This is a genomic window from Enterococcus sp. AZ101 (assembly GCF_050499005.1).
Taxonomy (GTDB): Bacteria; Bacillota; Bacilli; order Lactobacillales; family Enterococcaceae; genus Enterococcus_L; species Enterococcus_L ureilyticus.
This window is the reverse complement of record NZ_JBMHEZ010000001.1, coordinates 1,845,289-1,902,959: the sequence shown is the minus strand read 5'-3', so window position 1 is coordinate 1,902,959 and position 57,671 is coordinate 1,845,289. Positions and strand designations below refer to the sequence as shown.

Annotated in this window: 49 protein-coding genes, 1 other RNA gene and 4 pseudogenes (2 of these 54 only partly in view); 40 read left to right on the top strand and 14 right to left on the bottom strand. The window is 35.9% G+C overall.

The window, feature by feature from the left end:
• Positions 1 to 291, top strand: the 3' portion of a protein-coding gene (locus IGJ50_RS09050) for an EamA family transporter (protein WP_069639684.1). The gene continues 57 nt to the left of window position 1, outside the view; only the last 291 of its 348 coding nucleotides appear in the window; the start codon falls outside the window, past its left edge; its stop codon occupies positions 289 to 291.
• Positions 292 to 668: 377 nt separating this feature from the next.
• On the opposite strand, the gene IGJ50_RS09045 is transcribed toward IGJ50_RS09050, so the two are convergent.
• Both IGJ50_RS09045 and IGJ50_RS09040 read right to left on the bottom strand, forming a co-directional pair.
• Complete coding sequence (locus IGJ50_RS09045) at positions 669 to 1,010, bottom strand: metal-sulfur cluster assembly factor (RefSeq protein ID WP_069639685.1); 342 nt, start codon at positions 1,008 to 1,010, stop codon at positions 669 to 671.
• 185 nt (positions 1,011 to 1,195) lie between these two features.
• Positions 1,196 to 1,765 carry a helix-turn-helix domain-containing protein gene (locus tag IGJ50_RS09040; protein WP_429949959.1) on the bottom strand — a complete coding sequence of 190 codons (570 nt, stop codon included), beginning with the start codon at positions 1,763 to 1,765 and terminating at the stop codon, positions 1,196 to 1,198.
• A gap of 289 nt (positions 1,766 to 2,054) precedes the next feature.
• Between IGJ50_RS09040 and IGJ50_RS09035 the strand changes: the two genes are divergently transcribed.
• The 4 genes from IGJ50_RS09035 (at position 2,055) to IGJ50_RS09020 (ending at position 8,052) form a co-directional block, all read left to right on the top strand.
• Positions 2,055 to 3,119 carry a dipeptide epimerase gene (locus IGJ50_RS09035; RefSeq protein WP_069639709.1) on the top strand — a complete coding sequence of 355 codons (1,065 nt, stop codon included), beginning with the start codon at positions 2,055 to 2,057 and terminating at the stop codon, positions 3,117 to 3,119.
• 16 nt (positions 3,120 to 3,135) lie between these two features.
• Positions 3,136 to 4,506, top strand: a complete 1,371-nt coding sequence (locus IGJ50_RS09030) for a transglutaminase domain-containing protein (protein ID WP_069639687.1) — start codon at positions 3,136 to 3,138, stop codon at positions 4,504 to 4,506.
• Between the two features lie 30 nt (positions 4,507 to 4,536).
• Positions 4,537 to 6,207: a peptide ABC transporter substrate-binding protein gene (locus tag IGJ50_RS09025; protein ID WP_069639688.1), complete on the top strand. Its 1,671-nt coding sequence runs from the start codon at positions 4,537 to 4,539 to the stop codon at positions 6,205 to 6,207.
• 243 nt (positions 6,208 to 6,450) lie between these two features.
• Positions 6,451 to 8,052, top strand: coding sequence for a CTP synthase (locus IGJ50_RS09020; protein WP_069639689.1), 1,602 nt, complete (start codon positions 6,451 to 6,453; stop codon positions 8,050 to 8,052).
• A 53-nt stretch (positions 8,053 to 8,105) separates the two neighbouring features.
• Here IGJ50_RS09020 and IGJ50_RS09015 read toward each other — a convergent pair whose 3' ends face one another.
• Entirely contained in the window at positions 8,106 to 10,433 is a 2,328-nt protein-coding gene (locus IGJ50_RS09015) for a PBP1A family penicillin-binding protein (RefSeq protein ID WP_429949956.1), read from the bottom strand.
• Complete coding sequence (recU, locus tag IGJ50_RS09010; protein WP_429949954.1) at positions 10,423 to 11,064, bottom strand: Holliday junction resolvase RecU; 642 nt, start codon at positions 11,062 to 11,064, stop codon at positions 10,423 to 10,425. The genes IGJ50_RS09015 and recU overlap by 11 nt, the downstream gene beginning before the upstream one ends.
• A gap of 61 nt (positions 11,065 to 11,125) precedes the next feature.
• Between recU and IGJ50_RS09005 the strand changes: the two genes are divergently transcribed.
• The 7 genes from IGJ50_RS09005 to nth all read left to right on the top strand — a co-directional run bounded on the left by IGJ50_RS09005 (position 11,126) and on the right by nth (position 16,794).
• Complete coding sequence (locus IGJ50_RS09005; protein WP_429949953.1) at positions 11,126 to 11,668, top strand: DUF1273 domain-containing protein; 543 nt, start codon at positions 11,126 to 11,128, stop codon at positions 11,666 to 11,668.
• A 93-nt stretch (positions 11,669 to 11,761) separates the two neighbouring features.
• Entirely contained in the window at positions 11,762 to 12,193 is a 432-nt protein-coding gene (gpsB, locus tag IGJ50_RS09000; protein WP_069639693.1) for a cell division regulator GpsB, read from the top strand.
• Between the two features lie 22 nt (positions 12,194 to 12,215).
• Positions 12,216 to 12,591, top strand: an RNA gene (gene rnpB, locus IGJ50_RS08995) — RNase P RNA component class B.
• A 118-nt stretch (positions 12,592 to 12,709) separates the two neighbouring features.
• Positions 12,710 to 13,873, top strand: coding sequence for a THUMP domain-containing class I SAM-dependent RNA methyltransferase (locus tag IGJ50_RS08990; protein ID WP_207121470.1), 1,164 nt, complete (start codon positions 12,710 to 12,712; stop codon positions 13,871 to 13,873).
• 10 nt (positions 13,874 to 13,883) lie between these two features.
• Complete coding sequence (locus IGJ50_RS08985; RefSeq protein WP_429949951.1) at positions 13,884 to 15,383, top strand: carboxypeptidase M32; 1,500 nt, start codon at positions 13,884 to 13,886, stop codon at positions 15,381 to 15,383.
• A 35-nt stretch (positions 15,384 to 15,418) separates the two neighbouring features.
• Positions 15,419 to 16,135 carry a DnaD domain protein gene (locus tag IGJ50_RS08980; RefSeq protein WP_069639696.1) on the top strand — a complete coding sequence of 239 codons (717 nt, stop codon included), beginning with the start codon at positions 15,419 to 15,421 and terminating at the stop codon, positions 16,133 to 16,135.
• 11 nt (positions 16,136 to 16,146) lie between these two features.
• Complete coding sequence (gene nth, locus IGJ50_RS08975) at positions 16,147 to 16,794, top strand: endonuclease III (protein ID WP_069639697.1); 648 nt, start codon at positions 16,147 to 16,149, stop codon at positions 16,792 to 16,794.
• Positions 16,795 to 16,877: 83 nt separating this feature from the next.
• Here the strand turns inward: nth and IGJ50_RS08970 are convergent.
• The 3 genes and pseudogenes from IGJ50_RS08970 to IGJ50_RS08960 all read right to left on the bottom strand — a co-directional run.
• A protein-coding gene (locus IGJ50_RS08970; RefSeq protein ID WP_429949949.1) for an IS3 family transposase occupies positions 16,878 to 18,271 on the bottom strand; the annotation gives its coding sequence in 2 pieces (ribosomal slippage) (positions 16,878 to 17,731 and positions 17,731 to 18,271; 1,395 coding nt in all).
• A gap of 72 nt (positions 18,272 to 18,343) precedes the next feature.
• Entirely contained in the window at positions 18,344 to 20,146 is a 1,803-nt protein-coding gene (locus IGJ50_RS08965; RefSeq protein ID WP_069639698.1) for a glycerophosphoryl diester phosphodiesterase membrane domain-containing protein, read from the bottom strand.
• A 91-nt stretch (positions 20,147 to 20,237) separates the two neighbouring features.
• A pseudogene (locus tag IGJ50_RS08960) lies at positions 20,238 to 20,627 on the bottom strand (TVP38/TMEM64 family protein); the annotation flags it as partial.
• A gap of 501 nt (positions 20,628 to 21,128) precedes the next feature.
• Here IGJ50_RS08960 and IGJ50_RS08955 point away from each other — a divergent pair.
• From IGJ50_RS08955 to IGJ50_RS08900, 12 genes and pseudogenes are all read left to right on the top strand, one after another.
• Complete coding sequence (locus tag IGJ50_RS08955; RefSeq protein ID WP_429950063.1) at positions 21,129 to 22,496, top strand: Nramp family divalent metal transporter; 1,368 nt, start codon at positions 21,129 to 21,131, stop codon at positions 22,494 to 22,496.
• A 118-nt stretch (positions 22,497 to 22,614) separates the two neighbouring features.
• Complete coding sequence (gene rimM / locus IGJ50_RS08950) at positions 22,615 to 23,139, top strand: ribosome maturation factor RimM (protein WP_069639700.1); 525 nt, start codon at positions 22,615 to 22,617, stop codon at positions 23,137 to 23,139.
• Complete coding sequence (trmD, locus tag IGJ50_RS08945) at positions 23,129 to 23,866, top strand: tRNA (guanosine(37)-N1)-methyltransferase TrmD (RefSeq protein ID WP_069639701.1); 738 nt, start codon at positions 23,129 to 23,131, stop codon at positions 23,864 to 23,866. The genes rimM and trmD overlap by 11 nt, the downstream gene beginning before the upstream one ends.
• Positions 23,867 to 23,905: 39 nt before the next feature.
• Positions 23,906 to 24,559 (top strand): annotated as a pseudogene (locus IGJ50_RS08940) (CatA-like O-acetyltransferase).
• A gap of 134 nt (positions 24,560 to 24,693) precedes the next feature.
• Positions 24,694 to 25,041: a 50S ribosomal protein L19 gene (gene rplS, locus IGJ50_RS08935; protein ID WP_010761540.1), complete on the top strand. Its 348-nt coding sequence runs from the start codon at positions 24,694 to 24,696 to the stop codon at positions 25,039 to 25,041.
• A 437-nt stretch (positions 25,042 to 25,478) separates the two neighbouring features.
• Positions 25,479 to 25,706: pseudogene (locus IGJ50_RS08930) on the top strand (hypothetical protein); the annotation flags it as partial.
• A gap of 244 nt (positions 25,707 to 25,950) precedes the next feature.
• Positions 25,951 to 26,319, top strand: coding sequence for a winged helix-turn-helix transcriptional regulator (locus IGJ50_RS08925; RefSeq protein WP_429949946.1), 369 nt, complete (start codon positions 25,951 to 25,953; stop codon positions 26,317 to 26,319).
• A 45-nt stretch (positions 26,320 to 26,364) separates the two neighbouring features.
• Positions 26,365 to 27,009 carry an endonuclease III domain-containing protein gene (locus IGJ50_RS08920; RefSeq protein WP_429949945.1) on the top strand — a complete coding sequence of 215 codons (645 nt, stop codon included), beginning with the start codon at positions 26,365 to 26,367 and terminating at the stop codon, positions 27,007 to 27,009.
• Between the two features lie 102 nt (positions 27,010 to 27,111).
• Positions 27,112 to 27,642 carry a YbhB/YbcL family Raf kinase inhibitor-like protein gene (locus IGJ50_RS08915; protein ID WP_429949943.1) on the top strand — a complete coding sequence of 177 codons (531 nt, stop codon included), beginning with the start codon at positions 27,112 to 27,114 and terminating at the stop codon, positions 27,640 to 27,642.
• Positions 27,643 to 27,671: 29 nt separating this feature from the next.
• On the top strand, positions 27,672 to 28,760 hold the full coding sequence (locus IGJ50_RS08910; protein ID WP_429949942.1) for an L-dopachrome tautomerase-related protein: 1,089 nt from the start codon (positions 27,672 to 27,674) through the stop codon (positions 28,758 to 28,760).
• Between the two features lie 171 nt (positions 28,761 to 28,931).
• Entirely contained in the window at positions 28,932 to 29,975 is a 1,044-nt protein-coding gene (locus tag IGJ50_RS08905; RefSeq protein ID WP_429949940.1) for a zinc-binding alcohol dehydrogenase family protein, read from the top strand.
• 277 nt (positions 29,976 to 30,252) lie between these two features.
• Positions 30,253 to 30,384: a hypothetical protein gene (locus IGJ50_RS08900; RefSeq protein WP_275579429.1), complete on the top strand. Its 132-nt coding sequence runs from the start codon at positions 30,253 to 30,255 to the stop codon at positions 30,382 to 30,384.
• Here the strand turns inward: IGJ50_RS08900 and IGJ50_RS08895 are convergent.
• On the bottom strand, positions 30,381 to 30,692 hold the full coding sequence (locus IGJ50_RS08895) for a hypothetical protein (RefSeq protein ID WP_207121540.1): 312 nt from the start codon (positions 30,690 to 30,692) through the stop codon (positions 30,381 to 30,383). The two genes, IGJ50_RS08900 and IGJ50_RS08895, sit on opposite strands and share 4 nt — an antisense overlap.
• Before the next feature lie 481 nt (positions 30,693 to 31,173).
• Here IGJ50_RS08895 and IGJ50_RS08890 point away from each other — a divergent pair, with 481 nt between their 5' ends.
• The 8 genes from IGJ50_RS08890 (at position 31,174) to IGJ50_RS08855 (ending at position 39,532) form a co-directional block, all read left to right on the top strand.
• Positions 31,174 to 32,016, top strand: a complete 843-nt coding sequence (locus tag IGJ50_RS08890; RefSeq protein ID WP_429949938.1) for an efflux RND transporter periplasmic adaptor subunit — start codon at positions 31,174 to 31,176, stop codon at positions 32,014 to 32,016.
• Complete coding sequence (locus tag IGJ50_RS08885; protein WP_069641254.1) at positions 32,013 to 32,699, top strand: ABC transporter ATP-binding protein; 687 nt, start codon at positions 32,013 to 32,015, stop codon at positions 32,697 to 32,699. The genes IGJ50_RS08890 and IGJ50_RS08885 overlap by 4 nt, the downstream gene beginning before the upstream one ends.
• Positions 32,689 to 33,900: an ABC transporter permease gene (locus tag IGJ50_RS08880; protein ID WP_069641255.1), complete on the top strand. Its 1,212-nt coding sequence runs from the start codon at positions 32,689 to 32,691 to the stop codon at positions 33,898 to 33,900. Before IGJ50_RS08885 ends, IGJ50_RS08880 begins: the two co-directional genes overlap by 11 nt.
• Before the next feature lie 349 nt (positions 33,901 to 34,249).
• Positions 34,250 to 35,185: an ABC transporter ATP-binding protein gene (locus tag IGJ50_RS08875; RefSeq protein ID WP_429949936.1), complete on the top strand. Its 936-nt coding sequence runs from the start codon at positions 34,250 to 34,252 to the stop codon at positions 35,183 to 35,185.
• Between the two features lie 13 nt (positions 35,186 to 35,198).
• Positions 35,199 to 35,942 (top strand): ABC transporter permease, encoded by a 744-nt coding sequence (locus IGJ50_RS08870; RefSeq protein WP_429949934.1) that lies wholly within the window; start codon positions 35,199 to 35,201, stop codon positions 35,940 to 35,942.
• Positions 35,939 to 36,907 carry an ABC transporter permease gene (locus IGJ50_RS08865; protein WP_429949932.1) on the top strand — a complete coding sequence of 323 codons (969 nt, stop codon included), beginning with the start codon at positions 35,939 to 35,941 and terminating at the stop codon, positions 36,905 to 36,907. Before IGJ50_RS08870 ends, IGJ50_RS08865 begins: the two co-directional genes overlap by 4 nt.
• Positions 36,908 to 36,958: 51 nt before the next feature.
• Positions 36,959 to 38,077, top strand: coding sequence for a hypothetical protein (locus IGJ50_RS08860; protein ID WP_429949930.1), 1,119 nt, complete (start codon positions 36,959 to 36,961; stop codon positions 38,075 to 38,077).
• Positions 38,078 to 38,098: 21 nt separating this feature from the next.
• Positions 38,099 to 39,532 (top strand): LuxR C-terminal-related transcriptional regulator, encoded by a 1,434-nt coding sequence (locus IGJ50_RS08855; RefSeq protein ID WP_429949929.1) that lies wholly within the window; start codon positions 38,099 to 38,101, stop codon positions 39,530 to 39,532.
• Between the two features lie 154 nt (positions 39,533 to 39,686).
• Here IGJ50_RS08855 and IGJ50_RS08850 read toward each other — a convergent pair whose 3' ends face one another.
• On the bottom strand, positions 39,687 to 42,104 hold the full coding sequence (locus IGJ50_RS08850) for a hydroxymethylglutaryl-CoA reductase, degradative (RefSeq protein WP_429949927.1): 2,418 nt from the start codon (positions 42,102 to 42,104) through the stop codon (positions 39,687 to 39,689).
• A 184-nt stretch (positions 42,105 to 42,288) separates the two neighbouring features.
• Here IGJ50_RS08850 and IGJ50_RS08845 point away from each other — a divergent pair, with 184 nt between their 5' ends.
• From IGJ50_RS08845 to IGJ50_RS08835, 3 genes are all read left to right on the top strand, one after another.
• Complete coding sequence (locus IGJ50_RS08845) at positions 42,289 to 43,440, top strand: hydroxymethylglutaryl-CoA synthase (RefSeq protein ID WP_069641257.1); 1,152 nt, start codon at positions 42,289 to 42,291, stop codon at positions 43,438 to 43,440.
• Between the two features lie 619 nt (positions 43,441 to 44,059).
• The gene (locus tag IGJ50_RS08840) at positions 44,060 to 44,488 is read left to right on the top strand and encodes a MarR family winged helix-turn-helix transcriptional regulator (protein ID WP_429949925.1); all 429 of its coding nucleotides are present in this window, start codon (positions 44,060 to 44,062) and stop codon (positions 44,486 to 44,488) included.
• A gap of 33 nt (positions 44,489 to 44,521) precedes the next feature.
• Positions 44,522 to 45,427: a magnesium transporter CorA family protein gene (locus IGJ50_RS08835; RefSeq protein WP_069641259.1), complete on the top strand. Its 906-nt coding sequence runs from the start codon at positions 44,522 to 44,524 to the stop codon at positions 45,425 to 45,427.
• 240 nt (positions 45,428 to 45,667) lie between these two features.
• Here IGJ50_RS08835 and IGJ50_RS08830 read toward each other — a convergent pair whose 3' ends face one another.
• Positions 45,668 to 46,324, bottom strand: a complete 657-nt coding sequence (locus IGJ50_RS08830) for a DUF998 domain-containing protein (RefSeq protein WP_429949923.1) — start codon at positions 46,322 to 46,324, stop codon at positions 45,668 to 45,670.
• Between the two features lie 244 nt (positions 46,325 to 46,568).
• Between IGJ50_RS08830 and IGJ50_RS08825 the strand changes: the two genes are divergently transcribed.
• Complete coding sequence (locus IGJ50_RS08825) at positions 46,569 to 48,017, top strand: DEAD/DEAH box helicase (protein WP_429949921.1); 1,449 nt, start codon at positions 46,569 to 46,571, stop codon at positions 48,015 to 48,017.
• A 209-nt stretch (positions 48,018 to 48,226) separates the two neighbouring features.
• Here IGJ50_RS08825 and IGJ50_RS08820 read toward each other — a convergent pair.
• Positions 48,227 to 49,063, bottom strand: a pseudogene (locus tag IGJ50_RS08820) (oxidoreductase).
• A gap of 129 nt (positions 49,064 to 49,192) precedes the next feature.
• Between IGJ50_RS08820 and IGJ50_RS08815 the strand changes: the two are divergent.
• Together IGJ50_RS08815 and IGJ50_RS08810 are read left to right on the top strand one after the other, a co-directional pair.
• Positions 49,193 to 49,567: a MerR family transcriptional regulator gene (locus IGJ50_RS08815; RefSeq protein WP_207121659.1), complete on the top strand. Its 375-nt coding sequence runs from the start codon at positions 49,193 to 49,195 to the stop codon at positions 49,565 to 49,567.
• 149 nt (positions 49,568 to 49,716) lie between these two features.
• Positions 49,717 to 51,528, top strand: a complete 1,812-nt coding sequence (locus IGJ50_RS08810) for a penicillin-binding transpeptidase domain-containing protein (RefSeq protein ID WP_207121658.1) — start codon at positions 49,717 to 49,719, stop codon at positions 51,526 to 51,528.
• 85 nt (positions 51,529 to 51,613) lie between these two features.
• On the opposite strand, the gene efbA is transcribed toward IGJ50_RS08810, so the two are convergent.
• Positions 51,614 to 53,335 (bottom strand): fibronectin-binding protein EfbA, encoded by a 1,722-nt coding sequence (gene efbA / locus IGJ50_RS08805; RefSeq protein ID WP_429949920.1) that lies wholly within the window; start codon positions 53,333 to 53,335, stop codon positions 51,614 to 51,616.
• A gap of 386 nt (positions 53,336 to 53,721) precedes the next feature.
• Between efbA and IGJ50_RS08800 the strand changes: the two genes are divergently transcribed.
• Positions 53,722 to 54,666: a haloacid dehalogenase-like hydrolase gene (locus tag IGJ50_RS08800; RefSeq protein ID WP_429949918.1), complete on the top strand. Its 945-nt coding sequence runs from the start codon at positions 53,722 to 53,724 to the stop codon at positions 54,664 to 54,666.
• A gap of 48 nt (positions 54,667 to 54,714) precedes the next feature.
• Here IGJ50_RS08800 and IGJ50_RS08795 read toward each other — a convergent pair whose 3' ends face one another.
• Positions 54,715 to 55,836 (bottom strand): 5-methyltetrahydropteroyltriglutamate--homocysteine S-methyltransferase, encoded by a 1,122-nt coding sequence (locus IGJ50_RS08795; protein WP_429949917.1) that lies wholly within the window; start codon positions 55,834 to 55,836, stop codon positions 54,715 to 54,717.
• A gap of 19 nt (positions 55,837 to 55,855) precedes the next feature.
• A complete protein-coding gene (locus tag IGJ50_RS08790) occupies positions 55,856 to 56,974 on the bottom strand; it encodes a 5-methyltetrahydropteroyltriglutamate--homocysteine S-methyltransferase (RefSeq protein ID WP_429949916.1) in 1,119 nt (372 codons plus the stop codon).
• 529 nt (positions 56,975 to 57,503) lie between these two features.
• Between IGJ50_RS08790 and IGJ50_RS08785 the strand changes: the two genes are divergently transcribed.
• On the top strand, positions 57,504 to 57,671 hold the beginning of the coding sequence (locus tag IGJ50_RS08785; RefSeq protein WP_429949914.1) for a hypothetical protein. Its footprint extends 492 nt past the window's final position; 168 of the gene's 660 nt are visible here — the first part of the coding sequence; the start codon lies at positions 57,504 to 57,506; the stop codon falls past the right edge of the window.

Genomic DNA, 57,671 nt, shown 5'->3' with positions numbered 1-57,671 from the left:
GCTGGGGCTTTAGCACTTAAAAAAGGGATGAATGATTTGCCTCAAATGAGTCTTAAGTTAGTATTGACTAATGCCTGGATTTATTTAGGGTCTTTCTTATATATTTTGAGTGCTGTGACGAATATTGTGTTATTGAAATTTTTAGATTATTCAATTGCGTTTCCGATGACGTCATTGACGTATGTTTGGACAGTTATTATTAGTTATTTTATTTTTAAAGAAAAGCTAAGTATTCGTAAAGTATTAGCGGTTGTGTTCATTATTATTGGGGTGTTTATTATCAGTCAATGAAGCGATTTATTGGTAATGATTTTGTTCTAGTTGTACTATAGAGATAGAAACAACAGGAGGGGTTACTATGACCGTCAAATCAAAAGGTATTGATAAAATCAAATTGGTTCAGGCAGTTACAACGATTGTCACAGGAATCATTATGTTGAATGCCGTATTAAAAGCAAATAAAAAATAAGTGGATACATTAACCAGATTACTGTGGAAACTCATCTGTAGAGTATCTACAGTTTCGATCCGATTGCTCATGACAGCTAATGGTTTCTAAAACAGCTTGAAAGAGAGTAATGAGAGTATCAAAAAGCTTTCTAGCAACTATTATTGAGGTAGTTACTAGAAAGCTTTTTGTTGTGTCCTAATGGTAATGTTAGCTAGTATCAACGGATTCCTAATGCAATTCGTGCGTAGCGGCTCATCTTATCAGTCGTCCAAGCTGGATACCAAACAAGTTTTACTTCTGGATTTTTTACTTCTGGAATTTCTTTTAATGCTTCATGGATTTGTTCAGTAAGAACGTCAGCTAATGGGCAACCCATCGTTGTAAGGGTCATTTTGATGACAGTATCACCAGTTTGTGCAAATTCTACTTCGTAAATCAATCCTAAATTAACGATATCGATCCCAAGTTCAGGGTCGATCACTGTTTCTAGAGCTGTTAAAATCTGCTCTTTGATATCTTCAATCTCTTCAGCAGACCATTCTTGATTTGTTTCAGTCATTGTATCTACTCCTTTTTCTTAGTCGTCCGTTTGATCAATGCGCGCATATTTGCGGGAATAACGGCACTCCTTTACAGTTTGTTCTTCCAATATAATACCTTTTTTTAAATACTTTGTAAATGAGAATCTTTTTCAATAAAATAGGAGCACCAAGCAGTTTCAGTTAGTGTAAATAACTAAAAAAATCAAAATTGCAGCGTAAACAGCATTAATTCATTTTCCGTTGCATTAACAACATTATGTTGAGTGTATGCTTCTAAAAAGATTGCATCGCCTTCGTGTAAAGTAAGTACTTCATCTTTTAGTTCGATGGTGGCTTCACCTTTTAGAATGTAGTTGATTTCACAAAGATTATGAGCGATTTTTCTACCGCTAGATGATGATTGAGCATCAATTGAAATTTTTGAGATAACCATGTTATCCGTATGTACGGGTAAATTAAATAAAGTATCATAATAAGTAGAATTTGTATGCCATGGATTATAGATAGTACCTGAAGAGTTTCGAATTACTTTATAACCATTTTCAGTCGTTTCATCTTCGTGTTGGATAACTTGAGGGGCTTCATTTGCCAAAAGATAAGCGACAGTGACATTTAGTGCATCAGCGATTTTTCTTAATGCTTCCAGTGATGGGCGATTGATACCACGTTCGATTTGTGATAAAAAGCTAGCAGAGTAACCTGTTTTTTCTCCTAATTCAGTTAATGTAATCCTTTTTTCTTTTCGTAAATTCTTGATTTTTCTAAATTCCATCTATAGCCGTCCTTTGTTTAGAGTCCTTTTTTCATTCATATTATCTCGAATTCGTTACAAAATTACAAGCACTTAGATTTTAATGAAAAAAACCACAGTTAATTCTCATTAATATGTTGACAATTCCATAGAGGAAACTTAAAATTGGAACTAATAATTCAAAATCTTCAATAAAATTTAACTAGAAATTAAAAAAAGAACGTTTAATATTTCTTTGAGAATGATTTAAATATTAAAGAGTAATTAGAGATGCGAATGAAATATAATGATGACTACTGGGGGAAATATTTTGAAAATCACGAAAATTAATGTAGCGGCAAAAGCGGTAAAGTTAAAAGAACCAATTACGATTTCATTAGGAACGATCGAGCATTCAATGAGCGCAATCGTTGAAATCGAAACAGATGAAGGGATTGTTGGCTATGGTGAAGGCTCACCTGGAATCTTGATTACAGGTGAAACCTTAAAGGGGACAACTGAGTGTATTCAATTATTTGAAAAACAGTTACTAGGTACTGATCCTTTAGATATAGAAAAAGTTCACAACGTCATGAATTCTGTTGCAGCAATGGCGCCTTCTGCAAAGACTGCAATTGATATTGCTTGTTATGACTTACTTGGAAAAAAAGCTAACCTACCAGTGTATAAACTTTTAGGGGGATTTGATTCTGCGGTCAAAACAGATATGACGATCGGACTTGATACACCTGAGATCATGACTGAAAAGGCGAAATTGGCTGTTTCTCAAGGATTTGATACGTTGAAAATCAAAGTAGGAACGGGTTTTGCAGCGGATCTTGCACGAATTAAGGCGATTAGAGAAGCGATCGGTAGTCAAATAAATCTGCGATTAGATGCCAATCAAGGTTGGAAACCAAAAGAAGCTGTAAATACAATCAATCGTTTAGCAGAATATGGTATTGAGTTAGTTGAACAGCCGGTAGCCTATCATGATATTGAAGGGTTGACCTTTGTTACAAATCACGTATCAACGCCGATTATGTCTGATGAAAGTTGTTTTAATTCTAAAGATGCACTGCGTTTGATCAAAGCACATGCTGTTGATTTTGTGAATATTAAACTAATGAAATGTGGTGGAATTCATGAAGCACTTAAAATCAATAGTATTTGTGAAGCAGCTGGAGTTGAGTGTATGATCGGTTGTATGGTTGAAGAAACCAACATTGGTGTAACTGCCGCAGCGCATTTGGCCGCCGCAACTAAAAATATTACAAGAGCTGATTTAGATGCAACTTTTGGATTGAATGAAGTCGCGATTCCAGGTGGTGTTGGCTTAGAACCGACCAGCTTGATTACGTTATCCGCAAAGGCAGGCTTAGGTTTGAGTAAATAAGAAAGGGGAATACAAGATGTATTATGAGTTAAACTATATGAGCGTACCGTTACCAGAAGACGTAATCAAATTAAAAAATTATGGGGATTTTGATGGTGCTGGGAAATTGATTGACTATCTACTTGAAAGTGAATTACCACAAGCTTTAAAAAAACGCTTAGAGATCGAACAAGATATTATTCGAATCGTTGGCATTAATGAATATCCATTTGACTTCGTCGAAGCAAATAAAATGATGAAGGAAACCTTTAAAGAGTATCAGGAGCAGGAACTAACTATTTTGAAGGAAACAGGAAAAGTTGATTGGCTCTATATAGATGGCAAGGTCCATTTCCAACGACGTTTCTTAATGAACCTGATCAAAACTCAAGCCGATTATGAAGCAAGATTGATCGTCAAAGAAGATAATGAGACAGATCGTCTACGCAAACAAGAGTTAACTCAAAATATTCAGCTAATGAAAGAACGTGGCTATCGGAAAGTAAAACTACATTTGAAAACAAGTATTCAAGTAAAAAAAGAATACGAACGACCAGGAGAAACAGTCAAGGTTTATTTACCATTGCCAAAAGACTGTAAACAAATTTCGGATATACAAATCATAAAGACAACACCTGAGGCAAGTTTTATTGCTCCTGAAAATGAAGCACAGCGTACTGTTTGTTTTGAAACAGTTTTACAAGAAGATCAAACTTTTTCAGTAGAATATAGCTATGTCAATCAAGTCGATTATGTTGATTTAGATCCGAACAAAGCCTCAGAGCTACAACCAGAATTCGAATTAAGCGAGCAACTTCCGCATATTCGCTTTACGCCGTACTTGGAACAAGTGTTAGCAGAGATTTTAGCAGGGGAGACTAATCCAATTATCAAAGCACGTAAAATCTATGACTTTATTACAACAAAAGTCAATTATTCGTTTATGCGGGAATATTTTACAATTGAGAACATATCGGAGTATGCTGCTGTCAATTTAAAGGGCGATTGCGGTGTTCAAGCAATCTTGTTTATCACCTTATGCCGAATGGCTAAAATTCCGGCAAAATGGCAATCAGGCCTATATGTGTCCCAATATTATACCGGCTGTCATGATTGGGCGCAATTTTATATTGCACCGTATGGTTGGCTTTTCGCAGATTTATCATTTGGCGGCGGTGCTCGTAGAAATGGTGATTTAGATCGTTGGAATTATTATTTTGGTAATTTAGATATTTTTAGAATGCCAGCAAATAGCGAAATTCAAACCGATTTTAATCCACCAAAACAATCTCTCAGAGCTGATCCCATCGACAATCAGCGGGGAGAATTCGAATATGAGAACCAAGGACTTCCATATGCCTATTTGGATGTAAAACAAGAGTTAGTTGCTATGGAAGAACTTGTCTAATAAATAAAAATGAAGGAAAAGGTGGAACGTATGAAAAAAGGGTTAAAACAAAGTTTAACAGTGTTAACAACAGTGCTGCTGCTTTCGGCTTGCGGGGGAAATTCAAGCGATAAATCAGCAAACAGTACAGACAAGAAGAATGAAACTGGGCAAAAATCAGCAAAAGTCTTAAACTTGATGGAAGCTTCAGAAGTAGGATCGATGGACACGATTTTCACGCAAGATGAACCAAGTGTCAATGCCCAATCCAATGTTTTTGAAGGACTCTATCAATTAGATGAAAAAGATACAATCATTCCTGCTGTAGCAAAAGAATTACCAGAAATTTCGGCAGATGGTAAAACATACACTATTAAACTTAGAGATGATGCGAAATGGTCAAATGGAGATAACGTAACAGCCAACGATTTTGTTTTTGCTTGGAAAAAGATGGCTGACCCTAAAAATCAGGCAAACTACTTCTTCTTGATGGATGGCACGATTCTCAACGGGACAGAAATCGTAAATGAAGAAAAATCAGCAGATGAACTAGGCGTAACAGCTATTGATGATTACACACTTGAAATCAAAATGGAAAAGCCTGTTACTTATTTCACTTCATTATTAGCATTTTCACCTTTCTTTCCGCAAAATGAAAAATTTGTAACGGAAAAAGGTAAAGAATACGGAACATCTAGTGAAAATATTGTATCTAATGGCCCATTCTTGATGGAAAACTGGGATCAATCATCAATGTCTTGGGATTTGGTTGAAAATCCAAATTATTATGATGCAGATAAAGTCAAATCAGAAAAAATCCATTTTGAAGTGTTAAAAGAAACCAATACGGTTTTCAATCTATATGAATCAGGCGAATTAGATGTAGCGATTCTGACAGGAGATTTCGCTAAGCAAAATAAAGATAATCCTGATTATGAAGCAGTTCAACGCTCAAAAGTTTATTCTTTACGAATGAATCAAAAAAGAAACGACAAGCCATCGATCTTTGCAAACGAAAATGTACGTAAAGCTGTTGCCTACGCGCTTGATAAGAAGAGCCTAGTAGAAAATATCTTAGCAGATGGTTCCAAAGATATTTATGGTTATATTCCAAAAGACTTTGTTGCAAATCCTGAAACAGGAGAAGATTTTAGAAAAGAAGCTGGGGATCTAGTGAAAACAGATGAAAAATTAGCCAAGGAATATTTAGAAAAAGCGAAAAAAGAATTAAATGGAGACGTGACCATCGAATTATTATCTAAAGATGGTGATGGCGATAAAAAAGTGGCAGAATTCATTCAAGGTCAATTAGAAAAAACACTACCAGGTTTAAAAATCAATGTGAAGACAGTTCCATTGAACAACTCCATCGAACTGATGAAAAAAGGGGACTATGAACTTTCTGTCAGCATGTGGGGTCCAGATTATCAAGACCCTATGACCTTTTTAGAAAGCTCAGTTAGTACCAAGAATAAAACTAGCTATCGTAGTGAAAAATATGATCAATTAATCGATGATGCGTCGAACAAATATGCAAACGAACCGGAAAAACGTTGGGAAACATTGATTGCAGCTGAAAAAGTCTTGGTAGAAGAAGATGTTGCATTGATTCCATTATACCAACAAGCAAGAGGACAATTAGTTCGACCGGGTGTCGAAGGAATCGAGTACCATAACTTTGGTGCAACTAGCACGTATAAAAACGCTTTTATCAAAGAGTAAACGAATATCGATTTAAGATTTTACTAAAAAACTAAACATCTTCGATCAGAAACACTTGACCTCAAATTGATTTGCTTGTATTATACTACTTGGGCACCTTTGAGAAGGTCAGAAGTTTACAACGAATTTCAGCTCCCTATTCATTTTGGATAGGGAGCTTTTGCTTTTTGTTTTCAGAAAAAGAAACAGTTCATTGTTTGCTTCTCTCTACAAATCTATTTTAAGAAAGGGTTTTTTTATATTATGACAAAATATATCTTTGTTACAGGCGGCGTAGTTTCTTCGATTGGTAAGGGAATTGTCGCAGCATCTCTAGGACGTTTATTAAAAAATCGTGGCTTGAAAGTAACGATTCAAAAATTTGATCCATATATCAATGTGGATCCAGGAACAATGAGTCCTTATCAACATGGAGAAGTTTTTGTCACAGATGATGGTGCCGAAACAGATTTGGATTTAGGTCATTATGAACGATTTATTGATATCAACTTAAATAAATATTCAAACGTGACAACAGGGAAGATCTATTCAGAAGTATTAAGAAAAGAACGTAAAGGTGAATACTTAGGCGCAACAGTACAAGTGATTCCTCATATTACAAATGAAATCAAAGATAAAATCATGCGTGCAGCTAGTATGACGGATGCGGATATCATTATTACAGAAGTTGGTGGAACGGTTGGTGATATTGAATCATTACCTTTCTTAGAAGCTTTACGCCAAATGAAAGCAGAAGTAGGCAGTGATAACGTGATGTATATCCATACGACCTTGATCCCTTACTTAAAAGCAGCTGGCGAAATGAAAACAAAACCAACCCAACATAGCGTAAAAGAATTACGCAGCTTAGGAATCCAACCAAACATTCTAGTTGTTCGTACAGAATTACCTGTTTCTCAAGGGACAAAAAATAAATTAGCGCAATTTTGTGATGTAGAACCAGAAGCAGTTATTGAATCACGTGATGTAGAAACACTTTATTCTATTCCATTAGCCCTACAGGCGCAAAACATGGATCAAATTGTTTGTGATCATTTAAAACTAGATGTACCTGTTGCTGATATGACAGAATGGCGTACATTGGAAGAAAAAGTTTTAGGCTTGAAGAAAACGACAAGAATTGCTCTAGTCGGAAAGTATGTCGAATTACCTGATGCCTATCTGTCAGTAGTCGAAGCATTGAAACACGCTGGTTTTGCTTTTGATTCAGACATTGTGATCGATTGGATCGATTCACAAGAATTGACTGCAGAAAATACTGCAGAAATTTTAAAAGATGCCGATGGAATCTTGGTGCCAGGTGGATTTGGTGATCGTGGTGTGGAAGGGAAGATCGAAGCGATTCGTTTTGCCCGTGAAAATGATGTGCCGTTTTTGGGAATTTGTTTAGGCATGCAAATGGCCTGTGTTGAATTTGCGCGCAATGTCGTTAAATTAGAAGATGCTGGTTCTGCTGAAAACAATCCAGAGATTTTAAATAACATTATTGATTTGATGGCAGATCAAGAAAACGTTGAAAATCTTGGCGGAACATTACGCTTAGGCTTATATCCATGCAAACTTAAAAAAGGCAGTGTCACTGCAACTGCATATGAAGGACAAGAAGTCGTGCAAGAGCGTCATCGTCATCGTTATGAGTTCAATAATAAATACCGTCAATTATTTGAGGAAAAGGGCTTAGTCTTTTCGGGTGTATCGCCAGATAATCGTCTAGTTGAAATTGTTGAGCTGCCAGAGAAAAAATTCTTCGTCGCTTGTCAATTCCATCCGGAATTGATTTCTAGACCAAACAGACCACAACTTTTGATCAAAGGGTTTGTTGAAGCAGCTTTAAATAATCAATAAGCTAAAAAGGTACGCTATCATGAATAGATAGCGTACCTTTTTTTGTTTCTATATCAGTCAGAAGTCGAACGCCTTCTGACTGAATTATTTTGTATAACAGGAGGAACAGATGATTGTTCTGGCGGATCACTACTTGGCAATACCTCGCTTGGGGATGTTGACACCGGTGGCTCAGGTTGCTGCGTAGAAGTAGCAGGAATTTCATTAGGCTCTGTTGCAGAAGGTTCAGTTTGTGAAGGCATTGTCGAGCTGCTAGACGTCGAATCAGAACTTGTTGAACCTTCAGAAGATGAAGAAGTTACAGAGCCTGTATTTGAAGGCAATAGTTGTTCTTCATAAGCACCTTTAACATACAACTCGCTACCAGAACGTATCACCGTATCCGGCATGACCCAATCATCATTAGAAACGCCTTCTGAAAGATAAGTCATCATTTCTCGATAAACGTCTGAAGCTGTTCCCCAGTATTCGTAAGGAATAGGGGTTAAGCGCTGCTTATAGCCTGTCCAAACCGAAACTGCATAATGAGGAGTATACCCAACAAAAGTGCTGTCAGGGGCAATGCTGGACGATTCAGAAGCGCCCATTTTTGCAAGATCCTCCTCTGTATAATTGGCTGTACCTGTTTTCCCAGCTTGTATCAAACCAGGAATGCCTGCATTGAATGCTGTACCGCCAGATATAACGTCTTTTAGCATGTCAGTCATCATATAAGCTGTGGAATCTTTCATTGCTCGTTTACTTTCAGTTTCTGTGACATCTTCAGAACCGTCTTGATAAACAACTTTATTCACGTAATAAGGTTTATTATAGACACCCATATTAGCAAATGCAGCATAGGCAGCTGCTAATTTTAAAGAAGAAACACCATATTTATTGCCATCTAGTTCACTGGTGTTACTAGAGATCGCATTTGCGGCAACAATTTCTTTAAATTCAATACCTAAATCTTTTAGGAAGGCAGCAGATTTATCACTACCAACAGCGTCAAATGTTTGAATAGCTGTTGTATTACGAGAATACATAATGGCTTTACGCATCGTTAATGCACCATAATATTGCATGTCCGCATTGGTAACTGGAATAGTTGTTCCTTCATAAGTAGTAGGTTTATCCATCATGATACGACCAGTTGAATAGTTCAGGTTTTCGATAGCTGGACCATAATCTGCAATAGGTTTCATCGTTGAACCAACATCTCGATCGGTTTCGATAGCAGAATTTGTACCTAATTGTACATCATCAGGGATATTCCGTCCGCCAATTTGAGCTTTGACTTGCCCGGTTTTGACATCGATGACGGTTGAAGCAACTTGGAAATCGGGATCAGGATATTGGACATAAGTGTCACTGTTAATAATATCATAGAGTCGTTTTTGGGCATTCATATCAAGATTTGTATGGATATCTAAACCATCGGTGTAGACATTTTTCCCCATAGCTTCGACTTCAGCGATCACTTCTCGGATATAATTATCAACGATTTTACGATTTTCATTCGATTGTTTTAGTGGTTGTAGGCCATCATCGATTGGAGTCGCTTTAGCTTCATCATATTCTTTTTGTGAGATTTTTTCATTTTCTTTCATGGTGTATAACACAACGTCACGTCGTTCTTTTGCGACATCCGGGTTGACATATGGGTCGTAATCATTGGGCGCTTGCGGCATACCAGCTAGTAAGGCAGTTTGTGGAAGGGTTAGTTCAGCTAACGGTTTTCCATAATAAGATTGAGCTGCCGTTTCCATGCCATATAAACCATTGGCCATATATACTTTGTTAATATAATAGGTTAGAATCTCTTCTTTTGATTTTTCTTTTTCTAGTTTCATTGCTAGCCAAGCTTCTTGTGCTTTTCGTTTAAGATTTTGATCTTTTTCTTTGGTAGAAAAATAGGAAAGTTTGATAAGCTGCTGGGTTAGTGTACTACCACCTTGCAGACCGCCTGTTTTAAAGTTTGAAAAGGCCGAACCAATGATTCGGATCGGATCAACACCGCTATGCTTATAAAAACGTTTATCTTCAACAGACACAACAGCATCTTTCAGTAAGTCTGGAACGTCCGTAGGTTTGATGATTTCGCGTTTTTCAGCACCTAATTCTTCAAAAACTTCATTATTTGCGTCATACAATTTGGAAGATACAGTTGCACTTAGTTTATCATCTTCTAATTTTGGTGCGTCCTTTGCATAGGACCAGAAGAGTCCAAGGCCTGCAAGGAAGCCTAGAATACCAAGCAGAACTAATCCAAGAAAGAGTTTCAGAAAGATTCTTTTTTTCTTAGGTTTTTTGCCACCATTAGAGGGCGGAATGTCAGCGCCTGTGGATGTAGGTATATGCCCGTGTCTGGCAGCGCGTGATCCTATTTCATCAGTTGTCATTAATCGCAACTCCTTTGTTTGATTGAATATGTTGCCGAACTGCGTCTAAATAAGGGATTCTTGGCGCAATTCCAATTTGGATTTCTATCCCATTTTTTTCAATAATAGATAAAGGCAACGATTTTTTTCCAGTGCTTTCTTGTTCTGACCAATAGGTTACTAATTCTTCTCCGCTAAAAAAGAAACATTTATTCAATGAAGAAAACCACAATAAAACAAAGCAAATTCCTTTTTGCGCTAAGCACTGCTCCATATGATCAATCTGGTGTTGGTGAAAGTTTTTTAAAGGAAAAGAAGTTTTATTCTTAGTTTCCTTTGCTTCAAAATCCAGATAGTAACCATTATAAACACCATTATAATCAGTTGTAGAGGCTTGTCTAAAATAAGCTTCCTTGATCACAGCGGCACTGCGGCTTGGATAATCAACTTTGACAATTTGAAGAGGAGTAGGTTTTTTGTGGACAACCGCAGTATTGCGCATTAAATAGTACGCATTACTTTTATTGATTTCTTCCTCAAAATCCATGCCACGTTTACCAAATTGAATTGATTTTTGTTTTTTTACTTGTTTTTTTGATTGGGGTGCTTCATGATTATTGTAGGGAGTACCATTAGGATAATGAAAAGCCATTTCTATCACACTCCTAGCCAACATTATAACAAAAAATCTTTATGAAAGAAAAGGAATGTCTATGGAAATTGTAAAAACACTTTATGTGACTGGCTATAAAAGCTTTGAAATCGGGGCTTTTCAAGACAATGACCCTAAAATTACAGTTATTAAAAATCTATTAAAAAAGGAAATCATAGGCTATTTAGACATTGGATTAGAGTGGGTTTTGGTTTCTGGTAACCTTGGAACAGAGATTTGGGCAGCAGAAGTCGTTGCGGAGTTAAAGAATGATTATCCAGAACTAAAATTAGGGCTTGTTTATCCTTTTAAAGACTTTGGTAGTAACTGGAACGAAAAGAATCGAGCAAATTTAGAAAAAATCGAACTATTAGCCGACTTTGTAGATTCAGTAAGCCACCAGCCTTATAAATCACCGGCACAATTAAAAATGCATACCAAATTTTTACTAGAACATTCTGGTGCTGCTTTATTGATATACGATAAAGAATATCCAGGTAAAACGGAGTATTTTCTTAAGGATGCGGAACGTTTTTCTGAAAAATTTCCTTACGAAATCCGCCTGATAACGATGGATGATTTACAAAACTCGATGGATTTGTGATAATCTGTTTGATTTTCTGACGATTTTCCGATACAATAATGCTGTTGAACTATGAACTTTTATCCTAATCAAAGAAAATAATGAGGTGTAAGTATGGCAAATTTAGTATACAGTCCAAAAGATATTTTACAAAAAGAATTTAAAACAAAAATGCGCGGTTATGATCCAGTGGAAGTTGATGAATTTTTAGATAATGTAATCAAAGATTATGAAGCTTATAATAAAGAGCTTCTAACTTTACAAGAAGAAAACAACCGTTTATTAGCTAAACTTGATCAAGCGTCTAAGGTACAACAAGCAATGCCAACACGCGGCGCCCAAGAGATGCCGAAAAGTGCTGCTGTTACTAACTTTGACATTCTAAAGCGTTTATCTAATTTAGAGCGTGAAGTATTCGGGAAAAAATTGGATGATACTCCTGCTTCAAATCCAATTTCAGGTATGAGTCATTCTAACCCATATGAAAGTAATCTACACAATTCTTATGAACGTGAAATCGACCACTCAGAAACACGTCAGTTTTAATTGATAAACATCAAATTTTGTAATTTTCGGGTGATCGCGGTTTGAATTTTATTCAAGCTGAGGAAAGTCCATGCTCGCACAGACTGAGATGTCTGTAGTGTTCGTGCTTAGCGAAATCATAAGCTAAGGTATTCTAGTAATAGAATAACGGCAGGAAAAATGACTAAGGTTTCGGCTACGTCAAAGTACCCTTGAAAGTGCCACAGTGACGAAGCAATTTTGGAAACGGAATTGGTGGAACGCGGTAAACCCCTCGAGCGAGCAACCCAAACAATGGTAGGGGCACTCTTCTAAAGGAAATGAACGAGTAGAAGAGGCAGATTAATTTCTGCAGATAGATGATGACCGTCGAATGTTTTCTCCTGAGAGGCATTCGATACAGAACATGGCTTACAGAAAATTACAAGTATTCAGGATGACCTTCCAACTTTGTTGTGAAGGCTTTTTTTAAAGTAAGAGATAAATAGAGTTACGAAGTTCTTAACGATAACAAGAACAAGAACAAGAGGAGATATAATGACAAAAGAAAAAACATTTAAACTTGTTGCAACGGCAGCAAGTGGTCTAGAAGCGTTAGTAGGAAAAGAATTACGTGATTTAGGTATTCCTTGTGAAGTAGAAAATGGCAAAGCCTTGTTTGAAGGAACCATGGAAACAATTGCGACAGCAAACTTATGGCTCCGTACAGCAGACCGTATTAAAATTATTGTCGGTGAGTTTGATGCCTTTAGCTTTGATGAGCTATTTGAAAAAGTCAAAGCGTTGCCTTGGGAAGATTATCTACCGATGGATGCTGAATTTCCTGTGGCTGGAAAATCAATTAAGTCCAAATTATATAGCACACCTGATTGTCAATCCATTACGAAAAAGGCCATCGTTAATCGCTTGAGAGAAGTGTATCATCGTCCAGCAACAGTGCCATTGGCTGAAACAGGTGCTTTTTTTCAATTAGAAGTGGCTCTTTTAAAAGATCATGTTACTGTAACGATCGACACGACTGGTCCGAGCTTATTTAAACGTGGTTATCGTATTGAAAAAGGTGGAGCACCACTAAAAGAGAATATGGCTGCAGCCTTAGTGATGTTAACGAATTGGCGCAAAGACCGACCATTCTTTGATCCTGTGTGTGGGTCTGGGACGATTTGTATTGAAGCCGCACTTATCGGACATAATATTGCGCCAGGCTTTAACCGTGAATTTGTCTGTGAAACATGGGATTGGTTTGATGCTGCTGTTTTCGAAAAAGTTCGTAAAGAAGCAGATGAAAAAGCCGATTATGATATCGAATTAGACATCATGGGTTCAGATATCAATGGAAAAATGATCGAAATCGCCAAAGCAAATGCAGAAGAAATCGGATTGGGTGACTCAATTACCTTCAAGCAATTAGCTGTGCATGATTTTACAACAGAAAAAGAATACGGTGTAATGGTTGCAAATCCACCTTATGGAGAACGACTTGGGGAAGAAGAATCTGTTCGTAAACTTTATAAAGAGATGGGAGAGGTTTTCCGTCCCCTTAAAACTTGGAGTAAATATATCTTAACGAGTGATTTAACATTTGAACAATATTATGGGGCTAGAGCAACCAAGAAAAGAAAACTTTATAATGGTGCCCTGCGTACCGATTTATTCCAATATTGGGGCGAAAGACCGCCAAGAAGACCAAGAGAAGAGTAGGTAAAATAATATGAAAGAACAAGAATTTTTACAAGAGATAAAAGAAATCGAATTGCTGAAGGAAGCATTGGGATTACTGGAGTGGGATAGCCAAACAGGAATGCCAGAAGCTAGTAGTGCCTTTCGCGGAGAAACTGTAGGCTATCTATCTGGGATGGCATTTGAGCGCAGCGTTGGGCCAAAAATTCAAGAAGGATTGACTTATTTTGACACACATTCGGATGAGCTATCAGAACTAGGATTAGCGGTTTACAAAAAGGTCAAAGAAGAGTATGAGCTAAATCACAGTATTCCAACGAATCGGATGCAAGCTTACAATACGGCACTTACTAACGCGCATAATGCTTGGCTACAGGCTAGGAAATCTAAAGATTTTGCTCAGATGAAAAATGAAATTCAAACAATCGTTGATTTTTTGAAAGAGTTCATTCCATATTGGAAGAAAGACGAAGCCACAAATTATGATGTGCTATTAAATCAATACGAACCAGACCTAAGTGTTGAAAAACTAGATCAGATTTTTGGGCAAGTGAAATCTGGTATTATGGAGATCAGAGCGAAAATTGCTGAAAAAGGAACGATACCACGTACAGATTTTTTATCGAGACGTGTCACAAAGGAGCAGCAAAGAACCTTTGTTATAGGAGTTGCAGCGCAGTTAGGCTATGATTTTTCTCGAGGACGTTTAGATGATACCGTTCATCCATTTATGTTGGATTTAAATCGGAATGATGCGCGAATCACGACACGTTGGGATGAGTTAAATTTTGCGATGGCAACATTTGGCGTTATTCATGAAGCCGGTCATGGTATTTATGAACAAAGTATTGACCCAAAATATGATCATACACCCCTTTCGGCAGGTGCTTCGATGGGAATCCATGAATCTCAGTCGCTATTTAATGAAATTATTCTTGGAAGTAATAAACATTTTTGGAAAAAACAGTTCCCTTTTTTCCAAAAATGTACAGAAGGTACTTTTGATGATATTGAATTTGAGACTTTCTACGATTCCTTAAAGGAAACGAAAGCAAGTTTAGTCCGAATTGAGGCAGATAGTTTAACCTATCCACTGCATATCATCATTCGTTATGAAATAGAGAAGATGATTTTTAATGAAGGGGTTTCTGTAGCGGACTTACCACAAATCTGGAATGACAAATATGAAGAGTATTTAGGCATTCGTCCGATTAATGACTTAGAAGGAATTGTTCAAGATGTTCATTGGTCAGGCGGTAGTTTTGGCTATTTTCCTTCGTATGCTTTAGGTTATATGTACGCTGCGCAATTACGTCATGCGATGGGCAAAGAAATCAATGTAGATGCCGTTTTAGCTAGTGCAGATTACTCATCGATCAAAGACTGGTTAACAGAGCATATCCACCAATATGGTGCTTCGAGAAAGCCAAATCAATTGATCTTAGATGCAACAGGTGAAACGCTGAATCCACAATATTTGATCGATTATATGAAATCAATTTATTATGATGTCTATAAAATTAAAGAGTAATGCTGTTATTGAGCAACAGAAACGAGGGAGCGGTTATGTTATCAATCAAAGAATACCTAAATGCTGGTGAAACAACTGTCTCCAATTTAGTAATCGAGAACTATCAGAAAATTGGTCTAACCGATGAAGAGTTTCTATTTTGGCTACAATTATTTCGTTCTCAAGCTAAAGGAGATTTATTTCCAGATTTGGCTGAGATCAGTTTGATCATGGGAAAACCTATAGATGTTATCTATAAATTATTGAATCAACTTGTTTCACGTGGATTTTTAATCATTGAAACAAAACAGAATGATCAAGGCCAAATGATGGATACGTATGATTTACTACCCATTTTTGAAAAGATCGGTCTTTTACAACAAAAGCAGATAGAAAAACAAAAAGAAATCACATCAGAAGAAACAATCAAACAGCTTTATCAAGGATTTGAAAAAGAGTTTGGTCGCCAACTATCGCCAATCGAGCTTGAGATGATCGGTCAGTGGTTAGAAACAGATCACTACCAACCGGAACTTATTCGATTAGCATTAAGAGAAGCAGTGTTAAATCAAGCTTATAGCTTAAAATATATCGATCGGATCTTATTAGCTTGGGAGCGTAAAAATATTACGACAAAAGAACAAGTTGCAGAAGATCAAAAACGACGAAAACAAGTGCTTATCCAAAAAGAAATCGAACAACAAGGTGCTCAAAATGAGCCAATTCCAAAAGTTACCTTACACAATTGGCTTAATCCAGAAGATAGTGAGTAGGAGGTAGATAAATGCTTTCTAAAGAGAAAACAATGGAAGCGATAGAAATCATGTATGATATGTTCCCAGAAGCAGCATGCGAACTTACACATAAAAGTCCATTTCAACTATTAATTGCTGTTATTTTAAGTGCCCAAGCTACGGATGTTTCTGTTAATAAGGCCACACCTGCCTTATTTGCTGCATATCCAACACCTGAGGCCCTTGCGGTAGCACCAATAGACGATATCATTCAAAAAATCAAAACGATTGGCTTGTATCGAAATAAAGCAAAGAATATTAAAGCTTGTGCTGTACAATTATTAGATCAGTTTGATGGAAAAGTGCCTGAAACTCGTGAAGAGCTGGTATCTTTACCAGGCGTCGGCCGTAAAACGGCAAATGTTGTGATGGGTGATGCATTTGGAGAACCTGCGATTGCAGTTGATACACATGTAGAGCGCGTATCAAAGCGTTTACGCATTTGTAAATTAGAGGCAAATGTTATGGAAGTAGAAAAAACATTGATGAGAAAAATTCCTAAAGAATTATGGGTCAAAACACACCATACGATGATTTTTTTCGGTCGTTACCACTGTTTAGCTCGAAATCCTAAATGTAATATTTGTCCGCTTCTATACCTGTGCCAAGAGGGGAAAACTCGAATGGCTTCTAAATAAAAAAGAGTGAACTATAAAAAAATTATATGAAGTGAGACCCAATAGTTAGACCATAACCCGACCGAAGAAATTTGGTCGGGTTATTATGCGGTCATCCGTTTGCGATATTGAACGGGACTGCAGCCGAGCCTTGTTTTGATTCGGTGATGATTATAGTAATTAATCCACTCTTTAATTGCCCTCTTCAACCTTTTAAAGCTTGTATAAATCACACCATAATAAATTTCTTGCTTTAATAGACCAAAGAAGCTTTCCATCGGTGAATTGTCAAGACAATTCCCTTTTCGGGACATGCTCTGGAATATTTTTTTCTCCGCTAAAGGCTTTCTATAACCATTCATCTGGTAAGCCCAGCCTTGGTCAGAATGGAAAGTCCGACGATAGGGGCAGTCCGCGGTTTGTTCTATGGCTTCTTTTTGAGCATCAAGAACGGCCTTTGCATTTGGTTTTTCTGATATTCGATAGGACAGAATTTCCCCGTTAAACAGATCTAGGAATGGGTCTAAATACAGCTTCTTGATGACAGGTTTTCCGTTCGTATCTTGTTCATAATACTTAAATTCAGAAGTATCAGTTGTAATCTTTTGATGAGGAACCGAGGTAACAAATCGTCTGTGAATCCGATTCTTTGCCACTCGTCCAACAGTCCCTTTGTAGGAATTGTACTTACGTGATTTGCGTGTAAACTTTACGCTCTTCAGCCCAAGCTTACGCATGATTCGACGGATTTTCTTTTGATTTACCTTTACTCCCTGTTCGTTCAGGGCGATTTGAATCCGACGATACCCATAGTTCCCATCGTTTTCTTCGAAGATTTCTTGAATGGTTTCCTCTAGCTTGGCATCTGGATTCCCACGATTCAATCGCTTTTGCCAATACATATATGTCGCTTTAGGAAATTTTGTCGCTTCAAGAAGAATCGTTAATCGGAACTCCTTTCGGAGTTCGTGGATGATTCGTGCATCTCGTTCTTGAGTCGATCTGGGATATTCATCCCTAAAGCTCGGAGCTTTTTTACGAAGGCCAGTTCTGCACGAAGCAGTTCATTTTCTCGTTCCAGTTCTTGTTCACGCGTTAACGGCCTTTTTGGTATTTGTTTCTTCTTTTTCTTAGTCATTGAAGGCCTTCCTTTCAGTTTCGGTAAGAGACCTTCAATGCCTTCACGCAGAAATAGTTGGTGCCAATGTTGGAGTAGATTTCCAGATGGCAATCCATATTTCAATGCGACATTAAGGTAAGAGTCACCGCTAGTCAAATAATAGTGTATGACATCTTGCTTGAATTGGGAAGAATAAGTTTGTTTATTTTTACGTCGGTTTAAGGCATTAAAGTCCAATTTTTCTACAATCTTTACCCATTTTCTTACTGTTGAATCAGCTGGAATACCGTATCGGCGAGCTAGAGCCACATACCCACCTTCTCCCCTCTGATACGCTTCAACTACTGATTTTTTAAAGTCATAATCATATTTAGCCACTATAAAAAGCCCCCTAAGTTAGATTTTCTGGTCTAACTTAGGGGGCTCACTTCAATAGTTCGCTCTTTTTATTTAGCCAATGCCAATAACAAAATGAAGTAATTTATCTGAATAAGTTAGCTCATCTAAATCAGTTTTAATTGTTTTATTAAGTAATTTCAATTCATCGGTAACAATGCCGTCCACGCCATAAAACATCATACGTGTCATCGTATCTTCATCATTAACAGTCCAAGCATAGACTTTTTTACCATCATTATGGGCTGCATTAATAAAGTTTCGGTTTAATGTCGTATATTCCATTGTAAAAAAATCTACGTTTGAAACAGGCGGCCCAACGATATTGAATGGCAAAATATAACCAACATAAAATTGCGGTTCCAGTTCCTTTAGTTCTGTTGCTGTACTAAATGTCAACGTTTGTAGAATATGCTTCTCAGATAAAATAATCGGGCGGTATTTCTTGGTAAAACGGGCAACTAAATCTGGACTATCTTGCGGTGTCGTTTTGATTTCAATCAATAACTTCTGCTTGAGTTGTTTGGCTTTAGTTAAATATTGATCAAAAGAGCAAACACTCGCCTCCATCCCATTCTCCTTGGCAGTCAGTTGAGTCAATTCAGCTAATGTTAATTGATTAGGTCTTTTATCTATACCAGTCAGTTTTTTTAGATTGAAATCATGCATCACGACAAATTGTTTGTCTTTTGTTTCCTGAACGTCCATTTCTATATAACTGGGCTTCTCTAAACTTGTCTTCTCAAGAGCAGTCAAAGTATTTTGAACACCATTTGCTGCATCGACTCCTCTGTGAGAAATGGTTAATGGCTCTGTTAACGAGGGTCTACTTAGAAAGTCTGTATTATAAGCTCCCACACCAATACCAAAAATCGTTGCAATAAAGGCAAATGTTCCAACTTTTATGGCTGTCCATTCCTTTTTTTGCTGTTGTGGCTGATCAAAAAACCACTGGGGTAAATCTGGCAAAAAGCCTTGGTCATCCATATAATCGATTGTTACATAGAAGATTCCCACAGTAGAGAAGACAATATTAAGTAGCAAAATAAACTGTAAAAGCGTCATTCCAATAACGGCACTCACTAAAGCGTAGTTTGGGAATGTTGTTTCAATAATTGCTTGAACACTTAAGATCACTGTCGAACTGATAATAAAAACCAGAAGAATGCTACCACCGATCACGATAAACTGTCCTAAGATTTTAAAGAAATGCTGTTTTGTTGAGCGCCAACTTTCAGTAACAGCTTGACGAAAGGGAACATCCCTTAAAATCATTTCTGGTAAGGCAAAAATCAAACGAATAGACAGATAGAAAAAGAGCAAATAGCCTAAGATAACGAATGCAATGATTGTTACACGATTGGCAAAGATAAAGTCCATAATAAATGCTGGAATCTTTATTTTTGCAAGTAAATCTGAGTTAAAACCCAATCCACTCAATGGCAAAACCAAGAAAAAATAAAATAAAAAGAACAAAATGGTACTGAATTTAAGTTTCTTTAGTTGAAGAAGTGTTCCTTTAAGCAAATTAGTCAGTGCAATTGGTTCTTTTTTCTTTATGAAAAAAATGCTCAAAAGCAAAAAAGTATATTCAAAAAAAACAGCAATGACAATCATCAATAAGACAATAATCAAAGCAAGTAGAACGACTGGATGTCTTGTCAAAATAACTGGAATCGTATCATAAGATAAATAACTGATATTTCCTTGTTTTAATATAAAACGAGTAGAACTAGCTAAAAGCGGTAAGAGAACAAAAAGCATAAAACCATGCATCAATAAAACATCACGAAAATACGCTGAAGTCCCTGAGAAAAAATCTAACATATTTTTAAAACTATTTTTTAAGTATTTCATCATCTGATCCACCCTTATACAAATTAGAAGAAAAGAAAATAGGATACAATTGCATCCTATCATTACAGTTTCTATTATATATTTTTACGCTCTAAAAGCCTAATAAACCGTTTAAAAATGTGCCGCCATAGATCAAAGCTAAACTATATAAGAAAATGGAAATAGGTTTTGCTAAAATAATGATCAATGTAAATTTCTTTAAAGACATTTTAGTTAAGCCTGCCATCAAACAGAGCGCATCATCAGGAGCTATTGGCAGAAAAATTGCTAAAGCGAATAAACGCTCAAAACGTTTTTCATTATCCAACCAGCCAATGTATTTATTATAAGTCTTATCACTAACTAAACTTAAAATAAACGGTTTTCCATACTGACGACCTAATAAGAAAATGATGACAGAGCCAATCGCAATCCCTACATAATTATAGATGAATCCTGCGAAGGGACCAAAGATCAGTACACCAGCAGCACAACTAATGCCTCCAGGAATAATCGGGATCACCACTTGAATAATCTGGATCAGCATGAATAGTATTGGACCTAAGATAACTGAGTCACCCACTAACCCTCTCAAAGCGTCTACATCTTTAAAAACACCTAATCGTATAAAATAAATCGTCACAGCAATTGTGGCTATAATCCCCACGATTGAAATGCAATTGATAATTTTTCTTGAAAGCGCGATGCTCATTTGTATCATCTCCTTAAAATTACTATCTATAGTATAAAAGTCTTCTATCTATTTTACCATTGTTATTTATCAAATCTTACGAACAAAGTTGTAAGGAGGTAACTTATCTAAAAACATTATACAAAAAAGAACGACTAGAAACATCCTACTTTAGCCCTAAATAAAAAAATAGCCAAAGGTTTTCTATTTACAAGCAACAATGAGAGGTCTATAATTATGTTAAATATTATGGTGTCCCTAAAAAATAAATAATATAAACCTGATGATTTATAGTTGGAAGAAGGATAAATGATGAAAGAAGATAAAAAGGAAGCAGAAAAGTTGTTGGATTACGCAAATGGTCCTAGTTTAGAAGAAATTAATAATACTGTTGATGTTCCCAAAAATGCTAGTTTTTGGCGGACATTGATGGCTTATAGCGGCCCCGGTGCATTAGTAGCAGTGGGATATATGGACCCAGGGAACTGGATTACTTCCATTGCTGGCGGTGCTGAATATAAATATGCATTATTAAGTGTTATTTTATTATCGAGTTTGATTGCTATGCTACTTCAAAGTATGGCAGCCAAGTTAGGGATTGTTACAGGTAGAGACTTAGCCCAAGCGACACGCGAACATACTAATAAGAAAACTGGGTTCGTTTTATGGATTATTACAGAGTTGGCAATCATGGCCACAGATATTGCCGAAGTGATTGGCGGCGCGGTCGCTTTGCAATTATTATTTGGTTTTCCATTATTGATTGGTGTATTGATTACGACATTCGATGTTTTGTTATTATTGCTTTTAACAAAGCTAGGATTTAGAAAAATTGAGGCAATTGTAGCCTGTTTAATTGCTGTTATCTTTTTTGTATTTGCATATGAAGTAGCACTGGCTGATCCAAATATTGGCGAAGTACTTCGTGGCTTTATCCCTGATCCCAAAATTGCTAGTGACAAATCAATGCTTTTTTTAGCGTTAGGGATTGTTGGGGCAACTGTTATGCCTCATAACCTATATTTACACTCTTCAATTGCCCAAGCAAGAAAATTCGATCGTAATGATGATAAAGAAAAAGCCAAAGCCATTCGTTTCACGATTTGGGATTCAAATATCCAATTAACTGTGGCTTTTATCGTCAACTGCCTATTACTGATTCTAGGTGGCGCTTTATTTTATGGAACAAATAGTGACTTAGGCAAATTTGTAGATTTGTTCGATGCATTAAAAAACCCAGATATTGTTGGGAATATTGCTAGTCCGGTTTTAAGTATCTTATTTGCAGTTGCATTACTTGCTTCTGGTCAAAATTCTACGATTACAGGCACACTTTCTGGACAAATCGTTATGGAAGGCTTCATTCATTTAAAAATGCCTTTATGGATGCGTAGAGTCGTCACACGTCTGATTGCGATCGTACCGGTGATTATATGTGTCATTCTTTATGGTGGTAGAGAATCAGCAGTGGAAGATCTATTATTGTATACCCAAGTATTCTTAAGCATCGCATTACCAATTTCAATTATTCCCTTAACGATGTATACAAGTGATAAAAAAATTATGGGCAAATTTGCCAATCCTATGTGGGTCAAAGTGCTAGCTTGGATCATCGCTGTTGTTTTAACTGCCTTGAATTTATTCTTGATCTATGGAACAGTAACAGGAGTTAACGCTTAATAGGATAAAAAAGAAAGTAATTCTTTTTAGAATGGCTTTCTTTTTATTCTATATAATAGAATTCGTTCTATAGAAATGGTAGAATGAAAAAGACAAAATATTGAAATGAGGGTTTTAAGTGACTGAATATTTAAACGTTGGAAAAATCGTCAATACTCAAGGCTTGAAGGGAGAAGTTCGTGTGATCTCACAAACTGATTTTCCAGAGCTGCGTTATAAAAAAGGATCGGTATTGATGCTATTTCAAGAAAAAAAGGAACCAATTGAATTAACGATCAAAACCCATCGGAAACATAAAAATTTTGATATTGTGACTTTTGAAGATCATTTTTCGATCAATGATGTTGAAAAGTATCGTGATGGGATTTTGAAAGTGTCAAAAGAGGACCTGACAGATTTACCTGGGGATGAATTTTATTATCACGAAATCATTGGTTTGACTGTTGTGGATGAAAATAACAAAGAGTTGGGAAAGATAAAAGAAATTCTTTCACCTGGCGCAAATGATGTCTGGGTTGTTCAAAGACCGAAGAAAAAAGATGTGTTGATTCCTTATATCGAATCTGTTGTTAAATCTATTGATTTAGAATCAGGCATCGTTCGTGTAGAAATTCCTGAAGGTTTGATTGACGATGAAAATTGATGTATTGACGCTTTTTCCAAGAATGTTTGAAGGCCCAATGGGGGAGTCGATCATTGGGAAAGCTGTAGAGAAAAATTTACTGGAAATCAATATTTCCAATTTTCGTGATTACTCAGATAATAAGCATCAGTCAGTGGATGATTATCCTTATGGCGGTGGTGCTGGGATGCTTTTAAAGGTTCAGCCGATTTATGATAATTTACGAAGGATCGAAGAAGTATCACCAGAAACTGAAAAACGTGTGATTTTGCTAGATCCAGCGGGGAAACGATTCAATCAAAAAATGGCGGAGGAATTTTCTGAAGAAGAGCATCTAGTTTTTATTTGTGGTCATTATGAAGGATACGATGAACGGATTCGTTCTCTTGTTACGGATGAAGTTTCTTTGGGAGATTATGTTTTGACAGGCGGTGAGTTAGGTGCGATGGTTATGATTGATGCAACGGTTCGTTTGTTGCCAGATGTATTAGGGAATAAATTGTCCGCTCAAACTGACTCGCATTCAACAGGTTTATTGGAACACCCGCAATATACCCGTCCTGCTGAATTCAATGGTATGAACGTGCCAGAAGTACTTACAAATGGAAATCATAAATTAATTGATGAATGGCAGCAAAAAGAGTCGTTACGAAGAACCTTTGAGCGTAGACCAGATATGCTTAAAAAAGTAGAATTAACTGGACAACAATTAAAATGGTTAGAAGAAATCTACAATGAAAAAGTGTAGCATTAGCCTAAATTGAATCATATTAGAGGAGGTGTATCGATGGTCATACCAGCAACAGTTATTGATCAAAATAAATGGGAGCGTAAAGAACACTTTGATTTTTTCTCTAGTAATAGCCTACCTCTGTATGATATCACGACTCAAATTGACGTAACGCATTTTTATCACTACGCAAAATGCAATGAGATTTCCTTTTATTATGGCTTGGTATATGCAACGACCAAAATCATTAATCGCATCGAAAACTTTCGTTATAAAATTTGTGACAATTAGGTAGTTTTGCTCGATTATCTAATTCCTAGTTTTACTGATTTAAAAGCAAACAGTGAACTATTCCATATTATGACACTTGATTTTGAAGGAACGATGAAGGAATTTTCTGATGAAGCGAAAAAAGTAAGTGCTGCCCAACAGATGTATTTTCCTAAATCAGAGTACCCGCAAGATACAATGATACAGTTTTCTTGTCTACCGTGGTTTTCATTTACAAATTTAGGGAATGAATTAAGTTTAGACCGAGATGATTCGATTCCAAAAGTAATATGGGGTAAGTTTGAAAAACATGGGAATCATTTGTTATTACCTTATTCAGTTCAAGTTAATCACCGTCTTATTGATGGCATTCACCTAGGTAAGTTGATAAATCAATTGCAACAATATTTGGATCTGCTTGTGATAGAAGGGACTATTTAAAGTGTAACAAGAAAAATCTCTTTACAGCAAAGAATAGCTATGTTACACTATTTCAGTGAGTGCAAAGCGCTCAACTATTACGATATTCCGCTGTGGCAGTGCCATAAGAATGTTTGGAATGAGGAGAAAAAAGAATGAATCCATTAATTCAAGAATTAACACAAGAACAACTACGTACGGATATTCCTGCGTTTCGTCCTGGAGACACTGTTCGCGTACATGCGAAAGTGGTCGAAGGAACACGCGAACGTATCCAATTATTTGAGGGAGTTGTTATCGGTCGCCGTGGCGCTGGTATCAGTGAAACTTATACAGTACGTAAAATTTCTAATGGTGTTGGTGTGGAACGTACATTCCCATTACACACACCACGTGTTGCTCAAATCGAAGTAGTTCGTTATGGTAAAGTTCGTCGTGCGAAACTTTATTACTTACGTGCATTACATGGTAAAGCAGCTCGTATTAAAGAAATTAGAAGATAAGTGTTTCTTAGATTGCCCGAGTAAGAAAAAAGTGCGAAAGTCCTTGATATCAAGGGCTTTTTCTTTTGGCTTTGTTTAAGAAAATCGTGCGTATTTGCTGTGATTGTCCTTGATTATCCCAACTTGACTACCTGTGTTGTCAGAAAACAGGTGGAAATCATAGGTGAAATTGACGACAAAAAGGATTCCTAAAATACCAAAACGATGCCCCAATTTAGTAGATTAGGGGATGAGTCTACTAAATATAGAGAAGAACCTGTGCAGTTGGTGCAGGTGTAAAATGGACAAGCCAAAGTACTTTTTTACAAATGAAAGGGTGAGTGGCTGATGACAGTAAAAGATCATCGAACAATTTGGAAAGAAAAAAATGATTTAGAATTGATGGTATTAATTCAAGAATTTATTGAATTTGAAGGTATCACAAGTGAAGGTTTGTAACAGATTTTGAACTCTTAACAAGCCTGAAAAATTAAATTGTTCGATTGAACTTGGAAGAAAGCTTATCTATGACCGAATTTAGGAAAAGATACGATAGAGAAGCCTTACCATCAATTGATACGATTATGAGACGAACAAATAAAAATTGGGAAGAGCTACTAACTGAAATTGGGTACGATTATCGACCAATTAAGATAAGTAGACTTTTACAAAATTTAGAAAATTAAATAGTAGAAACAAGTGAACATCAGAAACTTGAAGCATGACACTAGAGCAAGATTTTGTACTTAAAAATCTTGCTCTTTTTTTCAAAGAATAAATAAAACAAGTAAATAGTCAATATAAAAACTTTTTGTAAATCAGGGTTTTTTTTATACTTTCATTTCTTGATGGAAGGAGTTGAATTGTTTTACAAAAAGTAAGTAATTACTTATTATAATCGCAGACATAACTAAGAGGAGCAAAGTTATTATGACAAGAAAAATATACAATTGCGAAAATGGTTGTTCTGTTGAATCAACCTTACAATTAATTTCAGGTCGTTGGAAAAGTGTTATTTTATACCATTTGATGTTTGATGGCGAATGTCGCTATAACAAGTTGCAGAAGCTTATTCCAGGAATAACTAGAAGAATGATTTCTCTACAATTGAAAGATTTAGAAAGGGATGGTTTGATTTATCGCAAGGTAGTTCAAGAGAAGCCCCTAATGGTTGTATATGGTATGACCGAATATGGTAATTCATTAAAAAATGTGATTGAACAATTATACAGTTGGGGAGAGGAATTTAATCACAAAAATGCGGGTACCCTTGAAGAAGAATGTTTAAATTGCTATTAATCAAAGAAACTTGGAATAACGAGGGCTATTTTCAAAGGAGAAAAAATGATTACAAATATCGAAGAATTATATCAAACATTGAGTGAAGCGATGGATCACTCTATCTGGTGGAATACGGAGAACCCATGGGAAATCGTGGTAGGTTCAATTTTAGTTCAGAATACTAGTTGGAAAAATGTTGATTATTCATTAATTAATATTAGAAATGAAATTGGCTTTATACCGAAAAAATTAGCGGAGATTGATCTGTTGGTACTGCAGGACTTAATCCGTCCTAGCGGGTTTTACAAAAATAAATCACAGACGTTAAAGGAAGTCTTTGTCTGGTTTCGAAGCTACGATTATAACATTGCCACTTTACAAGAAAAAGATTTGACTGTGTTGCGTGAAGAGCTATTGAATATTCAGGGGATCGGACATGAAACTGCCGATGTATTACTGGTTTTTGTTTTTAAGAAAATCGTATTTATTGCTGATAAATACGCACAACGAATTTTTAACCATTTAGGACTAGAAGAGGCGCTCACCTATCTTAAATTACAGTCGTTAATTGAGCTACCATCTGACTTTACCAATCAACAGGCGCAGAACTTGCATGGATGGCTGGTTGATTATGGTCAGGTTTATTTGAAATCAGAAGAAATCTGGCAAACAGGATTTTTGAGTAATTTTAAACTAGTGCTAGCATAAGGATCAAAGGTATAAAAAATTCCCTAATTTACATTTTATTTGGTGAGGTTTAATCTAGTGATGTCACAAAATAGAATATTAGTTATCAAAGGAAGATGTAATATGAATGATCCATTTTTAGGTTTACAAAACGTCTCATCATTCGAGGTTACAAGTAAAGATATTGTTGATGGCGCACTTTCCAATGTGAAATTTATGTCTGGTGATTTAGGTATCGAAGGTGGTCAAGATATTTCCCCAGAGATTAGCTGGTCAGACGCTCCAAATACCACGAAGAGCTTCGTTGTTACCTTGTACGATCCAGATGCACCCACCGGATCAGGATTCTGGCACTGGGCAGTATTAAATATTTCGGCCTCAGTTAGTGAATTGCCACAGGATGCTGGCAACAAATCCAACTCAAAATTGCCATCAGGAGCGATTCAGTTGCCAAATGATGCGCGTGTAAAAAAATATATCGGTGCTGCACCTCCTAAAGGCCATGGTGTACATCACTATTTCTTAACTGTTTGGGCTTTAGATATTGATAAAGTAGAAAATCCTGAGGATTCTACCCCTGCATTTTTAGGCTTTAATATGTTTGGTCATGTCTTAGCATATGGTGTTTTAAATTTTGAAGTAGAAGTGAAATAATTTTTATCCGTTAGAAAGGGAGATACAAGATGAATTATCCAAAAGAAAAATATTTCGGCGAACTAGAACAAGTCCATGCATTTTACGACGAAATGCCAACTGGTGTTAGTATATCAGAAACTGGAAGAATTTTTATAAATTTCCCTGAATGGGGCGACAATGTCAAAGCAACCGTGGTCGAAATAGTGGATGATAAATTAGTTCCTTATCCTAGTCAAGAAGCTAATATTTTTGATCCAAAAAATCCTGAAAGTGGATTCCTAAGTGTACAAAGTATTGTTGCTGACGGCGAAGGTACTTTGTGGGTATTGGATACTGCTGCACCCAATTTTGATGTTCCTGTTAAAGGAGGAGCAAAATTGGTTGCGGTTGACCTAAGTACAAATCAAATTCGCAAGATATATACATTCTCAACAGATGTAGTTCTTGAGTCTACTTACTTGAATGATGTACGGATTGATTTGCGTCGTGGTTCTGAAGGCGTAGCATATATTACCGATTCTTCCATTACCGGACCAGGTGCGTTGATTGTGGTTGATTTAGGTACTGGTGATGCGTTTCGTATTTTGGATGGGACTCACTCAACTGCGGTTGATCCAGAATTTGTTCCTAAAGTAGAAGGTGAAATTTTGATGAATCGTGAAGCTGATGGCTCAACTTCCGCTTGGCAAGTAGCGGCTGATGGGATTGCAATTTCTCACGATGGCGATACCTTGTTCTTCAGTCCCTTGTCTAGTCGGCATTTGTACTCACTCGAAACTGACTTGATCTTTAACAAAGACATTGATGACAATGAACTAGAGTCACATGTTAAAGACTGGGGTGAAAAAGGGGCTTCTGATGGCATGATTACAGCAGAAGATGGTACCCTATATGCAGGTGACTATGAAAATAATAGTATTCGCGTCATCAATCCCGACGGCTCAATGGAAACCTTAACCCACGACCCTCGTATTTTGTGGCCTGACACCTTATCAATTGGTCCTGATCAATATTTATATTTTAATGCCAACCAATTACAGCGACAAGCTGGCTTTCACAAGGGTGAAGACCAACGAGAAAAACCTTACAGTTTATTCCGGATATTCATTGGTAAGAACCCTGCAAAAGTAAAATAATTACGGACTCTAAATTCGAACGCTGTGAACAAAATCGGTTTTTATGGTTGAAAAGTAACGATAACTGCTGGCTGTCTAGATGCTAGTTCCAACATTTTCTTAATTCATAATTTGTTTAGCCGCTTAAAATAAAGAATAGGCATTTTCTTACAAAGAACAGGAGGAATTTTTATGTCAGATAAAAAAAATATGCATGTAATTGGCTTCTTTGAAGGTCTGCCAATTGAGGATTCTCAAAGCTTTATTGATGAAAAAGAAGGAATACCTGATCTAGAACCTCGTGATTTATTAATAAAAGTAAAGGCCGTTTCTGTCAATCCAGTAGACATAAAATTACGTCAAGATACTCTTAAAAGAAATGCACTGCGCGTTTTAGGCTTTGATGCGGTCGGTGAAGTACTCGCTATCGGAAAAGAAGTAGAAAAATTTGAATTAGGCGATCGAGTTTTCTATGCAGGAACCACTACACGAGCAGGAAGCAATCAAGAATATCAAGCAGTCGATGAACGGATCGTTGCTTTGGCTCCTAAAACTCTATCCGACGAAGAAGCAGCTGCATTGCCATTGACCTCATTAACCGCTTATGAATTACTTTTTGAAAAATTTGGCTTGATTCCCGAAGAAAATGCCAATCAAGGTAAAAGTATTCTGGTTATTAACGGTGCTGGCGGCGTCGGTTCAATATTAAATCAGCTGGCTCATTGGGCTGGTTTGACAATTTATGCTACCTCTAGTCCTGAAAACTTTGAATGGTTAAAAAAAATAGGCGTGGATTATCCTCTAGATTATCATAAAGATCTAAGGAGTAGTTTTCGAGAACTAGGAGTTCTTGATGTAAATCATATCGCTGTATTGTTTGACATTACACGTTACTTAGATCAAATCAGATATTTGGTGAAACCCTTTGGTCATGTAGGAACAATTGTCGGGATCCATGAACCGATTAATTTAAGTGAATGGAAAAACTTGTCTGTTAGTTTTGACTGGGAGTATGTGTTTGCTAAAACAGATCATGATTATGCAATTGAAACGCAAGGTCAGGTTTTGGGAGTGATTGCCGACCTAGCAAATAAGGGCAAGCTGACTACAACTTTGAGTAAAGTGTATTCAGACGGGATCAATGCAGCTAATCTGAAACGAGCAACTAAAGATGTTGAAAGTGGTCACATGCTTGGTAAAGTAGTTGTTAGCGGTCCGTTCAATGGTAATGATTAAAGAAATTAGAAGATAAGTGTTTCTTAGATTGCCCGAGTGAAAAAGTGTGAAAGAGCTTGGGACGCATAAGTCCCAATAAAAAAGCTAGATACCAGTCGAATTGATTGGCATCTGGCTTATTTTTTGTATAAAAATAAGAACACCTTTAATCATGATGCAAAAGAAGTGTTCATGAGCATGAATAAATAAAAATGTTTAAACGTGGCGAACGCTTTTCCATTAAATGGCGGGATCTGGATGAGTTTCGTGTGGAAATTAGATAAGGAGAAGAATGCCATTGACAGGTTTACTCATCACCCTAAAGAGGGGGATTTACAAATTTAATAATGTATTAATCGAACCAACATATTCAGTAACACTCATTCAAATAGTCGAAGAATTGCAAGAGACAGCACAAGCTGATAATTAAATTTTAAAGCTTAAAATTACCAGGGCTACATAAGCTAGAATACAAATACCTGCTACAACAATAACAATAGGCCAATCAACATTATGGATAAACTGTTTAAACGTTTGGGATTTTTTACCATTTGCTTTATTTTCAAGGTATTGTTGATAATTGGATTCTGCTATAGATATGATTACAAAAAGAATAAATAGCCCAGAAACAAAAGAGGGCAAACGATCAAATTTATTAATGGAATAAAAATAAGCAGCAACAATTACTAGGTAAGAAAATAAATGACGAGAGATTAAACGACTAATAAATTTTGGCAAAACAATCACTCCTTTTTTAATAATTGTATCACCAGTAGAGCAGGAAAGAAATACACATTCGAATGAAAGGAAAGAGTAGGAATCAAAAAAATCTCTATTACTTATCTCAATCAAGATAAAAAAATAGACCGCCATTGGTTCGAAGACGCACCGATTGATTGGTGATGTTCTATTTTTTTATCAATAAGGGCAGTATGTAAAGTCTAATTTCATATTGGGCTTTTTTTCCTTATATAAGTATTTTGATTAAATCTATCAAACTTTTTGTTAGTTTACTTGTATCTGTGGACTTAATCGCAATTTTTAATGATTTTTCAGTCCTCAGTTGTTATTAATCTATTTACAAAAGATCACTAGGGTTATGATTAAAAAAACTCCACCTAAAGTCCTCTATAAAATCAGGCTATAGAATGATGATAAAAAAACATTCGTTATTTATAATGACTAAGTAAACAAAATAATGAAAGTAGGAGATTGAGAAATGAAAAAGAAATTGTTGATAGGGGCATGGGCTATTATTATTTTAGGAGTAGGTGTTTTTGTCTATCAGAATACACAGTCAAAAGAAACTGAAACAGCTAAGAGTATTAGCCTATATGAGGTAGAAAAACAAACACCACTTCATCTAAAAGGACAAGTCCAAGCTAAGTGGACTCAGTCTGTTTTACTAAGTACAGACAAAGGACCAGTCAAAACAATTCATTATAATTTAGGAGACCATGTAACCAAAGATGCTGTCTTAGTAACCTATGAATGGGGCGAAAAAATTAAAGCTGAAAGAGACAGTATTATCGCCACAATGAATCAAGATGCAAAAAATGATCCTTCTAAACCCGTAATGGTATTAAAAAGTACTGAAAATGAAATTAAAGGTACGGTTACAGAATATGACAAAGAGAAATTAAGTAAAGACATGGAGATTAAAATCGACTATGTAAATCAAAATAAATCAGTAACTGGGAAAATCACTACAATTTCTGAAATAAATGCTATTGATGACACTAGTTCAACAAATGCAACAAGCAATTCAGCTACCATTGTAAACTATGATTTTACTGCGCAACCAGATGAGAATATTCCGTTAGGCTACAGTGTAGAAATCCTAATTCCTCGAAATGAGATTCATTTGCCAACGAAAAGTATTCAGGAAAAAGATGGGAAATTTTTTGCTTATCTGATTAAAGATAAAAAAGCACAACAAAAAGAAGTAACTGTCAAGGAAGAAGATGGCTTTTACACTTTGGAAAGCGGCTTAGACGAAGGAAATAAAATTATTAAAAACGTTAAAGGAATCAAAGATGGAATGGAAGTGGCAGTTCAATGATCAAAATGGAGCATGTCAACAAATATTATTCATTAGATCAAGAAAGAATTCATGTTTTAAAAGATATTAATTTAGAAATACAAGAACATGAATTTGTTGCGATCATGGGACCATCAGGGTCAGGAAAATCCACTTTGATGAATACAATAAGTTTTTTAGACGGTAGTTTTGAAGGGAGTTATCTTTTCAATGGCGAAGATGCTTATAGCTATAATGACAATAAGCTATCAAAAATTCGGAATAAATCAGTAGGGTTTGTTTTTCAATCGTTTCAATTGATTGAAAATAATACGGTTTTTGAAAACGTCGCTTTACCCTTGTTATACGGAGGAATGAGGTATGGAAATACCAAAGAATTGGTAATGAAAGCTTTAGAAAAAGTTGGCATTCCAGACAAATACAACAAACTGCCAAAACAACTTTCTGGTGGGCAGCAGCAAAGAGTTGCAATTGCCAGAGCGATTGTTGGAAATCCTAATTTTATTGTGGCGGATGAACCGACTGGCGCTTTGGACACTCATACTTCAGCTGATATTATGGAATTATTCCAACGATTGAATGATGAAGAAAAAGTTACGATATTGATGGTTACCCATGATAGTGAAGCCGCCCAATACTGCAAACGGATCATCACTGTTCGAGATGGTGAGATTATTGAAGGAGGAGCAGGCTATGCGTTTTAGTGAAATTTGGAAAACATCGTTGAAATCTATTTTGAAAAATAAAAGGCGCAGTTTTCTAACGATGATCGGTTTGATCATCGGAGTTTCTTCGGTTATTACGATTTTTTCAATTGGACGTGGATTTGAGCGGTATGCGGCTGATTTTATAGGATTGGATAATTACGACTCCAGCGTGTATTTTAACTTTGCTCCGAAAGATCAATCGTTTTATGAAACTAATTTAGCTTCTTTTTCTGAAATTGATTTCGAGCGGATTGAAAATGTGGACGGTGTTAAATCCGTTGAGTACTATGATAACGAAGAGAAAGGTGCTAAGTACTATTCACAGCAAATTGATGAAGCAAGCACTGCATCAACGCAAGGCTCATTTAAATTACTAGGATCAGATGGTACAGAAACTATTTATGGGCGAAAAATAAAGAGCACGGATAATATCAATCGAAATAAAGTAATTGTCATTAATGAAACGATTGCCAAAGCTATAAAAAAAGACAATCCTGAATCATTGATTGGGAAAAGTGTAACGATTCAAGGACAGCTTTTTGAAGTTATCGGTATCATGGAAGATCGTGATAATTCTGGATTTATTTCAACACAAGAAGATTATGTTGTTGTAGAAGTACCTTCAGCAAGTTATGAAGAATATTTTGAAAGTCCGAAAGATTCGATTTTGGTTAAATTAGATACGGTTGCTGATCCTAAATTAGTAACAAAGGACATAGAAAAAATGTTGGATAAATATGGATCACTTAGAAATATGGGCGCATATGAAAGCCAAGACCTTGCTGGACAAGTTAGTCAACTTAGGATGATTCTAACTGGAATTACCGCTATTGTTTCAATAATTGGTGGTATTTCATTGTTTATTTCAGGGATTGGTGTTATGAACATGATTTATATCTCTGTATCTGAACGAACGAAAGAGATTGGTGTCCGTCGTGCGATGGGTGGGACTAAAAATAATATCATGATGCAATTTTTGCTGGAAGGCATCACACTGACTTTGATTGGTGGCGCAATTGGGTATGCATTTGGCATGTTGATTGGTTATGTAGTCGGAATGGTTACACCGTTTACAATCGTTCCAGATTTCTTTACGGCTATGTTAGCTTTAATTCTTTCGATTGGAATCGGGATTATTTTTAGTTGGTTACCAGCCAAAAGTGCTGCGAAGAAAGATATTGTTTCGTTGATTCGTTAGGTTATCCAGTTTTGAAAACAGGGCTGACAAAAAGTTTCTTAGTAAACAATACAAAGTAGTTAAAGTAAGAAAATATAAATAGAAGGCCTATGATAGTAATTTTATCATAGGTTTTTTCTTATTTCCTGTGAAAATGAAGGTGTACAAAGTATGTTAGTTATCAGTAATAGTTGGTTTCCTTTCAGCACCATAACTATACCAAGCATCTCTTATTTGGTCTCTTAACCAATTAGTAACTATTTCTTAAATCAAGAAAATATAATAAACATTTTTTTAAAATATCATCCGTTCGGTTGATAGGCAGTTTATAGTTCTTTTTCTATACTAAAGACATAAAGGAGATGGACAAATGCAACCATTAATAGAAGTAAGACATTTAGAAAAAAGTTATCAAGCAAAACAAGTCATACAAGGGATATCGTTTGAAATTAAGCAGGGAGAAATTTTATGTCTTCTAGGCCCCAATGGTGCTGCTAAAAGTACGACAATCAATATTATCTGTGGCGCTTTAGGCTATGATTCAGGCGAAATCTTATATCAAGGGAAACCGATTGAGAAGAACATCAAAGGCTTCAAAGAGAAGCTAGGAATGGTGCCACAAGATTTAGCATTATATGAAGATTTAACCGCAGAGCAAAATATTCGTTTTTTTGCCTCATTATATGGACTAAAAGGCACTGCATTAGCAGAAGGAATTGAGTTTGCTTTACATTCGGTAGGGTTGACTGCACACCGTAAAGAAAAAGCCAATACATTTTCAGGGGGGATGAAGCGTCGTTTAAATATTGCTTGCGCCATTGCTCATCAACCAAAATTATTGATTATGGATGAGCCAACCGTGGGCATTGATCCTCAATCTCGTAATCATATTTTAGCTGCCATTCGTAAAATGCAAAAAAATGGGATGACCATTTTATATACCACGCATTATATGGAAGAAGTTGAAGAAATCTCTACCAGGATTATTATTATGGATCATGGAAAAATGATTGCAGAAGGAACAAAAGAATCCTTAAAAGCCTTATCAGGTGAAAAAAATATTGTCATTGAATTAGCAACTAGCACAGTCTTTTCCTTAGATGATTTTTATCACATTGAGGGGCTTAAAGAAGTGAAAATGGAGAAGCAACAATTAATCGCGACAACGATTCAAGGAGTCGAAAACTTAGATAAAATCATCAGTGTTTTAATTCAATTAAATCAAAAAATTCAAAATGTTGAGATACAATCAAATAATTTGGAAACCGTCTTTTTAGATTTAACAGGACGTTCCTTAAGAGATTAGGAGGGGTTCAATCATGTATCGTTTTCTAAGAATTGTTCAAAGAGATACCATTAATTTATTTATTAACCCAATGTGGCTATTTTTTGGCATTGGCTTTCCCTTCTTATTAACAGCTGTTTTAGGCGTCTTGAATGAAGGGGTATATGGGAATAGTATTACAAGCTATGATTATTATGGTGTGACAATGTTGCTCTATAGTACCTTATATGCTGCTACTTTTTCGGCCAATTCTTTTTTAGAGGAAAGAATTAGGCAGCCTAATTTGCGGATTATCTATTCACCCATCAAAAAATTTTATATTCCCCTATCCAAAATAATTGCCACCTTCCTTTTTACCACCGTTTTTTATACGATTGCTGGGGGCATCCTGCATATTATCTTAGGTGTAAACTTTGGCAGTGCGCACCTTGGAAAAATTTGGGCACTGTTTTTAGCAGTAGACTTTTTCTTTAGTTGCGTTGGTGTTTTAATGTGTTGCCTCTTTAAAAGTGAAGGGGTTGCCAATCAAATTATTGGGATTGTGACCACTTTATTTGCCATCTTATCTGGTTTGTTTTTTCCAATAGCAAGTCTTGGTGAACAAGTGGTAGCCGTCAGCAAGTTTTCACCCATAACAAAAGTCGTAGATTTGATCTTTTCACTCATTTACGATACTGCTACAACTGGCTTTTTTAAAACAATGTGCCTACTTATAGGTGTGTCCATGTTACTTATTTTATGCTGTGGTGGCTTATTTAAAGGAGAGGATTACTTATGAAAACGACTATTAAAAATGATTGTCGTAGAGCTTTGGAAAATAAAGCACGTATTTTAGTGATGTTTGCTTTAATGATAGTGGTACTTGGTGTTGCTATCTTTATGAGTGGGCATTCGAAAGAGACGTTACGCATTGGGTTTGTTGGAGAGCCAAATGAATGGACAGTTTCATCAGAAGCACTGGATGTAACCTACTTAAAAGCAGTGCCACTAACTTCAGAGCTAATTAAAGGAACCTATGATGCAGTCGTTCAAAAAGAAGAGGAGCATCTTACAGTACAAACAATAAAAAATGAGGCACTTCAAGTAAAGTTAGAACAGTTACTAGCAGGAACTGCTGAAAATGAGACGACACTCACTGCCTCAAGAGGCGTAGGTAGCATGATTATTGGTTATTTACTTATGTTCTTATTAATGGCCAGTTTAACAAATATGTTTACTTTTAGTGAAGATAAAGAGAAGCATCTACTTGAACGGATTACCACAACGCCCACTTCTTTAATGCAGGTTTTACTAGGACATACCGTATTTTCCTTTACCTTGTTATTTCTGCCACTCCTATGTATGATTGTGGGGGCTAAGTTTATTTTCCAAGTAGATATTGGTTTCGGATTATTTGAGTATCTTTATTTGTTCGGATTCATTTGTCTATTTGCGACAGCTTTCTCTTTATTTATGGCTTCACTCTTTAATGATAGTGATCGTTCAAATATGTTAGGCTCTATTCTTGTCATTATTACCACAATGCTTTCTGGTAGCTTTTTCTCTTTTAAAGATGGGAACAAATGGCTAGATTACTTGATTCAATTTTTACCACAAAAAAGGTATTTAGACATCGTTACAAATTTAGAAAATGGGGCATCAATGACGACCATGGTAACAAATATCTCCTATTTGCTTATTTTTACCATTATCTTATTCCTATTTGCCTTATTGAAAACACGAAAAGATTATGTGAGAAGATAAGAATTCCTGTTATACTAGAAGTAATATTAGCAGGTAAAAGGAGTAGTCAGCATGGAAAAAAGAATATTAAATGGTAGAATCAGACAACCTGAAATTCGAAAAAAATTAGTCAATCGACCATTGTTGGTGAATAAAATTCATGGGATTACTGCTAAAAAATTACTTGTGGTAGAAGCAGGAGCAGGTCGAGGAAAAACCACAGTCGTAACAGCTTTTTTGTCAGATTATCCAAAGGAGCAGGTAAAATGGGTGAGTTTAGGCAAAGATTGTAATCATCTTTACGTTTTTTGGAGCTATTTAGTTGAAGTTTTACAAACACAATTAGGGGAATTAAAACAGGAATTTTTAGTCTTTTTCCAGGCAACAGTAAATAAGGAAACAATAGAAGATGGGGTGTCATTTTTAAGTAATGGTTTATTTGAAAGTGATGATTTCTTTTTAGTCTTAGATGATTTTCATTTGATAGAAAATGAAGAAGTGCTGCAATCATTTGAACTATTTTTATCACAAATGCCAGCTACCGTACATGTTTTACTTTTAACCAGACATCGTCCTAAGCTTTATTTAGGCGATCTTGAAATGGATGACCAATTACAATATATTGCTGAAAAGGATTTTTTTTTATCACAGAATGAGGCACGCCTATTTGTTGAAGCTGCTGCGGGAACAGCTTTAACGCAAGCAGAGAAGCAACAATTCATCACGATTGCAGATGGTTGGATAGGTGGTTTACAGCTCTTAGTAGCGGCCAATCTTCGAACAGGCATGATGAAGCTAAAAGAATTAGAAAAAAATGATAAAGTGCTATCTGATTATTTATCTAAAGAGATTTTTCAGCAATTAACAACAGAAGAACAGGTGTTTTTAATAAATACGGCTTCTTTTTCTTATTTAAATGAAGCCCTTAGTGGTGCGATTTTACCTGAAATAAGCTTTCATCAACAGATGGTTCATTTAATGCATAAAAATTTGTTGATTGAATGTGTCGATATCAGCCATCAAATTTATCAGTATCATCCAATTTTAAAAGATTTTTTAATGATCAAGTTTGAAAAGCAAGCTTTAGCAGAACAAATAAGGATTAAACAAGCTGCTGCAAGCTCATTTATTCAGCAAGGAGATTTAGATGAAGGAATGCGGTTACTACTTGAAATCCAAGATTATACGTAGCTGATGGAGATCATGCTAAGCTTGCCACAAACGATTCGCTCTGCTTATTATGTTGGAATGGTTCCCATCTCTAAAGCCATTCAAAATATTGATTTTGCCTATCAAAAGCTTTTTTATCATCATTCGAATTTAGAGTATTCGGTTTGTCAACAACTCATTGATGCCTTAGAAAAAAAGTATCCTGAAAAAAATGAAATTAAGGCGATTGCCGGAATTAAAGTATTATTAGGTATCCATGAATTTACAATTGAACAACTACCGATTCCTGTTGGCAAAATTCATCAATTACAGCTAACATCCACATCAAAAGCGTTTATTTTATTAAAAAACGCAACGATTCTATACTTTCGCGATCAATTTGTTAGAGCTATTGAATTAGTTGAAGGAAGTATGGCTTTAAATCAAGTGACTAAGAATTCGTTTTTACTTTACTATAATCAAACCCTCTTGGCTCAGTTATATGAAGAAATTGGGGAATTAAATAAAAGTTTGATGTTATTAAAAACAACCAAACAAACAATTGAAGCAGGAAAATATGGCAAATCCATTCAAAGGAATTATTTACTCACTTTTCATATCACCATTTCTGGAATTTATCTGAAACGCTTAGATTTAGAAAATGCTGAAAAAAATTTACTGAAAGTGAGTCAGCAACAGCATGAACATGTTAGGTCAGTCTATCTTTATAATCAAGCAGAGTTCTTATATTTAGCTAATCGACCAGCTGAAGCCTTTCAAGTAGTTCAAAAAATAGAGGATGAGTCATCTGGACACTATGATGTGTTAGCAAAATCTATTTTGTTGAAATATTGTTTAAAGCACAATCAATTAAGCAAAGCTTTTCAAGACTCTTTTGTAGCGCAATATCATCAAGATATCACGAATCAAAGTTTAAATAATCAGCTATTTTATAGTATGATTTTAGTGAAACGACAACAGCCCAAGCAAGCATTAGAAGTGATTGATCAGATCCTGATCAAAAGTCTTAAAAATCAGATTTTTCTTAAGATTATTGAAGCGAATTTATTAAAGTTATCCATTCTTTTAGCGCAACCTAATGCTGATCAACGCCTACTGAAAAATGTATATTCTGAAAGCTTGTATTATGCCAGTGATAATGAAATCAAAGCCCCATTTTTTTTCTATAAAGAAGTGATTTGTCAGGTTGATACACAGTTTAGTCAAGAGCTTGCCACACAATTGGAACCCAAAGAACAAGCGTTTCATCAGCAGTTATTAGCTGTTTGTGATGTAACAGAAAAAAATTTATTGACTGTCAGAGAGCATGAAGTGTTAATTGAAATTGCAAAGGGAGCGACAAATAAACAGATGGCAGGAAAACTTTTTATCTCAGAAGCTACCGTCAAGACACATATTCTAAATATCTACCGCAAGCTTGAGGTAAATTCACGAATTACAGCTGTGTCGAAAGCACGAGAAAAAAAGCTGCTATAGAGGGTGATGGAGAGCTATTTAAGTTTAAGCGTTAGACGATAGAATAAAAGACTAAAAAAAATAACCGTTCAGGCTCGTCACGGTTATTTTTTTATTAGTTTACAACAGATCATTTGTTTCGAGCGTTTTGGCAATATATTGTTCTAAAAAGAGATTACTGCCTTAAATCAGTTAAAAGGTTTAAAGCTTGTTCTTGATTCATCAAACCTATTTTTAGTTTTTCTGCAATGATATCGATTTCTGTCCCTTTTGCACCAACAGACATAGCCAAAGAACGAGCTTGTAAAGACATATGACCTTGTTGAATTCCTTCTGTGACTAAAGCACGCAATGCAGCTAAATTTTGTGCTAAACCAACAGCAGCTATTATCTCTGCTAACTCTTTTGCAGTCTTTACATTTAAGATGTCTAAAGCGGCTTGTGCTTTAGGTAATACACGAATTGCTCCGCCAACTGTTCCGATAGCCAACGGTAATTTAATTGTCCCTTTTAAGCCATCTTCTACAAGTTCCCATTGGCTTAACCCACGATAATTTTCTTTCACAGCATATGCATGAGCCGCTGCTGCAACAGCTCGAGTATCATTGCCAGTGGCTAAAACTACCGCTTCAATTCCGTTCATAATGCCTTTATTGTGGGTTGCAGCACGATAAGGATCTAGTTGAGCTACTTTTGAAGCTGCAGCAATCTTTTCTGCAATTAATTTTCCAGAAGCCAAATCTCCTGTTTTACTCAAACTAGCAAATGGAATGGTGCAAGTTGCTGTTACTAGTGATTCGGTTGCATAATTACTTAGGATACTAAATAGAATTTCCTCATCAAACCATTGACGGAATAGATTGGCTACGCCTTCTAAAATAGAATTTAGAATGTTCGCTCCCATCGCATCTTTTGTATCAACAAGTAAATCCACTGATAAATACCTATCATCTTCTGGAAACTGACGGACTTGAATTCGTTTTAAACCACCACCACGTTTTACAATAGAAGGATAGCTTTTTTCAGCTTGAATGAAAATTTCGTTAGAAGAGCGTTCGATGCGCTCTTTTATGACAGTGCCATTAGTAACGTTCATAAAGACGATTTGCCCTCTTAGTAGTCCTTCGGCAAGTTTACTTTGAATACCACCGTTTTTTCGCAACATTTTAAACCCATTGCTGCATGCGGCAATAACGGAGGGTTCTTCTGTTGCCATAGGGACTTGATAATGTTTATCATTTACTAAAACATCCGTAACAACGCCCATAGGCAACGCCAGTTCACTGATTTGATTTTCGATTAAGTGATTAGCAACATCTTCATCTAAAGACATATTTTCTAACTCTTGTCTGTTTTCTGGAGAGAGGTGTCCATTATCTTGTAAAAAAGTTAATCGTTCGTCTCTTGATAGTTGATAAAACTTTTTATCAGCTGTTTTTTTTTTAGGTCGTTCAATAAGCATCGCAAGCCCTAAACCGCCGCCAACGCAAAGCGAAGCTACACCATATTGCGTGTCCGTGTCTTCTAATTGGTGAGCTAAAGTCGAGACGATTCGAGCACCGGAAGCGCCGATCGGATGTCCTAAAGCAATGCCACCGCCCCAAATATTGAGTTTTTCTTCTGGAATTGCTAATTCATTTTGAACAACGATAGAAGAAGCAGCGAAAGCTTCATTGATTTCAAATAGATCAATATCTTTGACATTCATATTATTTCGTTCCAATAGGGACTGGATCGCCTTTATGGGTGAAATTCCCATTATACTTGGATCAATTCCGATTTCAGTCACATCTTTTATGATGGCAAGATAAGGAATATGATGTTTTTGTGCAAAAGCTTTTGAGGTCAGCAGCATTGCTGAAGCACCATCATTGATTGTCGATGCATTTCCAGCTGTGACTGAACCATCTTCTTTAAACACGGTTTTTAAGGTATTTAATTTTTCAAAAGTACTCTCTTTTCGAATACCTTCATCATGCTCAAAAACAGTACCCTCAATATTCAATGGAACGATTTCTTTCACAAATTTGCCGTTGGTTTGCGCTTTGGCAGCTTTTATTTGCGAGTGAAGCGCAAAGGTATCCTGCATTTCACGAGTAACATTAAATTGTTCTGCAACATTTTCTGCTGTCATTCCCATCGCTTTTCCACTAAATGCATCTGTTAAACCGTCTACAATCATAGTGGGAACAGGTTTCGAATAAGTATCATCTTCTTTATACGTGATAGCGGGAGCTGTTGTCATACTTTCTGTTCCGCCAGCTAAAACGACATCCGCTTCACCTAATTGAATCGCTTGTTTTGCTAAACTGAGCGCTTTCATTCCAGATCCGCAAACTTCATTTACTGTAAAAGCAGGGATTTCAAAACTTAATCCACTATTGATAGCAATTTGTCTTGCAGGATTTTGCCCATTTCCTGCTTGCAATACATTGCCAAAGACGACTTTTTTTATATGTTTTGCTACGTTTGTATTTCTTGTAAGTAACTCTTTTGTCACAACCGTTCCTAGCTCAACTGCTGATAATGATTTTAATTGTCCTCGATACTTCCCTATAGGTGTTCTCAAGGCGTCGATAATTACGATTTCCACGACGTCACCTCCAATATGAAATATACCATGGTTTGTGAAAAAAGAATACTCTATAAATCATAATAAAAAAACTTCTTAAATTCTTTAACAAATTTTAAATTATCCTTTTTTCTACCAATCTTCCTCGATTATATGATAAATTATAGGAGGTAATGAATGAGAATAATGACAAAGGAGATATAAAATGAACGTTGGCATAGATAAAATTAGTTTTTTTGTCCCACCATATTATGTGGATATGACCGATTTAGCATTAGCAAGAGAGGTCGATCCAAATAAATTCCATATCGGAATCGGACAAGATAAAATGGCTGTTAATAAAAAAACACAAGATATCGTGACCTTTGCTGCAAATGCTGCAAAAAATATTTTAACAGAAGAAGATCAAGCACAAATCGATATGGTAATCGTAGGAACGGAGTCTGGTATTGATGAATCGAAGGCCTCAGCTGTCGTTTTACATCGTTTGTTAGGGATTCAACCGTTTGCACGTGCATTCGAAATAAAAGAAGCTTGTTATGCAGGAACCGCAGCTCTACAATTTGCTTTAGCCCATATTCAACGTCATCCCAAAAGTAAGGTATTAGTAGTCGCATCTGATATTGCGAAGTACGGATTAGCTTCCGGTGGCGAACCAACTCAAGGAGCTGGGGCTGTTGCTATGTTAATCTCAACTAATCCAAGAATTTTGGAATTAAATGATGATAGTGTGGCATTAACACAAGATATTTATGACTTTTGGCGACCTGTGGGTCATGATTACCCGATGGTTGATGGACAATTGTCGAATGAAACCTACATTGAAGCTTTTCAAAAAGTTTGGGATGAATATCAAGAACGACATAAAAAGACAATCAAGGATTTTCAAGCACTAGCTTTTCATATACCTTATACAAAAATGGGGAAGAAAGCCTTATTAGCTGCGTTGGAAGCTGAATCATCAAAAGAACAAGAACGTATTCTAACAAAATATGAAGCAAGTATTACCTATAGTCGCCAAGTCGGTAATCTTTATACTGGATCTTTGTATCTTGGGTTGATTTCGTTGTTGGAAAATGGTCAGTTGAATGCAGGAGATGAAATTGGTCTTTTTAGTTATGGATCTGGTGCTGTAGCTGAATTCTTCAGTGGGAAACTTGTTGAGGGTTATGAAGAATATTTATTGACTGATCTTCATCAAAAACAACTAGATGAACGACAAATCCTGTCGATTTCAGAGTATGAAGAGATGTTCAATGACCATTTGGATATTAATTTAGATCAAGACTATGAAGATTCGCTTTTGTATAGTATTGTCTCTGTTTCAAATACAGTAAGATTTTATAGGGAAAAATAACTAATTTAGTAAAAAAGTCGATCGATAATGTTGCGTATTAAAGTGCTGTGAAAAACAGTCAATACGCTGCATTATCGATTTTTTATTACCAATCTAATTCGCAGTCAAGGGAACGACAGACTTCAATAAACTTATTATCAGGTTTTTGATCAAGAATGAGGGTATCGATCGCTGCATAGGTTGAAAATGTAAAAAAATTTTTCTTATATGATTTAGAGAGATCGCTCATTAATATCGCAGTTTTAGCTTGCGAAATCATATTGTTCTTTAAATACCCACTTGTGATGAGTAAAGGACTTAAAATGTATCCACTTATAATTATTGTCTTGGTGTTGATCACAGGGCAGATGTTTGGATTAAATGGAATGATTGTTATTTTACCGGGGATAGCAGTATTATGGATTGATGATTATTCGTGAAAGTAAAAAAGAAAAAACAACCGTAGAAAAATAAGAGTACATGTTGTTTTATTAGAATTAAAAAAATAAATATGCAAGAAAAAATCAGAACATGATGCTTAAAATGATGTTTTGGTTTTTCTTTGAATAAATTCGATTATTAAATAGTTGTAAAATAAAGTGTTGTGTTTTAAACTGATAAGTGAGAGGTGATGATAATTATGATTTTTAATCTAGAAAGTTTAGCAGAAAGGATTTATCAACTTAGTATTTTGCAGCAAAATGAAGTCCTTACGCAATTAAAAAAGTTACAATTAAATAGTTTACAGGCTCGCAGCCTTACATATATTAGCCAATATCCTGGAACGATGCAGCGTGATGTAGCAATTTACTTAGGCAAAAAACAAGCAACGGTTACGAATATCTTAAAAGGATTGCAAGAAAGACAATTTATCTATCGTGAAATCCCTAAAGACAATGAACGACAAAAAAATATTTTTCTTACTAGAGAAGGAAAGCAAATCGTCAGTCAAGTAAATCAAATTTTTGAGCAATTAGATGAGAAGGTACGTAGTGGTTTGACGAAAGAAGAACAAAAACAGCTAAAAGAGAATTTACTCAAAGTTGAAAATCATTTTAAAGAGCAATAGTAGATTTTTTTAAATGACATTGGAGGTTTTTTTATGATGACAGAAAGACAATTCGGCAGTGGAGACAATTTTTGGGTCAATATCAATTCTGATCAAGTAGCGATCGATTCAGATTTATATAAGCAATATGGCATTGATAGTGAAATTATTTCTTATGCACTAGATAAAAATGAGCGCGCCCGTATCGAGTATAATAGTGAATTGAATGCATTTATTTTGATTTATAATGTTCCTCAAAATAAAAAGAGTGATAGCCATTATGAAGCAACACCAATGACGTTTTTAATAAAAAATAACCAATTATTGACTATAACTAATCATCAAAATGTGTACATTACCCAATATATGGAAAAATTTTTGAATGATAATCCTGATATTTCTGTTTTTAAATTTCTTTTTTCAAGTTTATTTATGATTACTGACAAATTCTTTCCAGTAATAGAAGAGATGAACCGCGAACGAAATCATATCAATGATATGCTGAGAGAAAAAACATCCAAAAAGAATTTATTAGCATTGTCAGATGTAGAGACAGGTGTTGCGTATTTTATCTCCGCAACAAAACAAAATGCGGTTTTACTTGAACAAATAAAAACAAATGTTATTTTTCGGTCGCTCAATGAGATCGAAAAAGAACAGTGGGAAGACACCTTGATTGAAGCCAGGCAACTTGTTGAGATGGCTCAATTGACTTCTCAAGTTTTACAGCAATTATCTGGAACATATAATAACATCTTGAATAATAATTTGAATGATACGATGAAAATTTTGACAATTCTTTCCATCTTATTAACAATTCCGACAATCGTGACAGGCTTCTTTGGTATGAATATGCCTCTACCGTTAGAGCATAATATTTTAGGATGGGTGATAGCTATTGGTATAAGTTTGATTGGGTGGTTTGGTTTATCATTTATTTTGCGTCTTATTCTAAAGTAAAGATTTATTGTGATAGTTCAATTTAAAATGTAAATGTACTAGAATATGTGTGTTTTTTATATAATACTCGATTTGAAATAATTTTTAGTTATAAAATAAACTTGTAATGAACATAACGATGTGCTGTTGTTATGACAAAGAGATATAAACGGAAGATTCATTCTGGATAATGGGAAGTTGAGGACTAGATTCTGACAGAGAAGGTGGGAAAAGAAAAGACAATAAGACTTTAGCATGATGCTAAAGTCTTATTGTCTTTTGATTGTTTCTATCTAGATTTTTAATAGCGACAAGAAAGAAAGGAAAATATAAAAAAAGTAAATTTGCTCGTTGCCAAAGTCCGCGATAGGGAATGTGCAATTGAGTTACAAGAGGGATTTTAGGTGCGGCAAATAAAAACATAAAGAAACAAGAGCAGAAAAAAATAACAATCAGGATTCTGACAAATAAATAATGATGCTCTAAAGTATAGAGCTTGATCAAAAAGAATGTCGCCATTAATAGTGCAATAAAACCAACACCGGATAAGTAGTCATGAATGAGGGCTTCAACATCTAGTTGAGCCGTATTAGTTGTGCGATCAAAAATAGCTGTCACTAAGCAATCTCCAATAGAAAAAATAGCTATGGTGATACTCAACCATGTTGCTAGTGGCTTAGAAGTGTTGTTGAACCGTGCATAAAAGCTTGGAATCGTTAAAATAAATAGACTACCATCAACCAATTGCCAAACTTTAAAGACTAGTTTTACAGGACTTCCATCTTCACCAAAATCACTGATCAACATTGTTACTGGATTATAATTGGGGTAAAAATGAGCAAAAATCAAAGGGAATGTTAGTTCACTAATGATAACTAGAATCATAATACCAAATCCATATCTTTTTAAAAAATTCATGGAAAAACCTTCTTTTCTTTCAAACGTTTTAGTCAATTTTTATTATACTACAGACTTATTTTTTAAAGAACAATAATGATGTAAACCAAACAGGAAAAGACCGCTCCAGACTATTTAAAAAGATTAATTCAGCCTCTTGCAGTTCTACATCTTTTCGTGGATAATAAGGAGCTGAATCTAAATAGTAAAAATAGACGTTTCGTTAACATTAGTTTAAGCAATAAACGAAAAGAATGGGGAAACAATGAATAATATAAATTTTAGCAGCTATCCGCTAAGCGATGTAATCTTAAAAGCAATTTCTGATTTAGGCTACGAAATACCTACACCGGTCCAACAGCAAGTTATTCCAGCTGTTCTGGCTGCGAACGATGTTTTAGTTCAATCTCAAACTGGTAGTGGCAAAACGGCTAGTTTTGGCATTCCTTTGTGCGAAAAAGTTGATTGGATCGAGAATAAGCCCCAAATTCTTGTACTGGAACCGACAAGAGAGTTAGCACAGCAAGTGCAAGAAGACTTGATCAATATTGGTCGCTATAAACGGATCAAAGCAACAGCAGTTTATGGAAAAGCATCTTATGTAAAACAAAAGTCAGAGCTAAAGCAAAAAAGTCATATTGTGGTTGGAACACCTGGACGAGTATTGGATCATATTATCAAAGGGAGTCTCCCGCTTGAAAAAATCAACTGTTTAGTCATTGATGAGGCAGATGAAATGCTTAATATGGGGTTCATCGATCAAGTAAAAGAAATTATTGCGGCGTTACCAAAAATGAAAAATACATTATTATTCTCTGCAACAATGCCACAGACGATTGAACGTATGAGTATTGCCTATCTACATGAGCCAATCGTTGTAAAAATTGAAGCAACAGAGAAAACAACGCCTAAAATTCAACATGCTTTTTTAGATACCACAGATGAAAACAAACTGACCGCTTTAGAAGCTGTAACGATCATGGAAAATCCAGATACCTGCATTATTTTTGCTAACACACAAGAGAAGGTTAATGTTACCTATGATTTCTTAGTAAAGGCTGGATATCCTGTTGGCAAATTACATGGTGGCATGATGCAAGAAGATCGTTTTGATGTAATGGATGCGTTTAGAAAAGCTAAGTTTCGCTATCTTGTCGCAACAGATGTAGCAGCGCGAGGCATTGATATTGAGAATATCACGCATGTTATTAATTTAGATATTCCTTATGAAAAAGAAAGCTATATTCATCGTGTCGGTCGAACCGGACGTGCTGGCAAAGAAGGCTTTGCTTTAACGTTTGTAACCCCGAAAGAAGGCGCACTAAAAAGAGAAATCGAAACATTTGGCGAACTAACGATGACTCAAATCACCCTGCCCAATGCTAAGCTAGTTGCGCGCAGCAAATCTGCTTTTGAAGCGAAAATAACGACAAAACAAAAAATAAAACAGCCTAAAGCGAAACGAGTGAACGAAGAAATTACTAAAGTCTATTTCAACGGTGGGAAGAAAAAGAAATTACGTGCACTTGATTTTGTCGGGACTATTTCAAAAATTGAAGGAATCACAGCAGAAGATATTGGCATTATCACCATTCAAGAAAATGTAACCTATATTGATATCTTAAATGGCAAAGGACAACTTGTGATTCAAGCAATGAAAGAGCGGACAATCAAAGGAAAACAATTGAAAGTTCATGTGGCAAGAAAAAAATAATGCTACTAAGGTATTAGGTCGAGACAAAAGTATTCAGCTTATTGCCAAAGACCGTCAACTCTTAGAGCTCTAGCTCTTAGAAGTTGATGTAATCGAAGCACAGCGTAGTCTACTTATTTCTCGCCATTTATTCGGATATAGAGAGCGAAACAAAACTGATTTTTAGTTTTGTCCCGCTCTCTTCCTTTTTTATTCAACTATATAAAATATTAATAATCTGTTGTCATGGTTAAGGATTTCCAATTTTCAATATCTATTTGCGCTAGTTCTATTCTTCGATTAGCATGTAGATAGGCATCACTTCCTAATAAAAGGCGAAGAGGTGGTTCCAGTGAATTTTCAGTTATTTGGATCATTGCCTCAGCAGCTAATTCTGGATTGCCTGGTTGATGTCCGCTCAATTGTCTAAGACCATGAATATTTTTTCCAGCTGTCTTATCATAATCAGAAATGTTCCTCCTACTTTCTTTTGCTGATCGTCCAGCAAAATCGGTCTTAAAATCTCCTGGCTCAATCAACGTTACATGTATCCCTAATGGTAAGACCTCTTGGTAGAGCGACTCAGAGTATCCTTCAATTCCAAATTTTGTTGCATGATAATAACCAAATCATGGAAAAGCGATGAGTCCACCAACAGAAGAAATATTTAAAATATGTCCTGTTTGTGCTGTTCTCATGTAAGGCAACACCTGATTTGTTACATTTGCTAAGCCAAAAAAATTCACATCAAATAATTTTCGCACTGCCATTTTGTCTGCCTCTTCAATCGAAGAAAAATACCCAATTCCAGCATTGTTTACGAGTACATCGATATGACCGAAATACTCGATCGCACGATGTACAGCCTGTTCGATCTGGCTTTCTTTTGTGACATCTAATGGCAACACTAAGATATCAGTTTCAGTTGTAAGATAATTCTCAATATCTTGGGTATTTCTTGCTGTAGCAACAACACGATAGTGATATTCCAATAATTTTAAGGTAAGTGCTTTTCCTAATCCTGTTGATGCACCAGTGATAAACCAGACTTTTTCATTATTTTCCATGATGATTTCCTCCTCGAAATTATATTGTATTTGAGCGCGATAATGAACCTAATTTTCTCGTGCTCTAGTGACACTATAGCCCCTTAGAGTAACTCTCAGTCAACTAGCAAATAGAAAGAAGATGATAGAATGTACACAGTACATGACGTAGCTAAAAAGATGACTATTTCACCACATACGTTGCGCTTCTATGAAAATCAAGGATTATTCCCGCATGTGACAAGAAATCATGCGAACGTTCGTCAATTTTCAAATGAAGACTTGGAGTGGGTCAGGATTGTTCAAGCATTAAGATTGACTGGTATGAGCTTGTCAGAAGTGAAACGGTATATCATGCTTTGTGAGGCGGGAAATCCAACGATTGATGAACGCTCTCAACTTATTACAACACAACGAGAACGTGCAGAAAAAGAGTTAATAAACATCAAAGAAAAAATCAAAGTATTAGAAGAAAAAGAACAGTATTATCAAGACTTAGCTTTACAGGAAAGAAGAGATTACTGAAATCCTAAGCTAAAGTACTAAATTTACTTTTAGTGGGAGAATACTCTAATTTTTGTTTAAGATGAGTAGTGTGAATAAAAAAAAGCAGATAAAAGAGGTAAAATACAAAGGGATAATCATTTAAAAATAGAACTTGGAGATAAGCTAGAATGAAAAAAATAAAAGACTGGTTTGCGCATCATAATCTTTCTACAACTAAAAACCGAAAAAGAGTAGGGATCACTGTTTTATTTTTGACTATTCTGATTTTTGTACTATTTACGGTACGTTTATCTTCAATTTTAATAACTGGTAAAGTTGCTGGAACTACCCTTTCAGAAAAGACAAAAGATCTTTATGAAGTCCATGAAACATTGGAAGCTAAAAGAGGGACGATCTTTGATAAAGATGGGAATGTGTTAGTCGAAGACTCAAGTGCATTTTCACTATATGCTATTTTAGATAAAAACTATACTGATTTAGAAGGTAAAAAATTGTATGTACAAGAAAAGGATTGGTCGACAATCGCTGAAATTTTTGAAAAATATGTCAAAATTGATAAAGAGACAACACTAAAACAGTTAAGACCGAGTGTCAATGAGTCAGGGGAGCCTATAACGACCGTTGAATTTGGAACTAATGGTAAAAACTTGAACTTTGAAACAAAAAGGCAGATTCAAGAAAATCTAGATAAACAAAATATTTCAGGTATTTATTTTAGAGAAGAAAGAAAACGTGCGTATCAAGCAGGAAATTTTGCCTCCTTTTTTATAGGCTACACGCAACAAGACGATAAAGGCGATGAGCTGGGAGTTATGGGCATCGAGGAGGCTTATAATAATCAGTTATCAGGTGTCAATGGCTCTAGGAGTTACGAAATAAACTCTGCAAAAGGCGATGTAAAACCAGGAAGTGTGAAAGAGAAAAAGAAAGTTGATGGCAGTAATATCTACACGACATTAGATAGTAATCTTCAATTCTATTTGGAGGAGCTATTGGATGATGCTGCTAAAAATTATCAACCAGAGCATATCACCGCAACGTTGATGGAAGCTAAAACAGGAAACATACTAGCAACCGCTCAACGCCCCTCTTTTGAACTGGATACAAGAAACGGTGTCGATGATCCAAATTTCAAGTGGCGCAATATTATTGTTGAAGATGCCTTTGAACCAGGTTCGACAATGAAAAGTCTGCTGATGGCAACGGCCATTCAGGAAAATAAATTTGATGAAAACGAGCAATTTACTTCAGGCAGTATTAAAGTGGATGATGCGACGATTAATGATTGGAATAACGGTGTTGGTGCAGGGAACATGACCTTTAGGCAAGGTCTTGCGTGGTCAAGTAATGTAGGAATGGTGACGCTTCAGGAACGCATGCCTGAACTGTGGCAAGACTATCTCACAAGGTTTGGCTTTGGCAAAAGTACTAATTTCGGCTTATCTGGTGAAGCGGCTGGTGAAATTCAGAATAAAACAACAGTTGATCGAGCGATGACGGCTTACGGACAAGGAATCTCAGTAACGCATTTACAAATGCTTCAGGCCTATACCGCAATTGCAAATGGTGGAGAAATGTTGAAACCGACGATTATCAATAAAATCGTAAACGCCAATGGCGAAGAAACAGTGACGCAACCAGAAGTTGTAGGCACACCAATATCACGCGAAACGGCTGATAAAATGTTAGAGTACATGAAAGATGTGACGATTGATCCTAAATTTGGTATGGGAAAAGAATATGCCATCGAAGGACTGAATGTTTCAGCTAAAACAGGAACAGCAGAGTTTTTTGAAAATGGTAGTTATCAAAAACAAGAATATTTACATTCTGTGGTTACGATTACTCCAACTGAAGAGCCAAAGTACATTTTTTATATGACGATCAAAAAGCCTGTATTACAAGGTGTATCAGCCAATAAAATCATTTCGGATGTGTCAAATAAACTAGTACAGCATGCAATGGCTGCTCGAAATTAGTTTAAAAAAGCTTCGAACTAAAGCACTTGTCGGCTTTGTTCGAAGCTTTAATTCTTGTGTTCATAACGAAATTGGCTGTTTCTTATCAATTAGAACGAAACGTTGTTGGATTATTTTCTTTTAGAGTCTCTAATAACTGTTCATCAGGGGTTACATAAAGTGTTTTTTGGTTCTCATAAATCACATATCCTGGTTTTGCGCCGTTTGGTTTGTGGACATGTTTGACTTGAACATAGTCAACTGGTACTTGAGCAGAAAGACGATATTTAGAATAATAAGCGGCAAGATTAGCAGCTTCCATCAATGTTTTATCAGAAGGTGCAGCATTTTTAATGATTACATGTGATCCAGGAATATCTTTTGCATGTAGCCAAACATCGGTTTTCTTTGCTGTTCTTAGTGTAAGCTGATCATTTTGCAGGTTATTCCGACCAACTAGAATTAAATCACCTTCACTTGAATAGAATTCTTCTGGTTTGCTCTTTTTTAATTGTTTTTGTTTTTTAGCACCACGTTTTTTTACATATCCTTGTTCGATCAATTCCTCACGAATCATCTCAATATCCATAGGACCAGCTATTTCTAATTGTGATAAGACAGATTCTAAGTAGCTGATTTCTTGAGTTGCTTGTTCAATTTGTCCATGAACGACTTTTACTGCATTTTTTAGCTTTTGATATTTTTGAAAATATTTTTGTGCATTTTGATTAGGTGTTAGAGCAGGATTTAATTTTATGGGTAATAATTGATCTTCCTCATAATAGTTTGGCAATTCAACGAACTCAGCGCCTTTAGGAACTTGAGCCATAAAGGTAGTTAATAGTTCACCATCGCGACGATAATTTTCAGCATGTTCTGTGTCAGCTAAGGTTTGTTGAAGTTTTACAACTTTACTTTGATTACGTTTTAATTCGTTTTCGATTTTATGGATCAATTCACCGCCTTGTTGTTTGACGCGGTCTTTTTCAGCTTTCCCACCATAAAAGGCATCAAGTAACTCACTTAGCGTGTTAAAGGATTGTTGCTTTCCTTCAAGTGAAATGAAGGGAAGTGGGGTAAAGTATTCTTTTTTTGCAGCTATTGTCAATGTCGGTGCAACTTCGTTTTCAAGGGAGGCCCAAAAAGATTGCCATACAAGCATTTTTTCATTTGGATGTTCCTTTAAACGAAAGGCTAATTCATCGGCAGTGTCTTTCCCTAAGCCTTGAAATTGACTTTGTAAGTATTTCCCATTGACTTCACTGGTTTTAGAAAGAAGCTCAAAAACCTTTTCCTTACTTGCTGAGAAGGGATTTTGTTGTTCTTGTTTTGGTGGTTCGATGTATTCGACGCCAGGAAGCAAAGAACGATAACTATTTTGAGAGCTACCAATATGTTTGATGGCATCCAAGATTTTTCCATTTTCTTTATTCATCAACACGATGGTACTGTGTCTGCCCATCAATTCAACAATTAGCACGATATTTTGCAAATCACCTAACTCATCTCGTTTTGTAAATGTAAAATGGATCACCCGATCATTCTCTACCTGATGAATGTGTTCTAAAATAGCACCTTCGAGAAACTTGCGTAACATCATCACAAAGTTAGGTGGTGTATCAGGATTCGCATAAGCAATTGCTGTCAATTGTACACGAGCATAACTAGGATGAGCAGATAAAAGTAATTTATGATTTTTTCCTTTAGAGCGGATCACTAAAACAATTTCATTTTCATACGGCTGATGAATTTTAGAAATTCGGCCAGCTACTAACTTCTCAGACAATTCTGAGATCATTCCATGAGTAAATACGCCATCAAATGACATAAACATCCCTCAATTCTATATACATAATAGTATTATTATAACGGAGTTCTTTTTAATTATAAAGGAAGTGGAAAAGAAAAGTCATAGAATGAGAGTTTATTTCATTTGATACATAAATGACTGCGCTTTCCTGTTGTTTTTAGTATAATAGAGTTAAAGTAATTTATTTATTCTTTTAAAGGCTATCCTTTTTGGAATATAGTTTCCTATTTTTCAGTCAGAACTAAACGAGCCCATTACGCTTTTATGTTATCTAGCTGCATGGGCTAGTTCTTCGGAAAAAAGAGAAGCTAAAAAGGAGGTAAAAAACACCTCAATTTTAGTTTCCTATTTTTCAGTCAGAACTTAAAGAGCCCATTACGCTTTTAAAATAAGGAGGAGTCAATATGGTAAAACGGTTAATTAGTGCAAGTTATAGTGAAGTGGCAAAAATGACGGGTGAAGAGTTGAAGCAGTCGATTAAGGCAAGTGAGGGGCGGACGATTTTATCTGAAAATGTTGTTGTAGCTTCTCCCCAAGCCGGAGATATCAGTAATGCGGAGGTTGCAGCGGCATTTGGCGCGGATTTGATTTTATTAAATGTTTTTGATTGTTTTAATCCCATCGTCCAAGGAATTCCCGGGATGTCTATGGAAGAGATCATGACCTATTGGCAAAATCCAGAAAAAAATAAAATCAACCCTATACCGATCTTGAAAGAATTAGTGGGACGTCCGATTGGTGTGAATTTAGAACCAGTAGATGATTCATCTACCATGTTCAGCGAAAAATTGACCATCAGCAATGGCCGGACAAGTTCAAAAGAAACTATTCAAAAAGCTGAAAAAATGGGGATCGATTTTATTTGTTTGACAGGAAATCCAGGAACCGGTGTAACGAATTTAGAAATTGCTAAAGCTGTGAAAGTTGCAAAAGAACATTTTTCTGGTTTGATCATTGCTGGGAAAATGCATAGCGCAGGCTCAGATGAACCTGTCGTTTCTACAGAAGCAGTAGAAGCGTACGCTAAAGCTGGAGCTGACATCTTATTATTGCCAGCTGTAGGAACTGTTCAAGGCTTTACGGAAGCGGATATGAAAGAAGCCGTGGCAATTGCTAAAAAGTATGATTTGTTAACAATGTCAGCAATCGGAACAAGTCAGGAAAGTGCAAGCAAAGAAACGATTCGCCAAATTGCATTGACAAATAAAATTTGTGGCGTAGATATTCAACATATAGGAGACGCTGGTTATGGCGGACTAGCACCTGCAGAAAATATTTACGAAATGTCTGTTGCAATTCGAGGAATGCGCCATACCATCAATCGCATGGCTCGTTCAGTTAATCGATAAAATAACAAAAAACAAGAAGCTGGTTTGCACCAAACTTCTTGTTTTTTGTTATGCATCTTGCCAAACACGTTTAGCGGTATCAACAACTAGTCTGACTTTGGCCCATTGCTCGGCTTCAGTCAGATGATTTCCTTCTTCAGTAGAAGCAAATCCGCATTGTGGAGACAGACAAAGATTTTCCAATGGGATAAAGGGGGTTGCTTCATTAATTCTGTTGATTAAACCTTCTTCTGATTCTAAAATAGGAAACTTGGAAGTTATTAACCCTAAAACTACTTTTTTTGTAGGATTATTTTTAAAGATTTGCCCTAACGGTTCAAATCCACCAGAACGATCATCATCGTATTCTAAGAAATAGCCATCGATATTTAATTGGGCTAGATAAGTAGCAACATGATCATAAGGTCCAGCGATGGCCCAATCAGATTTATAATTACCGCGACAAACATGCATGGTAATGATTAAATCATCCGGTAGTCCTTTAAGTAACTGGTTAATAACAGTAACGCCGGCTTCACATTGTTGATGCCAATGCTTGATTTCTTCTTCTGATTTAGCATTTTCGATAAATCCTGTATACATTCCCCAAGAAGTATCATCCAATTGAAGATAACGACAACCTAGATCGTAAAATTTTTGGATAGTTTTATGATAGGCTGTGGCTAAATCATCAATAAAAACTTTTTCATCTGTGTAACTCGCATAAGTAAAAGTATCACTTTTTCGATTAAAAAGTAGTGTGGGTGAAGGAATTGTCGCTTTAGGTATGATTCCTTCTGGTGTATGCTCCTTTAAGAACGTGAAAGCTTCGAAAAAGGGATGATCTGGGTTGAAAGTGACTTTATCTGATATCTGATATGAAGCAGCTCTAGTTTCTACTTGATTGAATTGATAGCCATGCTCAGGTATGAGTTGATCAACACCATTCAATCCCCATAAAAAATCTAGATGCCACCAGCTACGACGAAATTCACCGTCTGTCACAGCCTTCAAACCATTGTAGACTTGTTTGTTGATCAGTTCAATAATTGCTTGGTCTTCGACTGATTTCAGCTCAGCCACAGAAATTGTTTGCTTTAGAAAATTTTCTCGAGCTGTTTTTAGTGCATCAGGGCGTAAGAAACTCCCTACTTGGTCGTAGCGAAATGGAATATCTTTGATAGCGGTCATGTTATTACCTCCTTTTTATTTAAGCATCTTGCCAAACTGTTTCAGCCACGGTTTTTAAAAGTTCGATTTTTTGCCATTGGTCGTCCTCAGTTAAGTGATTGCCTTCGTGAGTTGAGGCAAATCCACACTGTGGCGATAAACAAATTTGCTCCAACGGTACAAATTGAGCAGCTTCGTTGATTCGTTCAACAAGCATGTCTGAACTTTCTAGTTGACCATTTTTTGTTGTAATCAATCCTAGAACAATTCGTTGGTCCTTTAATTCTTTCAGAGGCTCAAAGCCGCCAGAACGTTCATCATCATATTCTAAGAAAAAACCGTCAAAGGCATCGATTGAAAATAAATTTTTAGCGATTTTTTCATAAGAACCATTATAAAGCCAATGGGATTGGAAATTTCCTTTACAGAAGTGGAAGGTAACAGCTAGATCAGCAGGTTTGTTTGCTAAAGATTTTTCAGTTACTTCTTGAAAATCAGTTAATAGTTGATCAGCATCTAAGCCATTCGCTTTAATCATTTCACGGAATCGATCATCGAATAAACCACCCCAACTTGTATCATCCAGTTGTAAATAGCGACAACCCGCATCATAAAAAGCTTGGATCGCATTTTGGTATGTTTGGATCAAATCTTTTTTGAATGCTTCTAATGAATCATAGATTGGTTGTTCATTGTATTGCTTTGATAAAATCAAGGAATCCAAGAAAATCATATTTGGTCCCGGAATTGTTTGCTTCGCTAAAGCAGGTGAAGCATATTTTTGTGTAAAGCGAAAGTGCTCAAGGAAAGGATGATTGTCAGAAAACGATAGAGGGCCACTAACGTATGTCCCTTGAGCTTCCGTAGTTAAACCAAAGGCAGTTGTTTGGAAATCATAAACAGTAATACCATTTAAACCAGCAATAAAATCTAAATGCCACCAACGACGGCGAAATTCACCATCAGTTACAGCGTAGAGTCCAGCTGTCTTTTGTTTTTCAATTAATTCGATAATCGCTTTATCTTCTACTTTGGTTAATTCTTCCTTAGAAAGATCACCGTCGGCGAATGCAGTACGTGCATTTTTTAAGTGTTCTGGTCGTAGAAAGCTGCCTACGATATCGTAACGAAAAGGGATTTTTTTGTTGCTGTTTGGCATAATATTTCCTCCATTTTTTAGTCAGATTTAGTTGAAAATAAAAAAAGCCCTCTACTTTTTTTTGCAAAAGTAAAGGACGACTGAGCGTGTTACCACCTTTATTCAAAAATCTCTCACAAGATTCTTCTCAATGAGTACAAATCTATTTAATCAATACTCGGACGCTGTATTGGGCGTTCCCAAACTTGGCTGTACAGTGTTGACCAAGATTTACTTAAAGACCATCTTCCTGTTTTTTCAAATTACCTCTTTTCAGCTACCGAGACTCTCTAATCAACTTTCTAAAACAGTACTCTTCTTTTCATTGTATTTTAATATATTTATCATTAATGAAAGTATAGGATAGCGCATCCGTTTTGTCAACAGGTGAATGAATCAATCATAATATTATTGTTTTTTAATATTTAGGTGTATATAAGTAGAAAAATATCCTTTTTTTATTAAATATCAACTGCTCATTGTTTGTTATACTAGGCAAAGGAATCAACTACTAGTATAATAAGAGTATAAGTTGTAGAGGAGCAGACCCATGAAGAAGAATTTTGTTGATGTTAAAGATGATTTTGTAGCATCTATAAACAAACAGAAAAAACTGAGTGCGATTATTTTAGTAGTGCTTGTTTTATTTATTATTAGTCTATTTATAGTGGTGCCTAAAGTACAGGCTAATATTCGATCATCTGAGATCAACTCTTTA

Bases quoted from the DNA above. Each gene is read 5' to 3' on its own strand.
- IGJ50_RS08815 (WP_207121659.1), top strand. From the start codon at position 49,193: ATGTACACAGTACATGACGTAGCTAAAAAGATGACTATTTCACCACAT.
- IGJ50_RS09015 (WP_429949956.1), bottom strand. From the start codon at position 10,433: ATGACAACTGATGAAATAGGATCACGCGCTGCCAGACACGGGCATATA.
- efbA (WP_429949920.1), bottom strand. From the start codon at position 53,335: ATGTCATTTGATGGCGTATTTACTCATGGAATGATCTCAGAATTGTCT.
- IGJ50_RS08885 (WP_069641254.1), top strand. From the start codon at position 32,013: ATGATCAAAATGGAGCATGTCAACAAATATTATTCATTAGATCAAGAA.
- IGJ50_RS08890 (WP_429949938.1), top strand. From the start codon at position 31,174: ATGAAAAAGAAATTGTTGATAGGGGCATGGGCTATTATTATTTTAGGA.
- IGJ50_RS08795 (WP_429949917.1), bottom strand. From the start codon at position 55,836: ATGACCGCTATCAAAGATATTCCATTTCGCTACGACCAAGTAGGGAGT.
- IGJ50_RS08965 (WP_069639698.1), bottom strand. From the start codon at position 20,146: ATGAAATACTTAAAAAATAGTTTTAAAAATATGTTAGATTTTTTCTCA.
- IGJ50_RS08830 (WP_429949923.1), bottom strand. From the start codon at position 46,324: ATGAATTTTTTAAAAAGATATGGATTTGGTATTATGATTCTAGTTATC.
- IGJ50_RS08910 (WP_429949942.1), top strand. From the start codon at position 27,672: ATGAATTATCCAAAAGAAAAATATTTCGGCGAACTAGAACAAGTCCAT.
- IGJ50_RS09030 (WP_069639687.1), top strand. From the start codon at position 3,136: ATGTATTATGAGTTAAACTATATGAGCGTACCGTTACCAGAAGACGTA.
- IGJ50_RS08840 (WP_429949925.1), top strand. From the start codon at position 44,060: ATGATTTTTAATCTAGAAAGTTTAGCAGAAAGGATTTATCAACTTAGT.
- IGJ50_RS09040 (WP_429949959.1), bottom strand. From the start codon at position 1,765: ATGGAATTTAGAAAAATCAAGAATTTACGAAAAGAAAAAAGGATTACA.
- IGJ50_RS08800 (WP_429949918.1), top strand. From the start codon at position 53,722: ATGGTAAAACGGTTAATTAGTGCAAGTTATAGTGAAGTGGCAAAAATG.
- IGJ50_RS08860 (WP_429949930.1), top strand. From the start codon at position 36,959: ATGGAAAAAAGAATATTAAATGGTAGAATCAGACAACCTGAAATTCGA.
- IGJ50_RS08905 (WP_429949940.1), top strand. From the start codon at position 28,932: ATGTCAGATAAAAAAAATATGCATGTAATTGGCTTCTTTGAAGGTCTG.
- IGJ50_RS08845 (WP_069641257.1), top strand. From the start codon at position 42,289: ATGAACGTTGGCATAGATAAAATTAGTTTTTTTGTCCCACCATATTAT.
- IGJ50_RS08790 (WP_429949916.1), bottom strand. From the start codon at position 56,974: ATGCCAAACAGCAACAAAAAAATCCCTTTTCGTTACGATATCGTAGGC.
- IGJ50_RS08825 (WP_429949921.1), top strand. From the start codon at position 46,569: ATGAATAATATAAATTTTAGCAGCTATCCGCTAAGCGATGTAATCTTA.
- IGJ50_RS09020 (WP_069639689.1), top strand. From the start codon at position 6,451: ATGACAAAATATATCTTTGTTACAGGCGGCGTAGTTTCTTCGATTGGT.
- IGJ50_RS08835 (WP_069641259.1), top strand. From the start codon at position 44,522: ATGATGACAGAAAGACAATTCGGCAGTGGAGACAATTTTTGGGTCAAT.
- IGJ50_RS08955 (WP_429950063.1), top strand. From the start codon at position 21,129: ATGAAAGAAGATAAAAAGGAAGCAGAAAAGTTGTTGGATTACGCAAAT.
- IGJ50_RS08920 (WP_429949945.1), top strand. From the start codon at position 26,365: ATGATTACAAATATCGAAGAATTATATCAAACATTGAGTGAAGCGATG.
- IGJ50_RS08880 (WP_069641255.1), top strand. From the start codon at position 32,689: ATGCGTTTTAGTGAAATTTGGAAAACATCGTTGAAATCTATTTTGAAA.
- IGJ50_RS08810 (WP_207121658.1), top strand. From the start codon at position 49,717: ATGAAAAAAATAAAAGACTGGTTTGCGCATCATAATCTTTCTACAACT.
- IGJ50_RS08980 (WP_069639696.1), top strand. From the start codon at position 15,419: ATGTTATCAATCAAAGAATACCTAAATGCTGGTGAAACAACTGTCTCC.
- trmD (WP_069639701.1), top strand. From the start codon at position 23,129: ATGAAAATTGATGTATTGACGCTTTTTCCAAGAATGTTTGAAGGCCCA.
- IGJ50_RS08925 (WP_429949946.1), top strand. From the start codon at position 25,951: ATGACAAGAAAAATATACAATTGCGAAAATGGTTGTTCTGTTGAATCA.
- IGJ50_RS09005 (WP_429949953.1), top strand. From the start codon at position 11,126: ATGGAAATTGTAAAAACACTTTATGTGACTGGCTATAAAAGCTTTGAA.
- rplS (WP_010761540.1), top strand. From the start codon at position 24,694: ATGAATCCATTAATTCAAGAATTAACACAAGAACAACTACGTACGGAT.
- gpsB (WP_069639693.1), top strand. From the start codon at position 11,762: ATGGCAAATTTAGTATACAGTCCAAAAGATATTTTACAAAAAGAATTT.
- IGJ50_RS08985 (WP_429949951.1), top strand. From the start codon at position 13,884: ATGAAAGAACAAGAATTTTTACAAGAGATAAAAGAAATCGAATTGCTG.
- recU (WP_429949954.1), bottom strand. From the start codon at position 11,064: ATGGCTTTTCATTATCCTAATGGTACTCCCTACAATAATCATGAAGCA.
- IGJ50_RS08915 (WP_429949943.1), top strand. From the start codon at position 27,112: ATGAATGATCCATTTTTAGGTTTACAAAACGTCTCATCATTCGAGGTT.
- IGJ50_RS09025 (WP_069639688.1), top strand. From the start codon at position 4,537: ATGAAAAAAGGGTTAAAACAAAGTTTAACAGTGTTAACAACAGTGCTG.
- IGJ50_RS08875 (WP_429949936.1), top strand. From the start codon at position 34,250: ATGCAACCATTAATAGAAGTAAGACATTTAGAAAAAAGTTATCAAGCA.
- IGJ50_RS09045 (WP_069639685.1), bottom strand. From the start codon at position 1,010: ATGACTGAAACAAATCAAGAATGGTCTGCTGAAGAGATTGAAGATATC.
- IGJ50_RS08990 (WP_207121470.1), top strand. From the start codon at position 12,710: ATGACAAAAGAAAAAACATTTAAACTTGTTGCAACGGCAGCAAGTGGT.
- IGJ50_RS08870 (WP_429949934.1), top strand. From the start codon at position 35,199: ATGTATCGTTTTCTAAGAATTGTTCAAAGAGATACCATTAATTTATTT.
- IGJ50_RS08865 (WP_429949932.1), top strand. From the start codon at position 35,939: ATGAAAACGACTATTAAAAATGATTGTCGTAGAGCTTTGGAAAATAAA.
- nth (WP_069639697.1), top strand. From the start codon at position 16,147: ATGCTTTCTAAAGAGAAAACAATGGAAGCGATAGAAATCATGTATGAT.